Below are 57671 nucleotides of genomic sequence, written 5' to 3'. Positions count from 1 at the left end.
GCGCGAATGAACTCCTCGGTGCGGCGGTAGCGCTCGTCGTGCTCGAGCCAGGGCTCGCCCAGGGCGGTGAACTCGCCCTTGAACCAGCCGCTGACGACGTTGACCGCGAACCGGCCCTTGGAGAGGTGGTCCGCCGTGGCACCGAGCTTGGCGAGGACGCCGGGATGCCACAGTCCGGGATGCACGGCGGCGATGACCTTCAAACGCTCGGTGGCCAGCAGCAGGGCGAGGCTGAAACTGGTGGACTCGTGCTGGTACTCGGCTCCGTAGCTGGCCATGTAGCGGACCTGGCTGAGGGCGTAGTCGAAGCCGTTGTTCTCGGCGAGGACGGCGAGTTCCCGGTTGTATTCGTAGCCCCAGTCGGTGCGTTGTTCGATTTTGCTGGTGACCAGGCCGCCGCTGACATTGGGGACCCAATAGGCGAATTTCAGGGGCGCGGGCATGCAGAACTCCTGTCGCGGAATGCTGGGAATTTCGGGCACGCCGAATTCGGCAGGCTTGTGGGGAAGCCGGATTCAGGCAGTGCGAGGACAGCACGGCACGCCGGTCGGTGTGACGGGTGCGGGTGCTGGGGGAGGGAGAGAGAGGGGGCGGCGGATCAGCGATTCAGGCCGCGAGCCGGCGGTTCAGGCCGTGAGCCAGCAGCCATTCAGGCGGCGGGTTGGCGATTCAGGCCGCAAGCCGGCGATCAAGGCCGCAAGCACGACAGGAGGCACTGGAGACGCGCGCGAGGTCGACGTGGAGTCGCCGCGTGAGGTCCAGTTGCCTGTTCATGGATTCGATGCTGGCAGGGCGTCCTGAGAACCGTCAAGGGAAACCCGACCGGTTTCGCATCGTGGACCATTGAATTTCACGAGCCTGTGACAGGGGAACCCTTGCACGGCCCGGATTGGCATCCGCATTCTGCTGGGATGCGGACCGAACAACTGGAATACATTGCCGCGGTGACCCGGCTCGGCTCTCTGCGCCGGGCGGCGGAGGAACTGCGCGTGTCGCAGCCCGCGTTGAGCGAGACCGTCAGGAACCTGGAGCGGGAGCTGGGAGTCGACCTCCTGGAGCGCAAGCGCTCCGGATCGACGATGAGCGCACAGGGCCGGGAGCTGCTGCCGCACATCGCGCGCGTGCTGGAGGCGCTTGACCGGCTCCGGGCCGCAGCCGGCGAGCAACACCGGATCAGCCGCATGGTGCGGGTCGGCACGGTGAACGCGGCGACGGTTCCCCTTCTCGTACCCGTGGTCCGGGAGTTCCGCGCGACGCATCCGGTCACCCAGGTCGAGGTGGTCGGGACGCAGCAGACGGAGATTCAACGGGGCCTGACCGAAGGCGGCTTCGACCTGGGCCTCGTCAACCATCTCGCCGGCGACGACGTGCCCGCGGGCCTGGAGTCGTCCCAGCTCCTGCGCGGCAGACCGGTGGTGTGCGTGCACCCCGACAGCCCGCTCGCCGCCCGACGGGCGATCACGGTAGAGGAACTGATCAGCGAACCTCTGGTGGCGATGCGCTCGGGTTATGTCATGCACCGGTTCGTGCACCGGCTCCTGGCAGGCCGGGACCCGGTGTTCTCGTACTCCACCGACGGTGCCGAGATGGGCAAGCTGATGGTGGCCGAGGGGCTCGGTGCGACGGTCCTGCCGGACTTCAGTGTGATCGGCGATCCGCTGGAACGGCTCGGCAGGATCACCTACCGGCCGATTGCGGACGACTCGACATGCGTCCTTCTCATGCTGCAGCGCCGGAGAGGCGACGCGGTGGCGCAGGCGGCACAGGACCTGCACCAGGGGTTCGTGCGCAGGGCCAGAAAACTGAACGCGATCTCGCGCGCAGTTTCCCCGACGGCATGACGGGCGAGGGGACGCCGCCCCTGGGGGGACTCGCGGACCCACTGTCAGTGCCGGCTGGCACGATCAGGGTATGACCAGCCGCACCAGCAGCACTTCCGTTCCGCTCCCGGCCAACCACCGCGTCTCCGAGACCTACGCCGACTGGGCGCGCACCCGGGATCCGGGCGCCGAGGCCACCGCGCGGGCCGTGCTCGGCGAGGCCGGGCGGAAGCGGGCGCGGGCCCGGGAGAAGCCCGGGCGGTTCGTGGACGACATGGAGCGGCTGGCCCGGGGGCTGCCGGCGGCTCATCTGCCCTGGTTCTGGGACACCGTCGGCCACTGGTTGTTGGAGACGCACCGCCGCTCGGCGGCCCGCGCCTACGGCCAGGCGCGCGTCGCCGAACGCGAGCACCAGCTGCACGTCGACCCCGACTGGCGGCGGGTGAACGTGCTGCTGTTCGCCCGGTTCGGCGCCCTGCCCGCCACCGAACTCAGCGGCCACCGCGGCTGGCTGGCCGGAATCCTCGAACCGGGCGACGCACACCGCGAGTTCGTCCGCCTGCTGACTGTCTGGTCGGCGTCGCCCGGTGACCTTCCCGCCGACCTGGCCCGCCGGGTCCGCGACTCGGCCCGCGCCGCCGACCTCGGCATCGACGAGGAAGCCAGGGTGCTGGGCGGGCTGCTGGCCGCGGCTCGGGGTAAGGCCGTACCCGACCGGCTGCTCGACGCCGCCGCCGGACCGCTCGCCGCGCACCCGCCGACGGACGAGCAGGCCACCGGGCTGCTCGACCTGTTCCCCGAGTCGAAGAACGACGCGGCTGCCTGGCTGCGGCTGCTCGTCCGCTGCGGCGTCGCCGACGCCGCAGCGGCCGGCCGGATCGCGCCCGAGGGCGGCCTCGGCGACTGGCTGCGCCGCTACTCCGCCCGCTACTCGCACCGCCCTGTCGCCGGTGGCGGGGTGACCCGCCAGCCCATGCCACCCGAACTCCTGGACCTGGTAAGCCGGTTCGCGCCGTTGCTGCGGGCGGTCGGCGCCCCGGTCCGGCTGCACGAGGACCGCTACCGGTGGCAGCACCTGGACGCGGACCTGCTCGACCAATGTCTCGCCGAGGGCCTGACCGTGGAGGACCCCGGCGCCGCCATCCCCTTGGAATTCTGGGGCGAACGTTCGCGACGGGACCTCAAGGCGCTCGCCGCCGACCCGGTGTTCGGGCCCCGCCTGGAGGGCACCGTGCACGCCGGGCCCCGTACCAGCTCCGGTGGCTCCACCGGGCCCCGCACAGGCACCGCCATCAGCCGACTCCCGCACAACCCGGGCGTCGCCGCCGAGGTGCACACCCGGATCGAGAAGCTGCTCGACGCCCTGCGCGGCGGCGGCCTCGCCGCAGCCGACGAAGCCGTCGACGAACTGCGCGACCTTCTCGACCGGCCCACCGCCACCGCCCTGGACGGCATCGAGGAAGCCCTCGACGCCCTCGACCTCACCGGCCCGCTGGCTCGCAGCCTGCGCGCCGGACTGCCCGAGGAGCTGGGCTGGCCCGCACTGGAGCAGGCCCTTGCCGAGTTCCGGCCGGACGAAACCCTGCACGTCACCTGCACCTGGCCGGTGCTCACCGTGTACGGGGGAGCGCGCGCCATCGCGGTCGATCACGCAGGCCGGCGCGGCGATCACACCTTGGAGCTGCCCGACGCGTCCCGCTCCCACACCGTGCACTGGGTAGGCGGCCAGTTCCTCGTGGCGTGGGCCGAAGCCGAGGACGACCGGCGGCCCCGTAACGCCTACTGGTCCGACCGGCCCGGCGAGATCTTCGAACCGGAGGAGACGTTCGGACTCGCCCCCTACGGCGGCAGCATCCAGGGCGGCCTCGGCTATCACTTCGAAACCCCCGACGCCGGCGGGCGCTTCGACGGCGAACGCGTCCTGCGCGCCGGTGGCCACGAGGGCATCGGCCACCGCGACTACCAGATGTACGACGGCCAGGCCCTCTGGAGCTCCGAGGTCTTCGGCGAACGCAGGAACGGCTGGGGCCGCTTCGACCCGGACACGGGCGCCCCCACCGACGACCGCACCCTGCCCGCGTTCCACCGCCCCGTCGGCACACCGCCCGGAACCGAACCCTTCGTCGATCACCGGATCCTCGCCGCGCTGCCGCCGGGCGCCCCGCCCTCCCCGCTGGGCCAGGACGGGCGGCTCACCGGCTGCCGGGTCAACTACCGCACGCCGTACGACGGGCCCTCGCCCCGCGAATTCGTACTGGAAAGCATCGACGGCCGCACCGCCTCCTACCGCAGCCGCAACTGGGGCCGGCGCCCCTGGGGCATCCTCGCCCTGCCGCTCGGCGGGGAGGACGCCGTCGTGGCCGGCGAGATCACCGTCCGCGGCCATGCCGCCGAGGACAACTCCCTGCTCTGGCAGGTCCGGGGCTTCCCCGGCAGCCGTCACCGCTCCCCGGTACGCGCCACCCTCGGCGAGCAGGCCGGGCCGATGCCGCCGCCCGCCTACTGGCACTTCCTCACCCCTCGCGACGAGGCATCCTCCAAAGCCCTTCGGGGCGTTACCGACGCCGACCTGAGCCTGCTTCTGCAGCATGGCAACGACGGCACATGGAGCGGCAACGACGCGCCCGGCGCCCTCCCCGGTGTGACCGACCCGCGCATCCGGGCCGGCGTCGAGCGCGCCGCCCGGCTCGCCGCCGACGTACTGCGCCGCCGCCGGGAACTGTCCCACCGGGTCGGCGTCATGCGATCCGGGCCGGTCGTCGACCTGCCCGACCCGGCACCCGACACCCGCCTGGCCCCCGCCCTGCGCGACCTGCTGCCCCAACTGCGGGCCTACGAGGCACATGCGCCGCAGCCGCAGCCCGCGCTCCTCACCGCGGTCGCCGCCGACGGCCGGTATCTGCGCGGCGAGATCGAGGACGAGGTCCGGGTGCTCGCCCTGCCCGCCACCCCGCCCGAGTGGGCGGTGCTGACCGGCCGGATAGACGCGGTGGCCTGGCGCGCTGCCACCGCTGCCACCCCCGATCAGGAGCGACAGGCACTCACCGCCCTGCTCGACGTATGGAGCCGACAGCCGTTCGCGGAGGCCGGCGGTGCCTGGCGGACCGGCCGCGCCCCCGAGCAGCGGATCGCCGAACTCCGCGCGGGCGGCGCCCTGATCGCCTCCGCCCGGGTCCGCAGCGGCCTCGCCCCCTTCCTCCACCGCGCCTGCGAACCGGCGCCCGCCGACGCCGAGGAGTGCGAGACCCACACCATCACCGGCGACGACACCACCCGGCTGCCCCGCCTGCTGGCCTTGCTCGCCGAGCACGGACCAGTGCCGGTGCCCGAAGAGGCGGTGGACCTGTTCCGCTGGCGCACCGGAGTGCCGCGCCCGATCGCCGCCCTGGTCCTGGACGGATTCCCCGGCAGAGACGACTACGACGAGCACCGCAAGATGCTCCGCACCAAGCCGTACAAGGCGGACCAGAACACCGTCCGGGCCTACGGAGAGTTCGAGAGGAGGCTTGGCCCGGCCGGTCGGCGTACCGTGCTGGCGGCAGCCCTCCCCCCGGACCCGGCCGAACTGTGGGCACCCGGCGGTATGACCGCCGCCGCGGACCGGATGGCCGCCGCCTGGGCCGGACTCCTCGGCACCGGCCCGTATACCGACGACGGCAGCCACGCCGCCGCCCTCGCCGCAGAGCGCGGCCTCCCCGCCACCTGGGCCACAGCCCTGCTGACCGGACGCGTCCCGGAGCCCCTGGCCGACGCCGGCGGGGTGCGGGCCGCCGCGATCGCCGTCACCTGGGCGCTCACGGAACGCCCGGTCGGCGATCCGGCCACGGCAGGCGCCCGCGCCCTCATAGACCGGCTCCCGGACGCCCCGGCCGATCTCCTCGCCGCCCTGCGCCGGCTGGCGGACCGGTCCGCCGTCACCCCGGTCCCGCCGGGCCAGTACGAGACCAACCCCCTCTTCAGCGTCCCGGCCCTGGTGGAAGAGGGCGCGGCGGCCCTCGGCGTAGGCCGCGACGCGGCGGCCCTCCACCTCCAACTGCACGCACTCGACCGCCCGGCCGACCGCACCATTCGCCGCTGGAACGCCTGGACCCTGGAACACCACCGCGCCGTCCGCAAGGAGCTCAACTCCGCGAAGGCCCCCCGCCCTGCGCCGCCCGCCCCGGCGGACGACGCCGCAGCGGTCGTCATCCCGATCCCCGTTCACGAACGTTTCGCCCGGGCCCGGGCGAAACAGGAACAAGCACAGCCGAAGCCGCGTCGCGGCTGACTGGTTCCTGCGTGTACGCGCAGAAGCCGGAAGGGCGACCCACTCCTGACGATGCCGCCCCGCCACACCCCGCCCCATGCTGCCCCGGACCGCCCGCAGGTCAGGGCGTCGTCGGGGCCCGGTGGTGGTCCGCTGCCCGGGAGGCCAGGATGCGCAGGCCGTCGTAGGACGGGCTGCCGGGCTCCGCGGTCCAGATCACCAGCTGCTGGTCGGAGTCGGTGCTGGCGGTCAACGTGTCCCAGTCCAGGGTCAGTTCACCCACCAGCGGGTGTTGCAGCACCTTCGTGCCGACGCCGAGGGTGGCCACTTCGTGGCTCGCCCACCAGGTACGGAAATCCTCGTCGCGCACGGAGAGTTCTCCGACGAGCGAGGTGAGGCGCGGATCCTCGGGGTATTTCGCTGCCTCCCTGCGCAACTGCGCCACCGCGGTGCGGGCGACTTTCTCCCAATCCGGATACAGCTTTCGCAGAGCGGGGTCGGTGAACAGAAGGCGTACGTAATTGCGCTCCTTCTCCGGGACCGTTCCGAAATCGGTCACCAGGGCCGCGCCGAGTGCGTTCCAGGCCAGGATGTCCATGCGGCGCCCGAGCACGATCGCGGGGGTCGCGGTGAGGTCGAGAAGGCGCCGCAACTGCGGCTGGACCTTCTGGCGGACCTTGCCCCGGGAGCGGGTCGGCATCCGGCCGGCCAGCTCGAAGAGGTACTCGCGCTGGTCGTCGGCCAGGTGCAGCACCCGCACCAGCGTCTGCAGCACCGGCGCGGACGGCTGCATCCGGCCCTGTTCGAGACGGGTGTAGTAGTCCGTGCTGATGGACGCCAGCTGGGCGACCTCCTCCCGGCGCAGCCCGGCCACGCGGCGGGGCGCGCCGCTGTCGGGCAGCCCCACCGTGCGGGGGCTGAGTTCGGCCCGCCGGGCCTTGAGGAACTCGCCGAGTTCTTTGAGATGCGCGCTGCTGGTCATGCGCCCCAGTTTCGCACCGGCCGGGCCGGTCCCGGGTGGGAGGAATTCCTCCCGGGGTGAATCCGTCCCGGGACGGAATTCTCCTCTTTGCGGAACTTCGGGCACGTGTGAACGTGAATAAGTGCCATGCGGAAGGCCGCCCCGCCTCCGCACATGAATTTTGGAGTACCCATGGAAAAGCTGAAGCCGCAGTCGACCGTCAAGGCCCCGGCCGACTGGTTCACCGGTGACGTCTGGTTCGACGTGATCTACGCGGGCCAGGAACCCTCCCGTATGCGCATGAACATGGTGCGCTTCGCGCCCGGTGCCCGCACCGACTGGCACCACCACGCGGTCGGCCAGACGCTGCACGTCGTCGCGGGCGTCGCCCTCATCGGCACCCGCGACGGCACGATCCTGGAGGCGCGCCCCGGCGAGACGGTGGCCTGCCCGCCCGGCGAGGAGCACTGGCACGGAGCCACCCCCGACCGCTTCATGCAGCACCTCGCGCTGTGGGAGGGCACCGGCGACGGCTCGCCGGAGACGACCTGGCTGGAGAAGGTCGACGACGCCACGTACGACGGTCCGCGCACCCGCGGCTGACACCCGGCGGCCCCACCGCCGCCACGGCCCGTCCGTCCGGGCCACGGGCGCGCACCCACGCAGGCAAGGAGAGACAGACACATGGCCGCGACGATGACCGCCCTGTTCGGTGGCACAGGACCCGCCTGGGAAGCCCGTGAGATCCCCGTTCCCGCGCCGGGCCCGGGCCAGGTGCTGATCCGTAACCGGGCAGTGGCGCTGAACAACGCCGACGCCGCCATGCTGTCCGCCGCCGACCCGGCGGCGGGCGGCACCGGTGCGCAGTACTCGGCCGGTTATGAGTTCGCCGGTGAGATCGCGAGTGCCGGCGAGGGCGTGACAACGGTCGCCGCCGGTGCGCCGGTCATGGGCACGAGTCCGGCGAGTTTCGCCGCGTACGTGCTCGCCGACCACCGGCATGTCCTGCCCGTGCCCGACGGGCTCGGATGGGAAGAGGCGTGCGCGCTGCCCACCGGTCTGCTGACCGAGCACGGGGCGCTGACGGCAGCCGGCTTCACGCCCGGCCGGTCGGTTCTGATCACCGGTGCGACGTCCGGCATCGGCCTGATCGGCGTGCGGATCGCCCGGGAGCTGAAGGCCGGCCAGGTCATCGCCACCACTCGGAGCGCCGCCAAGGCGGAGCCGCTGCGGAGGGCCGGAGCCGACACGGTCGTGGTCACCGGCGAGCAGGACCTCACACAAGCCGTCCTCGACGCGACCGACGGGCAGGGCGCGGAGATCGTCCTTGATCACGTCGGCGGGGCGATGTTCGCCGCCTGCCTGCCCGCCACCCGCGCCGACGGAGCCGTGGTCAGCGTCGGCCGCCTGGACACAGCAGCCGCCACCATCGACCTGGATGCCCTGGCCTATCGGCGGCTGCGGCTCCGCGGGGTGTCCTTCGGGTTCACCCGAGCGGCCGAACTCGGCGCGGTCATCGCCGCCGCAGGCGAGCAACTGCTGCCCGGGGTCGCCCGCGGCCGCATCCGGCCCCGCGTCGACAGCACCTACTCCTTCGCGAACGCGGCCGAGGCTGCCGGGCGGCTCCGCTCCCACCAGGCCCACGGAAAGATCGTCCTGACGCTGCCCTGAGCAGTACAGGCACCCCCCGATTGTCTTCACCGAAAGCGAGATGTCCCCATGCGGGCAGCCTTCATGTACGAAGCCGGCGACGTGCGCGTCCAGGACGCGCCGGACCCGGTCATCGAGCAGCCCACCGACGCGGTCGTCCGCGTCGTACGCTCCTGCGTCTGCGGCAGCGACCTGCACCCCTATCACAGCCTGACGGCCGCGGATGGCCCCGTGCCGATGGGGCACGAATTCCTCGGCGTGGTCGAGGAGACCGGCTCCGAGGTGTCCGGCCTCAGCCGCGGCGACCTGGTCGTCTCCCCGTTCGCGTACGCCTGCAACACCTGCGAGTACTGCCGGGCCGGCCTGCACACCTCCTGCCCGAAGGGCGGCTTCTACGCCGCCGGGATCGGCGGCGCCCAGGCCGGGGCGGTCCGTGTTCCGCAGGCCGGGGGCACCCTGGTCAAGCTGCCCGGCGACGTCGACGAGGCGCTGCTGCCCTCGCTGCTCACCCTGGCCGACGTGTACGGCACCGGCTACCACGCCGCCAAGCAGGCGCAGGTGCGCCCCGGCGACTCCGTCACCGTCATCGGCGACGGCGCGGTCGGCCTGCTCGCCGTCCTGTCAGCGCGGCAACTGGGCGCCGAGCGCATCATCCTGATGGGCCGTCACAAATCCCGTACCGACCTCGGTGTCGAGTTCGGCGCGACCGACGTGATCCCCGAGCGCGGCGAGGAAGGCATCGCGAAGGTCCGCGAGCTGACCGGCGGCCACGGCACCCGGGCCGTCCTCGAAGCCGTCGGCCACATGCCCGCCTACGACATGGCCGTGGGCGCCGTCCGCCCCGGCGGTGTCATCAGCCGGGTCGGCGTTCCCCAGTACGAGAGCGCCCCGGTCGGCTTCATGAGCCTGTTCGGCCCGAACGTCACCCTGACCGGCGGCCCGGCGCCGGTGCGCGCCTACATCGACGAGCTGCTGCCCGCCGTGCTCGACGGCACCGTGGACCCGGGCCGCGTCTTCGACCGCACGGTCTCCCTGGAGGAAACGCCCGAGGGCTACCGGGCGATGGACCAGCGGGAGGCCCTCAAGGTCCTGATCACTCCCTGACCTCGCGCGCCCGGGCCACGCTCGCCACGGTGCCAAGGGTCGACCACGATGCCGGTCCGCTCTGCGGACCCGGCTCGCAGCGGACCCGGCTCCACGGCGGAGCCGGGTCCGTGTCACGCCGTCAGCGCTGGAGAGTCAGCAGACCCGGACGGTAGGGCAGGAGCCCGTAGTCACCGCTGGAGTCGGGGCTGCGCCCCTGGTAGAGGAATTGCAGGTTGCAGGGGTCGACGGTCATGGTCTGATCGGGGCTGGTGCGGATCAGCTCGCCGTGGCTGATGTCATTGGTCCAGGTGGCGCCGCTGTTGGCCTTACCGGCGAAGGGGTTGTTCTCGGTCGCGGCCTGAGGGGTCCACGAGCCGTTGAGGTTGGTGGCCGTGAACGAACGGAAGTAGCGGCCCTGCGAGCCGATCGCCTCGACGATCATGAGGTAGCGGTTCTGGCCCTGGAGCTTGTAGACCTGCGGGGCTTCGAACAGGTTGTTCGTCGTATCGCTCATGACCACGGTCGAGCTGCTGCCGAAGCTGCCAGGGAAGTTCCCGATCGGCATACTGGCACGGTAGATCTTGCCGTTGTCACCGGCGAAGAACAGGTACATGTTCGACCCGTCGGCGATGAGCGTCTGGTCGATGGGGCCCGTCCCGGAGCCGGCGATGCTGCCGGAGAAGAGTTCCTGCTCCGACGACCAGCCATTGGGGTTGGTGGGGTCGCTCGACGTCCGGTAGGAGAAGGAGGTCCGGCCCCACTGGTAGGCGAGCACCCAGATCTTCTTCGGCGCGAAGTAGAAGAGCGTGGGCGCGACGGTGGAGGACGACATCGTGTTCTGGCCGGCCGAGGCCATCTCCGACCAATTGGTGAACAGGCCGAAGTTCATCGAACCCCAACTCGTTCCCTTGTCGTGCGTCGTGGCGTAGACGAGCTGTTTGCCGTCGTAGGGGACGACGGTGAAGTCCTTGAGCGAGGCCCAACCCGCCTTGGGCTGTGCCAGCGCGCCCGTCGATGACCAGCGGTACGCCGTCGGTAGATCGCACGGGCCGGGGTTGTCGCCGCCGACCTTGACGAGCTTCCACTGCTGGTTGGCGCCGCCCCAGTCGTCGTACTGGACGATGTTCGCGTTGTCGGCGGTGGAGGCACCCTGTACTTCGAGGGCCTTGCCGCTGTGGCGCGAAATGAACCTCACATAGCCGTCCGAGCTGTCGGCCAGCCGCCACTGCTGATTGGTGGCGTTCAGGTCGGCCCACTGGACGATCGAACCGCCGTTGCCGGTGGACCAGTTGTGGACGTCGAGGACCTTGCCCGAATGGCGGGACTTGATGCGGTAGTGGCCGCCGCCGGCATCGACGAACTGCCACTGCTGCTGGTTCTGGTCGTTCCTCGTCCACTGGGTGATGCGGGCGCCGTCATTGGTCGCCAGGTTGTGGACGTCGAGGGCCTTGCCGCTGTTGCGGTTGACCAGCACATACGACGCGTCGGGGTCTACGGTCGCCGCGCCGGCGGGCTGGGCGCCGAGGAAGGTGGCCACGAGCAACAAGGGCGCGAGGGCGGCGAGTAAGCGTCTGAGGCGGACCGGGGGTGAGTGGTGAAACCACATCATGGGGCCCTTCGTCGGGGGCGGGGGGAGAAGTGACCCCGATGAACCGCGGAGCGGCCGTACCGGGGCAGGGGTAATCCCGAAAACTTTTCGGAGATTCCCGGTTTCTTTGACGCCACAAGCTAGGAAGGTGGGCTCCTCCGGTCAAGGCCTGTCACCGACTTGTACGTAAACAGCGCCTGTCCCAGCCATTGTCCGGTTCACCGGGGTTCCGAAAAGTTTCGGATGAGGAACGGAAACTTCTGCTGCGGGGAGTATTGACGATCCACCGTCAACGCACCAATCTCCTGTCTGGGAACCCGGCCACAGTTCGATATTTCGAACCCATCGGTCCCTGGTGAGGTGTGCGGCTGTGCGGCGAATCCACGCACGGCTGTACGCACGATGCGGGCGCCGAGGCGCTTCGGTCCTTCCGTGATTTCTACTCTGGAGGCACAGTCATGGGCTCGTACGCCCTTCCCAGATCCGTCATCCGCCAAAGGCTCCGCGGTCTGCTGTTAGCGCTGGTCGTCGGCGTACTCGGCTCGGCCGCCGCCCTCGTCTCGCCGCCGACCGCACACGCCGCCGGGAGTGCGGCCGAGAGCACGCTCGGTGCCGCCGCGGCGCAGAGCGGCCGCTACTTCGGCACCGCCATCGCCTCGGGCAGGCTGGGCGACTCGACGTACACGTCGATCGCGAACCGTGAGTTCAACTCGGTGACGGCCGAGAACGAGATGAAGATCGACGCCACCGAACCGCAGCGGGGCCAGTTCAACTTCGCCGCCGCAGACCGCGTCTACAACTGGGCGGTGCAGAACGGCAAGCAGGTACGCGGCCACACCCTTGCCTGGCACTCCCAGCAGCCCGGCTGGATGCAGAACCTCAGCGGCAGCACCCTGCGCCAGGCGATGAACGACCACATCAAGGGCGTGATGGCCCACTACAAGGGCAAGATCGCCCAGTGGGACGTCGTGAACGAGGCCTTCGCCGACGGCAGTTCGGGCGCCCGCCGCGACTCCAACCTCCAGCGCACCGGCAACGACTGGATCGAGGACGCGTTCCGCACCGCGCGCGCCGCCGACCCGGCAGCCAAGCTCTGCTACAACGACTACAACGTCGAGAACTGGACCTGGGCCAAGACCCAGGCCATGTACAACATGGTCAAGGACTTCAAGCAGCGCGGTGTGCCGATCGACTGTGTCGGCTTCCAGTCGCACTTCAACAGCGGCAGCCCCTACAACAGCAACTTCCGCACCACCCTGCAGAACTTCGCCGCGCTCGGCGTCGACGTGGCCGTCACCGAACTCGACATCCAGGGTGCCTCGTCCACTACCTACGCCAACGTGACCAACGACTGCCTGGCCGTCCCGCGCTGCCTCGGCATCACCGTCTGGGGCGTGCGCGACACCGACTCCTGGCGACCGGAACACACACCGCTGCTGTTCAACGGCGACGGCAGCAAGAAGCCCGCGTACACCGCCGTCCTCAACGCACTCAACGGCGGTTCCACCACGCCGCCCACGGACGGCGCACAGATCAAGGGTGTCGGCTCGGGCCGCTGCCTGGACGTGCCGAACGCCGGCACCACCGACGGCACCCAAGTCCAATTGTGGGACTGCTCCGGGAGCACCAACCAGCAGTGGACGGCCACCGCCTCCGGTGAGCTCAAGGTCTACGGCAACAAATGTCTGGACGCCGCCGGCACCGGCAATGGAGCCAAAGTCCAGATCTACGGATGCTCGGGCGCCGACAACCAGAAATGGCGCCTCAACTCCGACGGTTCCATCGTCGGAGTCCAGTCCGGCCGCTGTCTCGACGCCGTCGGGACCGGCACCGCCAACGGAACCCTGATCCAGCTCTACTCCTGCTCGAACGGCAGCAACCAGCGCTGGACCCGCACCTGAGGAGGACGCCCGTCCCCGCTCAGTGAGCGGGGTTCGCGCGAAGGTGGGCGGCGCCCGAACGCACCGCCCACCCGAAGACCGCGAAGGCGACGACGCCCACCACGAGCGAGTCGTACGGCGCCGGCAGATGTCCCGAGCCGCCGAACGTACCCAGCCACGACAACAGGGTCAGCGCCGCCAGGATGAACACGAGCCAGGCGCCCACACGCAGTTCCGCAACGGGAGAGCCGCCTGGCGTCTTGCGTCGTTGCAGCAGGAACAGCGGGAGACCGACAAGGACGAGCGGCAGGGCGAGTCGCAGATCGTCCCAGCCCGACCAGTAGACGAACTCGATCGCCACGGCGAAACTGACCGGCGCGATCCAGCGCACCCCCGGCATGTGTCCGTCCGCCAGGGGCACACCACGTTCCCGGTCGTGTGCCCGGAAGGACGCCACCGCCACCGCCGAGGCGGCGTAGATGATCAGATACATGTCTCCCATCACGCTCACGATGTCCTGCCAGCCGCCGAACGGCAGCATGAAGAGGACGATGACCGCGAGGTTGAGGACCAGGGCGCGGCGTGCGATGCCGGACCGGGGATCGATGCGCATGAAGAAGCGGGGGAGCAGGCCGTTCTTCGCGAGGGCGTAGGTGTGGCGGGCGTCGATCGCGACACCCACGTAGGCGGAGCCGCCCGGCGAGACCACCGCGTCGGCGTAGAGCAGTGTGGCGAGCCAGTGCAGGTTGAGGACGAGGGCGAGCTGACCGAACGGCGACTCGAAGTTGACCCCTTGCCAGCCGTGCGCGAGCAGGGAGTCGGGCACCGTGTAGAGGAAGGCGAGTTGCAGACCGAGGTAGACGAGCACCGCGAGGCCGATCCCGGTGAGGACCGCGGCGGGTACGTTGCGGCGCGGATTGCGGGCCTCGCCCGAGAAGTCCAGCGGGGCCTGGAAGCCGTTCACCGAGTACACGATGCCGCCGCCCGCGAGGGCGGTGAGGCAGGCCGCGTAACCGTACGGGGCGAACCCGCCGTGGTCCGTGAGGCGGCCCGAGTGTGTGCCGGACAGGAACAGGGCGGCCACCGTGAGCACCGGGACGACGACCTTGAACACCGACACCAGGTTGTTCATACGGGCGAACATCCGCACCGCGAACCAGTTCAGCGTGGTGAGCAGCACGCTCAGTGCGATGGCGACGCCCAGGCCCGACGCGGTGATGCCGCCACCGTGATAGAGCCCCGGCACGTAGTGGTCGGCGTACTGCATGATCGCGCTGATCTCGGCCGCGGTGCCGCCCACGGAGAGCATGACGGACCAGCCGACGACCGTGCCGACGAGCCGGCCGTTCGCGTAGAGCGGCCAGCGGACCGTGCCGCCGCCCTCCGGCCTGGTGGCGCCGAGTTCGACCATGACCAGGGCCACCAGCGCGCAGAGCAGGCCGGCCGCGACCCAGGAGAGCAGCGCGGCGGGCCCCGCGGTCTGGGCGGCGTACATGGCGGCGAAGAGCCAGCCCGAGCCCAGGATGTTGGAGAAGCCGATCGCGGTCAGAGCCCAGAACCCGAGGTCCTTGCGCAGCCGGTTCTCCTCCGCGCGGACATCCGGGGCGCCGGCAGTCTGTGCCGGCTGTTGCTGCGCCACGTGGCAAACCTCCTCGACGATCACGGACCCACGAGGTCAGCGTGCCACGCGACACGGAGGCAGACGGCTCCCGAACCGCGGGCGCGGCTCACGCGCGGCGAGGGCGCGCGGCGCGTCTCCCGCGACGGGCGTCCTCTCACCGAAGATCACCGTTCCGTCACTAATAACAAGCCCAAGGGCCCGCCCGGCCAGCGATGCGCCAACCCCGTCGATCGGGAGGCGAAGATAGCGGGCCAGAAGCCCGGCCCGCAGACGAAAAAAGGGGGCCCGCTCCAGGCGGGCCCCCTTTTGGGTGACGCTCGGTCAGTGGTGCTCGGTGGTGCTCAGTCGTCGAAGCCGCCTTCGCCGTGACCGGAGACCTGGGTGATCCCGGCCGGGCCGCCGAGGTTCTCGTAGGACAGACGGCTCGACCAGCCCCGGTCGTCGTCGTCCGAGCGGTAAGCGGAGCCCTCGGTGATCCCGGCGGGCCCGCCGAGGTTCTCGTAGGCGAAGCCGCCGTGGTAGCCCCTGTCATCGTCGTCGTTGGCGAGGGCGGTACCGCTGGCGCCCATCAGGGCAGCGGCGGCGAGGGCGGTGACGGCCAAGGCGGTACGGATACGCATGGGGTCCCTTTCAGGTACGCGATCATGGGGGGTGTGTCCAGGTCCTCCCCTTTTCGCCCACCGCACAGACGTGCCCTGCCGCATTTCACCCGGACAGCGGCGGCCTGGACCGGCACGGCCGGCTCGCCGGAAAATGGCTCGCTCCAAGCCCCGGGACGGACCTGCCTGCGGGCAGGATGGCCTCATGACAAAGCTGCCCGTACGGTCGGTCCCCGGTACTTCCTCCGGTTCGGTGCTGTCGTTGTGGTCGAAGGACTCGATCCTGTCGATCGGGTCAGTGGGTTCGGTGCTGTCCGTCGGCTCCGTCGGTTCGACCTTGTCGGTCGGCTCGATCGGAAGCGCCCTGTCGGCCGGTTCGATCGGGTCTTCCCTGTCGCTGATCTCCACCGGGTCGTGGCTGAGCATGGGGTCGTTGCTCTCCGCGCAGTCGCGGTGGTCGGTGCTGTCCTGCCGTTCCTCCGGCGGCTTCCGGGCAGTGGGAGCGGTGGGAGCGATGGGAGCGGCGACCGGGGGCGCGCTGCTGCTGGCCCGGCTGCTGCACAGGGCCTGAACCGGCACCGACGGCCGGGCCTCACCGGGCCGGTTGCGTCCGTTGCCTGTCCGGGCCCCGCGGAGTGTTCCCGGGGCCGTGCGTCAGGATGCGCCGCGCGGAGCGAGGACGCAGAACTCGTGCCCCTCCGGGTCGCTCAGACACTTCCACGGGACGTCGCCCTGGCCGAGGTCGAGGTGCTCGGCGCCGAGGTCGCGCAGCCGCGCCACCTCCGCCACGTGGTCGTCACCGATGTACGGCAACAGGTCGATGTGCACGCGGTCCGGCACGGTCTTGGCGTCGGGCGTGCGCAGGAACTCGATGTACGGGCCGACGCCCTCGGCGGAGCGCAGCCGCGCGTGCTGCTCGGTCACCTCGTGCAGGGTCCAGTCCGTCGCCTCGTCCCAGAATCGGGCCATGGCGCGCGGGTCCACGCAGTCGATCACCACCGCGGCGATCGGCCCGGTGTCCCGGTAGATCTCCCGGGGCTCGAGGACACAGAACTCGTTGCCTTCCGGGTCGGCGAGGACCGTCCAGGGCACGTCGCCCTGGCCGATGTCGACGGGCGTCGCGCCGTGTTCCCTCAGGCGTGCGATCAGCTCGGCCTGGTGCTCGGCGGAGGTGGTGGCGAGATCGATGTGCGCACGGTTCTTCGCCGGTGTCTTGCTGTCGGGGGTGGCGACGACGTCGACGCAGAGGGCGGCCGCGTCCGGCCAGACGAAGTCGCCGCCCGGTTCGACGTTGGTCACGCCGGGCCCCTCGCTGGAGACACCCCAGCCGAGCGCGTGCGCCCAGAACTGACCGACCAACGAGTCGTCGAGAGCCTTCATGTTCACGTTCACCGGTCGCAGCGCCATGCCCGCGACCCTATGCACCCTGATACGGCATCCGCAGCTCCCGTCACCAAACAGAGATCAACTCCCTCACCGGCAGCCCACGAGGTCCGCGGCCGGGGCGTACATGCCAGGATCGACAACGGCCCCTCGCGCGGGGCGGAACCGGATCAGCTGTGTGGGTACGGACGAGGTGAAGACCATTGACTGCGCATGACATTTCCGCGTCGGCCGGCGCGGAGGCGACCGGCGCAGGGGCGACCGGCGCAGGGGCGGTGTCGGCGTGCTGCGCGGCGAGCCGGAGCGCGGACGGCTCCCGGCCGGCCTCACCGCCTCCAGCCTCCGCCTCCGTTCCTGTTCCCGCGGCCCGTCGTGCCTCCGGCCGGGGCATGGTGACGCTGCCCGGCGGGACCTTCCGGATGGGCAACGAGGACGAGTGTGCCAACCCCAGCGACGGGGAGGGGCCCGTGCGCGAGGTGACCCTCTCCGCGTTCCGCATCGACGAACACGCGGTCACCAACGCCCAGTTCGCCGCCTTCGTGAAGGAGACGGGATTCGTGACCGCCGCCGAGCGGTTCGGATGGTCGTACGTCTTCGCGGGCTTTCTGCGGCCCGAGCAGGTACGCACGGCACCCGCGCCCGGCGGGACACCCTGGTGGCGCGGGGTGCAGGGGGCCACCTGGCGGGCGCCCGAGGGGCCGGGTTCCGGGATCGGGGACCGGGCGCGGCACCCCGTGACACATGTGAGCTGGGACGACGCCGGCGCCTACGCCGCCTGGGCGGGCAAGCGGCTGCCCACCGAGGCGGAGTGGGAGTTCGCCGCACGCGGCGGCCTCGACCAGGCGCGCTACCCCTGGGGTGACGAACTGACGCCGCGCGGCCGGTGGCGGTGCAACATCTGGCAGGGCAGGTTCCCGGCCGTGAACACCGCGGAGGACGGTCACCCGGGCACGGCGCCGGTGGATGCCTACCGCCCCAACGCCTACGGGCTTTTCAACATGGTGGGCAATGTGTGGGAGTGGGTCGGCGACCGTTTCACGGCTGTGCACGACGCGGCTCCCGCGACGGACCCGCGCGGGCCCGGCGAGGGCGGGGCGCGGGTGATGCGGGGCGGCTCGTACATGTGCCACGACTCGTACTGCAACCGCTACCGGGTGGCGGCGCGGACCTCCAACACTCCGGATTCGAGCAGCGGCAACTGCGGGTTCCGGTGCGCGGCGGATGCCTAGCCGCGCCGGCGAACGGCCCGCGCGAGCACGGGGCGCGATGTCTCGGCGACGACGGCGCGGCGCAGTTGTTCCGGCTTCGGCGGGAGCAGGGCGCTGAGGTCGTACTGGGCGCGGCCGCGGCGGTAACTGGTGATCAGGCCGTTCTCTTCGAGGGGGAGTCCGGCCGGGCGGAGCGTGGCCCCGCCTTCCTCGTCCAGCACTCCGGAGTGGTTGGGGCGCAGGCTCACCCACAATTTGCTGGTGCCGTGGGCCTGTTCGACCAGTTCCCGGCGCACGGGCAGCCACCGCTCAAGGGCGGCCCGGCCCAGCGGTGAGAGCGCGAACCAGTCGCCCCGCGTCGGTTCGCTGCTGCCGTGTTGCGGGTGGCGTTCGATGTATACGGCGCGGTTGTCGGCGGTGAGGTGGGCCAGGCGCAGGGCGACCAGTTCGCCGGAGCGCGGGGCGGCGTCGAGGATGAGGGCGAGTACCGCGGTGAGGCGGGTCCGGCCCGGCGACAGATAGCCCGAGCCGAGGTCCCGGTCGAGTTGGTTGCGCAGTGCTGCCAGGTCGCCGAACTCCGGTGTGGGCTGCAGCGCCGGCGCCCCGCCTGCCAGACGCAGCGGCGGCAGGCCGATCGCCTCGCGCAACACGTCGACGCACTGCCTGCGGATCTCGTTGGTCGGCTCGGAGGTGGGTGGCCGCGCGCCCTTGACCAGCCGGGCGCGCAGGGCTCCGGACTCCGCGATACGGAGGTAGGGGCTGATGGCGTCGCGTTCGAGGAGGCGGTGCAGGGAGCGCCGGGCGCCGACGGGCAGCGCGTCGCGTGACAGGGCCCGCAGCAGTTCGCCGCGGACCATGCCGAGCTGTCGGCGGCGGGCCGCGCCGACAGCCAGTTCGGCGAGGAGCTTGTCCAGTGCGGTGATCGAGCTGTACTCCGGCACTCCCTGATTCTCGCCCATGCTCCGGCCTGCCGCCCGTACGGGGGAGGAGACCTGCGCCGGCGGCCGTCGCGCGGTCCGGTGTCAGGTCGACCAGATGACCCGGCCGTTGTGCACGATGACCACCTTGGCGTCGGCCCGCAGGATCAGCTGGGCGCCCTCGTGGCCATGGCTCTTGGACGCCCAGATGGGGCGGTCGGCGCCGTTGTGGATGACGAGGTTGCCGTCCGGCTGGAAGATCGCCCGGTGGTTTTCGCCGAAGGTCATGGACGCCCAGAGGGGCTTGCCCTTCTCGTTGTAGACGACGAGATTGCCGTCGGTCTGCATGACCATGCGGATGCGGTTGGTGGTCCAGGCCTGTTTGACCTCCAGGACGCTGGGCGCCGACACGGTCTCGGTGCCCCAGTTCGGCTTCGGGGCGGCCTTGGGCTTGGGCTTGGCCTCGGGCTTCTTCTCGGACGTTTTGCGCGGGCTCGGTTGCGGGTCGGGCGCGGCGGCCTTGGGCAGAGCCTTGGGGGTCTCGGTCTTCTTCGGCTTCTTCGGCTTCTTCTCGGACGGGGACGAACTGGGCTTCTTGGCCTTGTAGTCGTCGAGGGCCGCGGGGCCCGAATTCGGGTTCAGGACGGTGTCTCCCGCGGACAGCTCCTTGTCGTTGTCCGGGGGCCCGTCGTCCCTGGCGCTGCCGACCAGCAGCAGGGGTATCGCGATCAGGGCGGCGCCGGCGATGGCGGCGCCGGCCAGGACGGGCTTGCGGGGGCGTCCCCGGTCGACGCCGGTGGCGGACTTGACGCCGGGGGGCGTGGTGCCGACGGCCGCCGCCACGGCGACTCTTGCGCCGGGCGTCTCGGTGTTTGCGTCGGGCGTGGCCCGGGCCGCCGTGGTCTTGCCGGCGGGGGCGGTGGTTTTGGTCTCCGGCCCGGAGGTTGCGGCTTTCGCTTCCGGGGCGACGGGGGCAGCGGTCGCCTCCGGCGTGGAGGGCTTGGTCTGTTCGTCCGGGGCGTTCGGGGCGGTCGGGGCTTCAGGTGCTTCCGGGGCGTTCGGAGAGCCCGGGGCTTCAGCGGCTTCCGGCGCGTTCGGAGAGTCCGGGGCGGAGGACTCGGCCGGCTTGCCGGATTCCTCCGTGCCGGATTCCTCTGCGGGGGTGGCGGCCGTCTCCGCGTTCGCGCCGGGGGTGCGGTGCTGGGGGGACATGCGGTACTCCTCGGGGGGCGGAGCTGTCGGGGTGAGCACGGGTCCGCTCGGCGGCCGGCCGGTCGAGCGCCGGTCACCGCGCGGGTGTTGGGCGGAAGACGCGTCGAAGCGAGCCGGTTCGGCCCGGTGCGTGATGCCGGTCGCCGCGTGGTGGGTCGCGGGTGGCGGCCGCAGGCCGGTCCGACGCATTCCGGGCTGCGAGGTCTTCCCGTACGGCCCCGGCCTGACCTGGGCGTCACGCCGGAACGCACTGCACGTCGGCGGGGCCGACAGCGTGCCCCAACTTAGCCCGTCACAAGGCCCACGGCCGCCTCTCCCACCACAACAGTCCCATCGCTTTGTCCCCCCACGCCTCACTGCTCCCGAAAAGTTCCCGACTCGGGCGTAAAACGGGCACGTCTGAGCCCGAAACGGATCTTGCCCGGCACCCAACGGAAGTGGCGCGTGTGGCATCCTGTTGACTCCCGGACGTGATCAGTGTCGGCGTGCGCGCCTGTTGTCCGGCGCCCCAACGATGCGTACGGACCGAAGAGTTCAGGTGAAGATGCGGCCCGGAGAACGGCAAGAGGGCAGGCGTGACGCCGTCCGGCCCGTGACGTCCGACGGCCCCGGCCCGACCGCCCCCGCTCCCGCGTCACCCGGCGACCGGGCTCCCGGAACACCCGAAGCCGCCGCCACACCGGAGCCACCGGAGATACCCGAGCCGCCGCAGATACCCGAGATACCCGAGGCCGTGCGCGCCGCTGCCCGCCGGGCGCCGGGACACTGGATCGGCGTGGTCGACCCGGCGTGGACCGACGAAGGCACGCCGCCGGAGTGGGCGCTGCTCGGCGAGTGGCAGTCCGACGACAGCGGCGGCGTGGGCGACTACCGCGCCAACCCCGCGTACCGTCCCTCGGCCGCAGTGCTCGGCTGGCCTGAGCCCACCGACCCGGTGGACGCGGCGGCGCAGCGGGCCGCGACGGGCTACGGCTCGGTGGAGGAGGCGCTCGCGGCGCTGGCCGCGGCCGAGATCACGGTGGTACGCGGACCGGACGGCGGGCCGCTCACGGCGGCCGGACGGGACGGGGCCCCGGTGGTCCTGTCGTTCACCTCACCGGCACATGAGTTCATGTCCGCGGCACTTGTGCATGACATGCTCCCGGCGCGGGAGCTGGCCCGTTCCCTGAGCGGTTCGGGCACTTGGCTGTCGGTCAATGCCGGGGCCGCCGCCCCCTTGCTCGTACCCGCGGACAGTCTCCTCGGCCCCGTCAGCGGGCCGGGGGCCGGGGAGACGCCCGCAGCGGACACCGCGGACTCCTCCGCAACCCCACCCCACACCACAGGGAGGACCTCGTGACGAGTTCGGCCCAGCAGCGCCCCGAGCCCCGTCCCTCCGAGCCCCAGCGCCCCGAGGCGCGGGCCCCCGAGCCCGAGCCGGCGGTCGCCACCGCCGCCGAGCCGGAGCCGAAAACCGGGCCCGCGCAGCCGGAGTCGGGGCCGGAGCCGGAGACGAAGGCGGACCCGGAGGCCGAGCCCGAAGCCGCAGCCGAGGCCGCGAAGTCCGAGGAGCCCGCAGCCGAGACGGCCAAGTCCGAGGAACCCGCCCCCGAGACCGCCAAGTCCGCCGAGAGCGGCGCCGCGTCCGGTACGGGGCCCGAGGCCGACCCCGGCGCCGCGACCGCGGCCAAGAGCCGTCTGCCCGCGCTCGTACGCACCGTGTCCGCGACCGCGATCGGCAAGCCGCAGCAGCGCACAGGCCCGGTGGGGCGGCCCGGCAGGGCGGTGCTCGCCGGGGCCGCGGTCGCCGGGGCGCTGCTCGTGTCGGTGCCGTTGCTGACGCTCGGCGGGGACGACGACAAGGACCGCAAGACGTCGGCGTCGGCGGGCACCGTCCTCGGCGGCGACGGGCAGGAAGCACCGGGCGAGTTCGCGCAGACCGTGCCAGACGCCGGCTCCAAGGACGACGAGAAGCACGCAAACAAGTCGGACAAGTCCGAGAAGCCGAAGAAGCCGGCGAAGGAGCCCGCCGCGCCCGCCCCGACGAAGGACGAGGGCGAGAAGGACGACGGAAAGAAGGACGACGGCGAGAAGAGCGAGCAGCGGAAGCAGACCGGCGGGAAGAAGTCCGACGGCAAGAAGGACCAGCCCGCGAAGGCCGGCCCCGCCGTGACGCTCAGTGCCCCCGTCTCCTTCCGCAGTCACCTCTCGGGCCGCTGCATCGACGTACCGGGAAGCGACTTCAGCGACGGCAAGCAGCTGCACATGTGGGACTGCAACGGCGCCCCGGCGCAGAAGTTCCGGTTCGCCTCCGACGGCACCATCCGCATCCAGGGCAAGTGCCTGGACGTCGCCAACGCGAACTTCAACGACCGCACGGCCATCCAGATCGCCTGGTGCAACGGCGCCGACGCCCAGAAGTTCGCGCTGAACGCCAGCCACGACCTGGTCAATACCGTGGTCGGCAAGTGTGTCGACATCAACGGCAGCAACCGCAACAACCGCGCTCCTCTGGAGTTGTGGGGCTGCACGGGCAGGGACAACCAGAAGTGGAGCGTCTGACCGGACGCCCCGGAGCGGGAGCACATCGCTCCCGGCGCCCGCCCGTCGTCGAGGGCGGGGCATGATGACACCGTCGGCTCGCCGACAGGCGCCCCCGACGAGGGGGCGCCCCGCTGCAGAGGCCGCTTGGGCAAGGAGGTTGGTGCGTGTCGCGCCAGGTACTGACGGTCGGTCCGGGGAGCCAGGACCGCTACCGGACGATCGGTGAGGCACTCGCTGCCGCCCGGATCGGCGCTCTCATCAGCGTCCGGCCCGGTACGTACGCGGAGAACCTCGTGATTCACACCCGGGTCACCCTCACCGCCGCCGAAGGGCGGGGCACCGTGGAGATCCGGCCGCGCTCGGGCAGTGTGCTCGCGCTGCGCGCCGACGCCGTGATGCTCTCCGAGCTGACGCTGCGCGGCGGGGACGCCGAGCTGCCGGCCGTGGACGTACGGCGCGGGCAGGCCGCGCTCGACGGCTGCGAGATCGTCGGCGCGGCCTGGACGGCGATGCTGGCCGGGGGCACCGGCTCCCTGGCGCTGCGGGAGTGCCGGGTGAGCAACCCGCAGGGTGCGGGCATCGTGGTCACCTCGACGACGCCCACCACCGTGGAGTCCTGCAACTTCGAACACCTGGGCACCAGTGGCCTGGTCGTCGCGGAGGAGGGCGACGCGCGGGTGCGCGGCTGCACGGTGCGCGGCGCCCGCGGCAACGGCCTGCTCGCCAACGGCGAGGCCCGCGGCACCGTCGAGGACTGCGATTTCTCCTCCACCGACAAGCCCTCCATCGCCCTGGAGGAGAACTCCGCGCTGACGGTGGTGCGCACCGTGGTGCACGACACCAGTACCGGTGTGCACGTGAGCAGCGCGGGCCGTACGACCCTGGAGGACGTCCGTGTCACCGGTGCGTCCGGCAACGGCATCGCGCTTGCCGGGGGCAGCGACCCGATTCTTCGCCGCTGCCGGGTCTCGCGCACGCGCGGCCACGGGGTGCTCGTCACCGACCGGGCGCGCGGCACCTTCGAGGACTGCTGGGTGGACGGCGCGCAGGGCGCGGCGCTGCGGGTCGCCGGGGGCGCGTCACCGGCGCTGACCGGTCTGACGGTCCGCGACTGCGAGGGTACGGCGCTGCTCCTTGAGGAGGACTCGGCCGCCGAGTTGGACCGTATCGAGGTGATCGGCGGTTCGCCCGCGGTCGCGGTGCGCGGCGGCGCCAACCCGCTGCTGCGCCGGGCTCGCCTGGTGGAGCCCGCCGGTGACGGTATCGCGGCCACCAAGGACGCCCGTGGGCGCGCCGAGGACTGCGAGATCGTACGGCCCAAGGCCGCGGGCCTGCGGGTGGCGTCCGGCAGCACGCTCTACCTGGCCGGTGGCGGTGTATCGGACGCGGCCGGCGGCGGACTTGTCGTGGAGGACGGCGGCAACGTCACCGTCCGGGATTTCCGTGTGGAGATATCCGGCGAGGAGGGTGTGGTGGTGGCCGCGGGCGGTGAGCTGACCGCCAACCGCACCACGGTGCACGCATCGAAGGGCCACGGGTTCTTGCTCCGTGAGGGTGCGCTTGCCTCGCTCAGCGGCTGTGAGGTCTCCGGCGGTGAGCAGGACGGCTTCCGGGTGGAGTCCACCGCGCCGGTGTCCCTGGTGAACTGCCTGGCCCGGGAGAACGCGGGCGGCGGTCTGGTGCAGACCGCGCCCGGTGAACGGCTCGCCGTGGAGGGCCTGAGCAGCGTCGGCAACGGCAAGCGGGACGCGTGGGGGAGCGGCAGCGCGGAGAACACCGATCCGGCGGGGTCGGGCTCCGGGGACGCGCCGCCGCCGGACCGCGAGGACGGTCCGCTGGGCGCCCTGAACGCGCTGATCGGCCTGGAGAACGTCAAGCAGCAGGTGGGCACCCTGGTCAACCTGACCCAGCTCGCCCAGCGCCGCGAGCAACTGGGCATGTCGGCGCCGCCGATGAGCCGGCACCTGATCTTCGCGGGGCCGCCCGGCACCGGCAAGACCACCGTCGCCCGCCTGTACGGGGCGATCCTGGCCGAGCTGGGTTCGCTGCGCAGCGGGCACCTGGTGGAGGTCTCGCGGGCCGATCTGGTCGCGCAGGTCGTCGGCGGCACCGCCATCAAGACCACCGAGACCTTCCAGCGTGCCCTCGGCGGTGTGCTGTTCGTCGACGAGGCGTACACGCTGACCGCGGACAGCGGCAACGGCGGCGCCGACTTCGGCCGCGAGGCCGTGGACACGCTGCTGAAGCTGATGGAGGACCACCGCGACGACGTGGTCGTGGTCGCGGCGGGCTACTCCCGCGAGATGGATTCCTTCCTGGGCTCCAACCCGGGCCTGGCCTCGCGCTTCTCGCGGACCGTCGAGTTCGAGAACTACTCGGTGCCCGAACTGGTCGCGATCATGGAAAACATGTGTGCCCAGCACCAGTACGAGCTGGGCGAGGGCACCGCGGACGCGCTGGCCGCACACTTCGAGGCGATGCCGCGCGACGCAGGGTTCGGCAACGGGCGTGCCGCGCGCGGGGTGTTCGAGGAGATGGTGGACAGACAGGCGGTACGGCTCGCTACCCTCGCGCAGGTCAGCGAGAGCGACCTGCGCCAGCTGCTGCCCGAGGACGTGTCCGTCGCCGCGGCGGCCAAGGGCGAGCAGAGCGCGGCCCCGGCCGACGACCCGCTGACCCGCCTGGGCGACATGGTGGGCCTGGCCGAGGTGAAGCGCGAGGTCGCGAACCTGGTCAACCTCATCACCACCGCCCGCCACCGGGCCGCCGCCGGACTTCCGGTGCCCTCGCTCAGCAACCACCTGGTCTTCACGGGCCCGCCGGGCACCGGCAAGACCACCGTCGCCCGCCTCTACGGGGAGATCCTGACCCAGCTGGGCATCCTGGACCGGGGCCAGCTGATCGAGGCGGCCCGCGCCGATCTGGTCGGCCGCTACATCGGCCACACCGCCCAGCTCACCCGCGAGGTCTTCGAACGGGCCCGCGGCGGTGTGCTGTTCATCGACGAGGCCTACACCCTCACCCCGGCCGGCGGCGGCGCCGACTTCGGCCAGGAGGCGGTGGACACGCTGCTGAAGCTGATGGAGGACCACCGCGACGAGGTGGTGGTCATCGTCGCCGGCTACACCGACGAGATGGAGCGCTTCCTCGCCTCCAACCCCGGTCTCTCCTCGCGCTTCCCGCGCCGGATCGGTTTCACCGATTACTCCTCCGAGGAGCTGGTCACCATCGTGCGCGCGCAGGCATCGGCCATGGGCTACGAGTGCGGTCCCGGCACCGGCCCGTTGCTGCGGGAGTACTTCGAATCGCTGCCGCGCGACCGTTCCTTCGGCAACGCACGCCTGGCCCGCCAGGTGGTCGAGTCGATGGTCACCCGCCAGGCGGGACGGCTCAGTTCACTGGCCGCGCCGACCCTGGACGACCTGCGCATCCTGCTCCCCGAGGATGTCACGTCCGCGGCACCGAAGGCGGCCCCCCGATGAAGCCGCCCGCCCGCCACGGCGCCCGCCTGCTGACCGGCGCCGGACTCGCCGCCGTACTGCTCCTGACTGTGTCTGCCCCGGCCGCCACGGCGGCGCCCTTCGCGCCCCCGCCGGCCGACGGCGGGAAGAAGGGCCAGGAGCTGCCCGGCATGCCCGTCGCGCTCGACCCGGACGCCGGGGACGCCCCCTGCACCCCCGCCTCGCGCGAGAAGGCCGGGAAGCAGGACTGGTCGCGCCAGCGCCTGGATCTGGACCGGCTGCACACGTACGGCACCGGCAAGGGCGTGACCGTCGCCCTGATCGGCACCGGTGTCGCGCCGGACGCCGCCGGGCTCAAGGGCCGGGTCACCGCCGCGGGCGCGGCCGGTGACGACTGCGTGGGGCACGGCACGTTCCTGGCCGGGCTCGTCGCCGGGGACGGCGGGGGCAGCCCGCGCCTGGCCGGGGTCGCGCCCGGCGCGAAGATCCTGGCCCTGCGCGGCACCGGCCCGCGCGGGCAGGCCGACGCCGATCTGGTCGTACAGGCGGTGCGCGAGGCGACCGAGGCGCGCGCCGGAGTCATCGCCGTCGCGGTGGCCCTGCCGCGCCGTGACAAGGAGCTGACCCGCGCCGTCGCCGACGCCCGGCGTGCGGGCGCCGTGGTGATCGCCGCGGCCACCCCGGACGCGGCCGGGCGCGGCACCGAGGAGGTGCCATCGCGCACCTACTGGCCGGCCGGTGAACCCGGCGTCCTCTCGGTGGCCGACATGCTCCCCGCCGGCGTCCGCCCGGACGGCGCCCTGCCCACCGACGGCATCGACCTGGCCGCGCCCGGCGCCGGAGTGGTCTCCGGCGGTCCGCGCGGCGACGGGCACTATCTGGGCGCCGGAGCCTCGGTGGCCGCCGCCCAGGCCGCCGGAGCCGCCGCGGTGGTACGCGCCGCCCACCCCGGCGAGAAGCCCGACGCCGTCGCGCGCCGCCTGACCGCCACCGCCTACCCCGGGGACATCCCGCAACTGGATGCGTATGCCGCCGTCACCACGGTCCTCGGCGACTCCGGTGCCCCCGGCGGCGCCGAGCGCGCCACGGACGCCGTGGCCGTGCGCGACACCTCCGCGGCGGACCGCGCGTCCGACCGTGCCACCCTCTTCGTACTGCTGGGCACCGCCGCCGTACTCGCCGTCCTCTGGGGCGCGTTCGCGCTGCCGCGGGCACGCGGAAGGGGCTGGCGCCCGGCGGGAGCGGACGGACCGGCCAGGGACTGAGCGCAGGACCGAGCGACGGTCTGAGCGACGGACTGGGGGAGACGGAAAGCGGGGGCCACCCAAGAGGTGGCCCCCGCTTTCCGTCGCACTCAGCTGCTCTGGCCCGAAGCCCCCTCCACCAGCGCCGTCTGCATCAGGCGCTCCTTGCGGCGGGCGATGTGCAGGGCACGGCCCGGCGGAAGGTTGCGGGGTTTCGCGTTGCCGAACAGGCGGCCCTCGGTGGGCGGGCAGGACAGCAGGACGGCGGGGTTGTTGGCCTCGTCGAGGCGGCGCAGGAGAGCGTCGCTCAGGCCGCGTCCCGCGCCCATGGCGCTGCGGGCGACGATGAGGTGCAGGCCCGTCTCGAAGCCCATGGCCAGATGCTCGAAGAGGGGCTCGAAGGGACTCTGGAAGCCGTTGCCGGAGACCATGTCGTAGTCGTCGACCAGGATGAACAGGCGCGGCCCCGTCCACCAGTCGCACTGGCGCATGCGGGCCGGTGCGATGTCGGCGCCGGGGACCCGGGTCTTGATCGCGCGGGCCGCCCCGTCGACGGTCTCGGTGAGGTTGTCCAGGGAGATCACGTGCCCGATGCGGTACTCCTCGGGGATGGTGTCCACCAGGGTGCGCCGGTAGTCCACCGCGATGATCTTGGCTTCGTTGGGTGCGTAGCGGGCGGTGATGCCCGCGGTGACGCGGCGCAGCAGATTGGTCTTGCCGCTCTCGCTGTCGCCGACCACGATCAGGTGCGGGGTGCGGCTGAAGTCGTGCCAGACCGGCTCCAGGGCGTCCTGGTCGATGCCGAGCGGCAGGCGCATGCCGCCGCCCTCCGTGGCCTCGGGCGCCGGGAGTTCGGCCAGCGGCAGGCGGTGCGGCAGCATCCGTACCTGCGGGGCGGACGGGCCCGACCAGTGCCGCGAGACCTCGGCGACCAGGTGGGCGACGCCGTCGCCCAGGTCCTCGAGGGAGCCGCTGCCGTCGATGCGGGGCAACCCGGCCAGGAAGTGCATCTTGCTGTCGGCGGTGATGCCGCGGCCGCCGCTGCGCGGCACCGAGCGGGCCTTGCGGGTGTCGATCTCGGAGTCCATCGGATCACCCATCCGCAGTTCGAGGCGGGTGGCGGCCTGATCGCGGACCTGGGCGGAGAGCTCCACCCAGCGGGTGGTGGTGATGAGCAGGTGGATGCCGTAGTTGAGGCCGCGGGCGGCGAGTTCGTTGAACTTGGGGATCAGGTCGTCGTAGTCCTGACGGACCGTGGACCAGCCGTCGACCACCATGAACACATCGCCGAAGGGCTCGTCGGGGAACTCCCCGGCGGCCCGGCGCCGCCGGTAGGACTGCATGGAGTCCAGGGTGTGGTCGACGAAGAACTGCTCGCGGCGGGCGAGCAGCGTCATCACCTCGGCGACGGCCCGGTAGACCCGCTCCGGGTTGAGCCGGGCCGCGACCCCGCCGACGTGCGGGAGCCCGGCGAGCTGCGAGAGGCCGCCGCCGCCGAAGTCCAGGCAGTAGAACTGGACCTCGGCGGGGGTGTGGGTCAGGGCCAGGGCGCCGATCAGGGTGCGGGTCAGGGTGGATTTGCCGCTCTGCGAGCCGCCCGCGACGGCGATATGGCCGCCGGCCCCGGACAGGTCCACGACCAGCGGGTCGCGGCGCTGCTCGAAGGGCTTGTCCACCAGGCCGACCGGGACGCGCAGCTTGCCCGTGCCGGGCCAGCAGTCCGCGCTCAGGCCGCGGTCGGCGTCGGGGGCGACGCCGGACAGCAGGGTGTCGAGCGCTGCGGGCTCGGTGAGCGGGGGCAGCCACACCTGGTGGGCGGCCGGGCCGGCGTCGCGCAGCCGGTCCAGGGCCACGTCCAGCAGGGTTTCCTCGGGGCCGTTCTCCTCGGTCTCCGGCTCCGGGTCGGGCGCCGCCTCCAAGGTGCGCGGCACCACCCAGCCGCTGGTCCAGGGCACCACCTGGCTGGCGACGCGGGCCTGTACGACCGCGCCGGTGCGGCGCGCGTAGGTGCCCGAGGAGTAGGCGGCGCGGAAGCGGGTCAGGGCTTCCACGCCGGACTTCAGGAAGCCGCTGCCGGGCTGGGCCGGCAGTTGGTAGGCGTCCGGCACACCGAGCACGCCGCGGCTCTCCATGGCCGAGAAGGTGCGCAGACCGATGCGGTAGGAGAGGTGGCTCTCCAGTTGGTGCATGCGGCCCTCGTCCAGGCGCTGCGAGGCCAGCAGCAGGTGCACGCCCAGGGAGCGGCCGAGGCGGCCGATCATCACGAACAGGTCCATGAACTCCCGGTGCGCGGAGAGCAGTTCGCTGAACTCGTCGACCACCACGAACAGGCTGGGCAGCGGGGCGAGGTCGGCGCCGCCGGCGCGGGCGCGCTCGTACTCCAGGGCGGAGGTGTAGTTGCCCGCCGAGCGCAGCAGTTCCTGGCGGCGCATGAGTTCGCCGTGCAGGGCGTCCTGCATGCGTTCCACCAGGGCGACCTCGTCGGCGAGGTTGGTGATGACGGCGGAGGTGTGGGGCAGTTCCTCAAGGCCCAGGAAGGTGGCGCCGCCCTTGAAGTCGACCAGGACGAAGTTGAGGGTCTCGGAGGAGTTGGTCAGGGCCAGGCCCAGGACGAGGGTGCGCAGCAGTTCGCTCTTGCCGGAGCCGGTGGCGCCGATGAGCATGCCGTGCGGGCCCATGCCGCCCTGTGCGGACTCCTTGATGTCGAGTTCCACCGGGCGGCCGTCCACGCCGACGGCGATGGGCACCCGCAGGCGGGCGGCGCCGGTGTTGCGGGCGAAGAGGGCCTGTGGGTCGTGCCGGTGCAGGTCGGGGATGCCGAGCAGGGTGGTCAGTTCGACGTCGGAGTCCAGTGGCTGCGCGATGTCGCTGCCCAGGCTGATGCGGCGGCTGGTGAGCAGCCGGGCCAGCGACTCGGCGCCGTGCGGGCCGAGCCGGTCGGGGCGGCCCAGGGGTACGGAGCGCTCCTTGCGGCTGCGGTCGGTGCGCACCAGGCTCACCTGGTCGGGCCCCGCGGTCAGCCGCAGCGTGTTGCGGCCCGGGCGCCAGCGCAGCGCTCCGGAGACGTCCAGGATCAGGGCGTTGCGGTATCCGTGCCCCTCCCAGCGGTGGCCTTCGGGGACGGTGACGCCGTCCAGGACGACGACGGTGTAGGGCTCGTCGCGGCCGGGGCGGGCGTCGGGGTCGAAGCCGGGGCGTTCGGCGAACTCGGCGCCCAGGAGGTCGTCGAGCTCGGTGAGGTCGGCGGTGATGCGGCGGACCTGGCCCGCGCCGTCCTCCTCGTAGGGGTGCAGGGTGTGCGGCAGCCACTTGGCCCACTCCCAGTCGGGGCGGCGCTCGTCGCTGACGCAGAAGGCGATCCACAGCTCCTCGGGTGCGTGGAACACCGCGAGTTGGCCGAGCATGGCGCGGACCAGGGCGCGTACGGCTTCGGTGCCCGCGCTCTGTTCGGCGGTCTTCCCGGCGTCGTCGTCCTCGGCGCGGAGCAGGACCCGGGCCGAGGAGCGCAGGTAGAGGCCAAGCGGCTGGCCGGGGATGGTGGAGTAGGCGCGGATGAAGCGGCGCAGGGCGTGCGCGCAAAGCGGTTCGAGGTCCTCCACCGGGCGGGTGGAGACCGGGTTGAGGGCGAGCGCGAGCTGCTGTTCGCCGACCGCGAGGCGGATCTCGCCGAAGTCCTCGTCGGCCGGGCGGCGTTCCCACAGCCGCGAGGTGCGGGCCAGGGAGCGCAGCGAGGCGGGCTCCGGATGGCGCCAGGCCAGAGCCCGCTGCTGTTCGGCGATGGTGGCCCGGACGCGTTTGCGGGTCTGGGCCAGATAGCGGAGATAGTCGCGGCGTTCGCCCTTCAGGCGCTGCTTGCGCTCGCTGGAGCGGCGCATGAGCTGACCCAGGAGCATGGCACCGGCGGAGAGCGCCATGACGCCCATCGCCAGATACATGAAGACGCCGTTGCCGCCGCCGGGGCGCAGGAACATCAGCATCATCGACACCGACATGAGCGCCATCGGCAAATAGGTCCATATGGCCGAGGTGTCCGGAACTGTCTCGGAGAGGACCGGCGGTTCCTGAAGGGTCAATTGTCCCTCGGGCATCTCCGGTCCGCGTCTGCGGGCCGGACGGCGAAACAGCACCACACTCAAGGAACAGAACCTCCGCTTTTACTGGCTTTCAGGCCCGCAGCGAATACCGGGGCGCTCGGTGTCGGAAAGACCGCACCATGCTGATTCTCCGTGAGCCGCCTGACGCGGTGAACGCCGGGTGAATGGTTCGGGAGGATAACGGGGGAGAGGCAACTCCCGTAGTGGGCAACCCTCTCCCGTCTCTTCCGGACAATGCGTCCGGACCGCAGCACGACCCGGTGGGCGTAGGCAGTAGTCTGCATTCACGGAACGTGCCCTGTCCACGCGGGGAGCTGTTCGCCGTTCGCGCGGACACAATTCTCCTGCCCGGCAAGCACGTTCCCGGCCGCGCGCATCTTCCGTACTATTCGCGCGTCCCCCGCCCCCGGGGAAGTCCTCCCGGCAAAGCCTCCACGGAAGACGAGAGTTCAGCTGATGACCGACAGTGCGGTGGCCGAACTGTGCCGCCTGACCGTACGTGCGCCGAGCGTGTCCGTCGATCTGGCCGTGCCCGCCGATGTGCCGGTCGCCGACCTCCTGCCCACACTGCTGCGCTACGTCGGCGAGGAGGCCGAGGAGGCCGGCCTCGATCACGCGGGCTGGGTGCTGCAACGGCTCGGTGACGCCCCGCTCGACGAGGAGGCCACCCTGGCCCGCGCCGGGCTCGCCGACGGAGACGTGCTCTACCTGCGCCCGCACACCGAGGCGCTGCCCGAGGCGCGGCTCGACGACCTGGTGGACGGGATAGCCGACACCGCGGGCCGGAAGCTGCACACCTGGCACGCCGGGGCGGCCCGCGGACTCCTTGTGGGCACCGCGGTGGCGACCGTGGCGGCCGCCCTCGTGCTGGTGCTCTGGCCCGGCGTGAGCGATTCGGGCTCCCGCAAGGCCGCCTGCGCGGCCCTGGCCGGGCTGCTGCTCCTCGCCGGCGCGGGATCGGCAAGCCGCGCCGTCGGCGACCGGCTCTCCGCGACCGCGCTCGGCCTCCTTGTCGCGCCCTGCCTGGCCCTGGCCGGCTGGCTGCTGCCCGGCGGCGAGCTGAGCGGCCCGGACGCGGTGCAGGTCGCGGGAGCACGGCTGCTGGCCGCGGGCGCGGCGGGCGCGGGCGGCGCCGTCCTCGCCCTCGCCGCCACCGCGGTCGGCGCCCCGGCCCTGCTCGCCACCGCCCTGGTCTCGGTGGCGACCGCGATCGCCGGCGCCCTGATGGGCTACAGCGGCCTGGGCGCCCCGGCCGCGGTGGCGCTGGTGGCGGCGTTCGTCACGCTCGCCGCCGGGGCGGTGGCCCCCTTCGCCTTCAAACTGGCAGGACTGCGGCTGCCCGCCCTGCCCTCCACCGCGGGCCAGTTGCAGGAGGGCATCGACCCGTACGCGGGCGACGAGGTCGCCCAGCGCACCGAGCTGGCCGGACGCTGGGTCACCGCGCTGTTCGCCGCCACCGGCACCATCGCCGCGGCCGCCCTGGTGGTCCTCGCCCACCGCCCCGGCCTGCCCGCGGTGCTCACCTCCCTCACGCTGAGCCTGCTGCTTCTCCTGCACTGCCGCGGCCTCGTCCACATCGGGCAGCGGCTGACCCTGGCCGTCCCCGGCGTCTGGGGACTGCTGCTCCTCGCGCGCGCCTGGGCGATCGACAGCGACGGCAACGGCCGCCTGGTCGTCTTCGCGGTGCTGTTCGCCGCCGCCGCCGCACTCGTCGTCGCCGCCTGGACGGTGCCGGGGCGCCGGATGCTGCCGTACTGGGGCCGGGCGGGGGAACTGGCGCACACCCTCTTCGCCGTGGCACTGCTGCCGCTCAGCTGCTGGGTGGCCGGGCTCTTCGGCTGGCTGCGCGGCCTGTTCGGCTGAGCACAACCGCCCCGCGGGCAACACGTCCCCCTAGCAGGGGCGCAGCCCGCCCACCAGGTACGCAGCCCGCCCGGCGGGACACGGACAAGGAGTCGTAGGAGAGGCCGTGCAGTCCAAACGAGACCAGGTACACGCCCACAGTTTCATGATGGGCAGGCTCAGTTCGGGCCTGCTGACGGCCGACCCCGACGCACCGGAGAGCCCCCTCGGACGCACCACCCGCGGCGTGGTCTTCGGGGTGCTCGTGACCGTCCTGATCGGCGCGGGCGCCGTCGTCTACGGCCTGCTGCGCCCCGGCGGCAACGACGCCTGGCGCGACGGCAAACACCTGGTGGTCAACAGCGACACCGGCGCCCGCTATCTGTGGACCGACACCGACGGCGTGCTGCACCCGGTGCGCAACTACGCCTCGGCGCGACTGGTCGGGGGCGCCGACCTGGCGGCCGTGGACGTGCGCACCGCATCCCTGCAAGACGTCCCGGTGGGCTCCCCGGTCGGCATCCCCGGCCTGCCCGACACCGTGCCAGGGCCCGGCCAACTGGACTCCGGAGCCTGGCACATGTGCGTCACCGGGGCCGGCGGCGCCCTGCCCGACACCTCCGGCGCCGTGACGCAGACCGGCGTGAACAAACCGGGGGCCACCAGCATCGTGGCCGGGGCGCCCCTTGACTCCCGGGACGTCGGCAGCGACCGCGGGGTCCTCGTACGCGGCCCCGAGGGCACCGAATACCTGGTGTGGCGGGGCAGCCGGCTGGCCCTCGACCGCGCCTCCGACGCCCGCAACGCGCTCGGTTACGGCTCCAGGGAGCCCATGCCGGTCTCGGCGGCCTTCCTCGACGCGCTGGCCCCCGGCCCCGCGCTGAGCCCGCCCAAGGTGCCGGGCCGCGGCGAGAAGGGCCCCGAACTCGGGGGCGAGGCAAGCCGGATCGGCCAGGTCTTCAAGGTCAGCGTGCCCGGCGGCGGCAGCACCTATCACCTGCTGCGCAAGGACGGCACGGTGCCGCTGACCCGGCTCGGCGCCGCCCTGGTGCTGGGCGATCCCGCCACCCAGAAGGAGGCCTACCAGGGCAAGTCGCCCGAGGTGCGCACGGTCGGCGCGGCCGTGCTGCGCGAGCACCGGGCCAAGAACCCCGGCCCGGCCGCCTCCGCGGAACTGCCGGACGCGCCGCCGACCCCGCAGTCCGCGGCACGCGGCACCGCACTGTGCGCGCAGGTCGACGGCGGCGACGGCGGCGCCCGGATCCGCTCGGTCCTCGTCCCGCTGACCCGGCTCGCCCCGGTCGCCGCGTCGCAGGGCACCGACCGGCCGCTGGTCCCGGCCTGCGTCCCGACCGATGCCACCGTCGTACGGCCGGGGCGCGGCGCCCTGGTCAGGGCCCTGCACGCGAGCGGCGCCGCGCACGGCGGCACCACCTACCTCGTCGCGGAGAACGGCGTGAAGTACCGGGTCCCGGACAAGAACGCACTGGCGGCGCTCGGCTACGGGGCGGGGGACATCGACTCGGTGCCGGCACCGCTGCTCGCGGCCGTCCCCACCGGCGCGGACCTCGACCCGGCCGCCGCGTCCGGCGCCGCGAAGCCCAAGGTCACGGCACCGGACTGCGGAGCGGACAAGGCGCGATCGCGGGGATAAGCAGGGCGGAATGCGGCTCAGGTGGGGTGAATTCGGTGAAGGCGGCAGTATCTTAACGGCCGTGGATACGCGCGCGAGGCCCGGAAGAGACTTCGCGAAGCCGGGATACGCGCGCGAAGTCCAGGAGAAGCTCCGCGCGAAGCTCAGAAGAAGCTCAGATGCCGAGAGCGGTGCCGCCGACGGCAATTTCGCGGACAGGGCCGGAAACGGGGTATTCCCTTGCCCGTTCGGCCACTTCGCGTGCCCGTCTTTTGCCCGTTTCACCGGCCGCCCGACCGAAGACCGCATCGCTACGCTCCGTACGGTCCGACGCGTGTGTTCATCCCGTTGCAATCTTTGGACAACTCCCATGCCACACGGCTGAATTCAACTGGCCGGCCGATGCTCAGATCTTCCCCACTCGCGTTGCGCGGAACACTGGGTTCTCTCTAGCCTCAGCACTAACGGTGCGATGAACGCGCCTGAACGAAAGGAGCGCGTCATGCCGGACAGCGCCGCAAGGAAAGCGGATTATGCCAAGGGCCTGGGAGGCGTCTCCTCCCTGGAGTCGGCCCGGGACCAGGTCGAGAAGGTGCAGAACAACGTCGCCGAGATCGCCGCGCGTTCGGGCGTCGGCGGCGACGAGGGCCAGGCCCTCCTGAAGCTCTTCCGGAGCTGGAACACCGAGGCGCAGAAGGTCGTCGTCCAGATCAGCACGATGATCGACGCCCTCCAGGAGAACGTGACCTCCGCCAACCGTCTGGCGAAGGAGAACCAGGACCTGACCGAGGTTCTCAACAGCAAGACCAGCCAGGGTGTCTTCGAAGCACTGAGCTGACCCCCACCGCGGTACCGGCCCCGTTGGTGCGGCCGGACTTCGTGAGCTTCCCGGGCCCCGCGCCCGGACTTCGAGAGGAGACGTCATGGCCGACGGCATCATTGACCTGCAGTACCCCAAGGTCCAGCAAGCCATCGAGGAACTGATGGAGCAGACCCAGCTGATCATCACGACCCTCAACAACCTGGAGGACGAGCTGAAGCCGCTCGTCAGCTCCTGGGAGGGTGCGGACCAGGAGAAGTACCGCGAGGTCCAGGCGCAGTGGGATCAGGCCACCAAGAACATGGCCCGGCTCCTCGGCGACAACGGCGAGCTGATCCGCTCCATCCACGACAACCACTCCCGTGACGAGCGCAAGAGCGCCGACAACTGGGGCAGCGTGCGGGCCCGCTAGGCCCCCCGCCCACCGGTCCGGCGGGCGTCCGTGCACAGGGCGCCCGCCGGACCGGCCCGTGCCCCCGCCCGGCGCCGAGCAACAGGAGTACGTCCATGGCCGGTGAGAAAGCCGACGTCAAGCACTTCGATCTCAAGCAGATGGAGAACTTCCGCGACAACGAAGTACAGGCGGTCTACAACCGCGCGAAGACGCACCGCGAGGACGGCTCGAAGGCCGGCGTGCGCACGCTCGGCGACCTCATCGACGGGCACGTCACCTCTGACAACCTCGAGCAGGACCAGCAGCTCCTGCGTATCGGCAAGATGGTCAAGGGCACCCTGGTCTCGGGATCGAAGCTGGTCGAGGGCGTCACCACCGCGGCCACGGCCCTCGACAAACTCCTCGGTGACCAGATCGAGCTCTTCAAGGAGCTGAAGGAAGCGCTCACCGACACGATCGACGAGGCCGGCAAGACCAAGGACAAGAACTTGGAAGCGATCGACGCGAAGACACTGCTCCAGAGCTTCGAGGACGTCGACACGCTCACCGCCGGGGGCAGTGGCGGCAGCGACGGCTCGGACGAGGACTCCTGAGTCCGTGGCGCGCGTAGCAGCCGGGCCACGGCCGCCCGGCGCGCCCGCGTGAGAAACATCCGGCTGGGCACCCCCGCGAGGACGACGCGGTGCGGCGGCACGGACGACACCAGATCAGAAAGGGCGCCCGGTGGCGGAAGACAAAGGCATCGACGACAAGCACGACGAGCACCTCGAATATGTCGCCGACGCCAAAGCGATGCCGGCCGACACGTGGGCAGTCCTGGTCACCCACATCACCGGCTTCCCGGTGCCGGAGCGCGCCAAGCTCTTCGACACGCTCCGCTCCGACAAGGGCGGCAAACTCTTCCGGATGGACTTCCGGGAGAGGAGCATCAAGCACGCCGTCGAGGACTCCACCGGCTTCGCGATGAACCCGGACGACGACTACGACATCTGGTTCTTCGACAAGGGCGACAGGACGGTCGTCAAGCAGGCCCGGATCGTCTTCGAGGGCCGCGTGAAGTCCGGCGACGCGGTCGACTTCGCCAACGCGGGCGCCGACAACGTGAAGGACGCGGAGGTCCGGTCGGGCAACGAGTTCACCGACTACAACAAGGATAAGATGGACAGCCGGCCGCTCGCCCGTTACATGAACGGGCCGCGGGCGGCGCTGATGGCTCTGCTGGAAGGCGGCACGGAGGGCACCAAGTTCAGCGAGCTGGACGTGCCGGGCAATGACGCCGTGGTCCTGAAGTCCTTCGACGACACCGGCAGGTCCTTCGACTACGCCGCCAAGTTCTTCAAGGACCAAGCGCCGCTCCTGAAGGAGTGGGAGGACCGCTTCGGCGCGGACGACGCGAGCTGGAAGGGCGAGGCGGCGGACGTCTTCCGCAGCGTGCTCGGCAAGATCCGCGAGAACTACGAAAATTACGTCGAGACCTTCAACTCCGCGGTCGGCGACGGCGAGACCAGCACCGAAGGCACGGTGTACTCCCGCGCGCTCGCTCAGGGCCGCAAGCAACTGGAGGACGCCGCGACGGATCTGCTCGCCGCGTGGCTGAAGTGGGCCAACTCCCCGCATTACGACCCGCACCAGGTACTGCGCTACGTCCTGGACGACGTCGCCACGTGGGTGAACGAGCACAACGTCAGCAGGACGGACATCGAGGCGACGGGCCCCTACTACTCCACCTACACGCACTCCCCGCACGGCGACTTCACTCAGGTGCACGAGCACGGCGACCTCACCGACTCCGCCACCTGGACGAAGATCGGCGACAAGGCGGTCGAGATCTGGTCCCAGGGCGTCGACAAGTACCTGGGCGAGGAAGCGGCCAAGGTGCAGGCCCGCCTGAACAACGCCTTCATCGACCTCAGCAAGGACTTCACGGACAACGTCCCCAAGCCGAAGACCACCAGCACGGCTTCGGAGGACTACGCCGAGAAGAAGGCGGAGGACGCACAGGCCGCGGCCGACAAGGCGGCGGCGGAAGCCGCCGCGGCCGCGAAGAAGGCGGCCGACGACGCGGCCAAGCAGCGCGAGGAGGACAAGGCGTACGCGGACGAGCTGCGCGACGAGGCGAACAAGCAGCGCGAGGAGGACAAGGCGTACGCGGAAAAGCTGCGCGCGGAGGCGGAAGCGCAGCGAGCCGAGGACGAGGCGAAGGCGGACAAGGCGCGCGAGGAGGCCGAGGCCGCGGCCAAGGCCAACAGCAAGGCCTTCCAGGACAGCCTCGGCAACCTCAACGGTCCCGGCGCGGGCAACGGCGACAAGCTCAACCTCGATGACCTGCTGAACCCGGACAAAACTGGCAACCCGGATAGCCCGAACAAGCCGCCGACCGTGAGCCTGGGCGACCTGGGTGACCTGAACAACCCCGGCGGCACCGGAGACCTGAACGGCCCCGGCGGGAACGAGGGACAGCGTTTCCCCGCCGAGCTCTCCATTCCCCGGAACCTGGGCAGTCTCGGCGACCTGAACGGCCCCGGTGGCGGCACCGGCGGCGGAAACGGCCTCGGCGACAACGGAGTCCTGAACAGCCTCGGCGACGGCGGGGGCCAGCAGCCCCCGGTAGCACCCCCCGTCCCCCACAACCTGGGCACTCTCGGCGGGATCAACGGCGGCGCGAACACCTCTCTCAAGACTCCGACCGGCGGCAGCACCCGGTTGGGCGACGACAAGGTCACCACCGGCTTCCCGGACGGCAGCAAGACCAGCTTCGACCCCGACACCGGGACGCTCACCACCACCAACCCGGACGGCTCGACCACCACGCAGAAGCTGGGCGACGGCACCAAGGTGACGAACCCGGACGGCTCGGTGACCTCGCTCGGCGACGACGGCAAGCTGAAGACCACCTTCCCCGACGGCACCGTCCAGAGCATCGACCCCTCGACCGGCCAGGGCCTCACCACCAACCCCGACGGCTCCACCACCACGACCAACCTGGGCAGCCTCGGCGACATCAACGGCGGGCTCGGCGGAGACCTCAACGGCGGGCTCGGTGACCTCAACGGCGGTCTCGGCGGCGGTGACAGCGTGCTCAACTCGCCCACCGGTGCCGATACCCGGCTGACCGGCGGCGGCGACCTGGCCACCGACTTCCCGGACGGCAGCAAGACCAGCTTCGACCCGGATACCGGGACGCTCACCACCACCAACCCGGACGGCTCGACCACCACCGCCGACCTGGGCAACGGAGCCGACGTCACCAACCCCGACGGCTCGGTGACCTCGCTCGGCGACGACGGCAAGCTGAACACCACCTTCCCCGACGGCACCCGCCAGAGCGTCGACCCCTCGACCGGCCAGGCGGTCACCACCGACCCGGACGGCCGCACCACCACCCAGAACCTCGGCACCCTGGGCAACATCAACGGCGGCAACGGCGGAGACGGCGTCGGGGATCTGGGCAACCTGAAAGACCTGGGAGACCTGGGAGACCTCAACTCCCGTCCGGACACCCAATCCATCAGTGACTTGGGCAACCTCGGAGACATCAACGGCGGCCAGTCCGGTCTGGAGTCCTCGACGGGCGCTCACACTTCGCTCGACCACGGCGACTTCGCCACCACGTTCGCGGACGGCAGCAAGGCCAACTTCGACCCGGACACCGGGATGCTCGCCTCCACGAACCCGGACGGCAGCACCACGCTGACCGATCTGACGCACGGGGCGAAGGTGACCAACCCGGACGGCTCCGTCACCTCCCTCGACAACGGCATGCTCACCTCCACGAACCCGGACGGCAGCAAGCAGGTCATCGACCCCGACACGGGCATCGCCACCGTCACCGACCCGCAGGGCAACACCAAGACGATCGACCTGCACGACCTCAACTCCCCGGGAAAAAAGAACAGCCTCGACATCCCGGACGGCCTGAACATCCCCGACGGCCTGAACAGCCCTGGTGGCGGCGGCTCCGACACCCGGAACATCACGCTCCCCGACCTGAACGGCGGAGGCGGCGGCGCGGGCTCCGGCGGTGGCAGTGCAGCCTCCGTCGGCGGGGGCGCCGGCCTCTTCGGAGGCTCCGCCCCGCTGGACGGTCTCGGCGCGGGCGGAGCCGCCCCGCTGACCGACGGGGCCTCCCCGAACAGCCCGGCCGCGTCCGGTGGCGGCGCCGGCACACCCGGCGCCCCCGGCACGCCCGGCTCGCCCGGCATGCCGATGGGCGGCGGCATGGGCGGCATGGGCGCGGGAGGCGAGAAGGGCAACGGCGAGCGGGTGCGCGCCGTACTGGTCGACGCCGTGGAGGAGAGCGAGCGGCGCAAGCGCCGCGGGCGCAGTCCCTGGAATCGCCAGGAGGACAGCGACACCTTCCTGGCACCGGCATCGCGCGTGTCCACCACCGGCGGCGACACCTCCGAGGAAGAAGCGGACTCGGGCCGCAGGTCCACCACCTCCGCCGACTACCTGGAAGAGGACGCCGATGTGTGGGGCACCGAGGAGGGCGGCACCCCGGCGGTCATCGGGCGATGACCGCACTGCGGACGGCCGCGACTTTCGTAAAGGGCCCTCACCAGGCAAGATCAGATACGCAGTTGATGTACGGCGGACCAGGACGTACGGGAAGAGCGGGGCGAAGGGAGGCGCGGGCCTGATGGAACCGTTGGAGAAGCGTCTGGAGAAGGCGATGGCCGAACTCCGGACGGCCCAGGAAGCGATCGCGCGCACCGAACGCGAGCTGCGGCAGGCGTCGTTCGCCGTGCTCTCCTCCGACCGCGCGGTCCGCGCCACCGCGGGCCCGCAGGGCGAGCTGACCGGGATCGAGTTCCTGGAGAACAAGTACCGTGACATGTCGCCCCAGGAACTGGCCGCCAGCGTCCTGGAGGCGGCAAGTGCCGCGCGCCTGAAGATGAACCGCCACGTGATGAAGGCGATGGCCCCCTTCACCGAACCCAGCAGTGAGGTGCCCGAGCTGAAGGGCTTCGAGCTGGACTGGGAGAAGATGTTCGGCCCCGAGGTGCTCCGCGAGGATGCCGAGGACACGACACGCGGCAGTCAGCCGTCCCCTGCCTGGCGGGACGCGATAGGCGAGGACGGGGAGAACTGACCATGGGACAGCGGTACTACGTCGACCCGCAGCGTATCGAGGCCCTGGCAGAACAGCTGGAGGAGATCGGCACCCTGGCCAGGAGCATGACCGAGGAGTTCCTCGACGAGCTGGCTCCCACCGTCAGTTGGCCCGGTACCAGTGGTGAGTTCGCCGAGAAGGCCAAGCCGCAGGAGCAGAAGGAGCGGCAGACCACCAAGGACACCATGCTGTCCATCCGCGACGCGCTGACGAGCATCACCGATGCCACGCTCAGCCAGGTCCGGATGATGCAGGACACCCGTGACCGCAACATCGAGGACATCGAGCAGGGCAACAACCGCCTCGAAGCGGGCGGTCTCGACGGCGGCTCGGGGGGACATGGACGCCGCTGACCACCAGCGCAGGGCCGACCGCCACCGCAGGGCTGACCGCCACCGCAGGGCTGACCACCACCGCAGGGCTGACCGCCACCGCAGGGCTGGCCACCACCGCACCGTCGGCCGCTCCCGCATCACGCCGGGAGCGGTCGGCGTGTGGTGTCCGCGCGGCCTTCCGGGCGGGGCACGGGGCGGTCTCCCGGGCGGGGCACGGGGCGGCTCGCGATGAGCATCCAGGTCTCGCCCGAGGTCAACGCGATGATCTTCATCCTCACCGGGGAGAAGCTCATCGACGCCGACGAGGACCTCGCCTTCGACAGCCGGATGCCCTACTCCGGCCTGGGCCGGAAGCTCAACAAGATCTCCTCGCTGATCGACAAGTCGGTCCACGACATCGCCGAGTCCATGCCGGACGACCTGTCGAAGTCGTACGCCAAGGCGATGGGCACGCTCACCGGCGACGGCGGGAAGAACTACCTGCTCGAATTCGCCGATCAGCTGGAGAAGATCGCCGAAGGCCGGCGCAAGACCTCCATGGACATCATGGAGTCCAAGTGGCAGGTCATCGCCGAGGTCATCCGGCTGCTCATCGAGATCGCCATCTACCTCGCGATGTCCTTCTTCACCGGCGGCGCTTCCGCCAGCCAGATCATGATGGCCAAGCTGCGCAGCCGGTTCATGATCCTCACCACGCTCGCCCACCTGCTCCAGAGGCTGCACATCGCGCCCTCGCTCACCGAGGCGTTCGCCGAGGCGTTCACCACCTTCGCGGTGCGGCTCGCGATGATGAACTTCGCCCCGGACGGCCGGCGCCCCGACGGCTTCGACTGGAGCGACATCCTCAAGTCGGCGGCGTTCGGCGCCGCCGCCGGCGCACTCACCAGCATCTTCAACGACTTCGCGAAGAACATCGTCAACAGCTACGACAATCACTTCTTCAAGAACGGCCCGGGCAACGACTTCAAGAACAACCCCAACAGCTCGCCCACCCCGCCGCCCGGCCTCAAGAACACCGGCCCGGATCCCACGCCGAACCCCAGGCCGAATCCGGACCCCACCCCCACCCCGAGCCCTACTCCGAGTCCCACCCCCGGCCCGGGGTCCACGCCCAACAACACCCCGAACCCCGACCCGTACGGAAGCGGCCCCAACCGCACGGACGATCCGCTCTCCTTCTTCAATAACCCCAACCTGTGGCGGAACAACTATCTGCTGAACAACTTCGCCGACCGGCCCGGCGCGTTGGCGGGGCACTACGGGCTCAAGGGGACGGCCGACTTCATCGCCGCCGGTTCCGGCGAGGCGCTGGCGGAGATCCTGATCAAGGGGGCCTTCGACGGCGACTGGTCCACCAGTTGGTCCACCTTCGTCGGCGCGGGCATCAGCAGCCAGGTCGAGTCCACGCTCACCGACGGGGCACTGAACACGGGCGCCGAACTGCGCAATGCCATCGACAATCTGCGCAACCAGCCACCGCCCACCATGTCGGACGGCAGCACCGACTCCGACGGGGCCACGCGCTCAGGCGAGGGTTCCACGAGCTCAGACGATGGTTCCGGCCGCCCGGACGGTTCCTCGGGCGGTGACGGCGCGGCGCTCAACTCGCCGCCACCGGTCACACAGCAGACCACCGGGCAGGGGGATGTCACCGGCAGCCAGTCACCCCCGCCTTACGTCGCCGAGAACCCGCCGCCGTACTCACCGGGCCCGATGCCCGTGACCGCCGCCGAGAACGAGCTGTGGCAACAGGTCCACCAGGGTTCCGCCGAGGTCCGCGACCAGGCCCTGCGCGACATCGCCGGCCTGCGTGGCTCCCAGCCGCCCGGCAGCACGGAAATCGGCGTACGCGACAGCCTGCACGGCAACCTGTCGCAGCTGCCCGAGGTCAGGGTGGTACCCGGGGGGAACACCACCGGCGGCCAGATAGACGTCGACCAGGTCCGCCGGGCCCTGGACGGCTTCGGTACTCCGGTCACGGTGGACACCCCGCTCGCCAACGTCGGCCCGCTCGCCAACGTCGGCCCTGACGCTTTCGCTCCCGGTGCGACTCCGGAGCAGGGCGAGGGCGGTTCTGTCGCCTCCAATGCCCCCAGCAACTCCGACTCATCTGGCGTGGGCCCGGGCGCCGACGCGGACACGGGAGGCAGGGGCGATACCGGCGTCGGCGCCCAGCCGAGTGGCAGCCCGGTCGCGGTGGACACCCCGGTCACCAACGTCGGTCCGGACGGTGTCGCTCCCGGTGCGAGTCCCGAGAACTCGGGCACGGGCGTTCCTGACAGCACCAGCACCGTCCAGAACGTTCCGGATGAGGTGGCGGGGCCGGGCGGCGACCGTACGGTGGTGGGCCCGACGCAGGTTGACGGCGGTCCTGTCGACCCCGCTGCCCCCAACAACTCCGTTTCTTCCGGACTGGGTACAGACTCAGGAACCGGCACGGGCGTGGGCCCCCAGCCGGGCGCCGCGCCCACCGGTGGAGGTGTTCAGAGCGGCGCGTCCACCGGCGGGGGTACCCAGAGCGGTTCCCCCACCAACGGGAGCACCCAGACTCCGCCTGCCACCCAACCTCCGGGTGCCCGTAACCCGGCCGGTTCGCAGACCACGACCGGCGATTCCGCGCCGTCCTCTCTGCCGCCGGAGACCACCACCGCCACGCCTCCGGTGAGCGGTCCATCTCCGGACGCCGCTGTTTCCCCGGAGGGCATCAACTCGGCGCCGAGCGAAGGGGCTTCGGGACTCGCCGAAATCCCTCCCGCCCCAGGGGGCCCCGCCGCCGACCCCAAGACCGCCCCGCCGAGGGTGAGCACCACCGGTTCCTACGCCGACACGGGCGACATAAAGGTCAGCCCCGCCGACCCCGTCGGCCTCGCCGGGAGCCAGTCGCCCTCTCAGTCGTCACCGTTGACGATCGTCGTCTCCGAGGTTCCGCCGCCGGGGGAGGGGGCGCCGGAGGCTGCGGAGTTGCTGGACGGGGCCGGGGTCGACCGCGCCGTCGTACTCGGCCCCGCGGTCGCGCAGGACGGCGCGGGGCGCCCGGTTCGTGCCGCCGTCGAGCTGACCCGCGAGGGGCCGGGCGCTCCGGTCCGGGTCCGCCCGCTCGCCGGACCGCCGACCGCCGTGACCCCTGACGGCACCCCGGACACCGCATTCCCCGGCGCGGACGTGCTGCTGCCGCTCGCCGACGCCCTCGGTCCCGCGCCCTCCGCGATGTCCGAGCCCGCCACGCAGAGCAACTCGACGACTGACGGTGGCAAAGTCGACGTCACCTCGGGCGCCCGCCCCAAGACTTTCTCGGGTGGCATACCAACGGCCCTGGAAAGTAACGGAGTTGGGCCGGGCACCCGTAACCCCGCAAGCCCTGACGGGCCCATCGCCACCAAGCTCGCCACCCTGTCCAGCCCCTGGTCCGAACCGGCCGCCGACCTGCACCTGGAGTCGGGCCGAAGCAACGGCGACGCAACCGGCGACGCAACCGGCGGCGGACGCGGGCCCGGGAACGGCGGCACCCCACCGCCTCCGCCTCCGCCCCCGTCCACCACCGCACCGGACAACACCACCCCGGCGACGACACCACCCCCCGTAGCGCTCCCGCCCACGGGACGGATCGTCGTACGGCCCGCGGGCAGCAGCGAAACTTCGGACGGCGGGCAGGTTGCCGCACGGCCCGAGGGTGCGCCGGTCGTCACCACTCTGGACGGCCACACCGTGCCCATCGCGCAGCTGCGTCGCTTGGTGCCGGACACGCATGTCAGGCCTCAACCGGGGCGCGCCGTACAGACGTTGACCATTTCGCAAGACGCGGCCGAGGACGGTACGGCACACAGTGCGGGGCGTCGCGCGCTGCTGGGCCAGGACACCTTCCGCGGCGTGCGCACCACGTCCGCCCACCCGGCCCCGGTCCCAGCCCCAGACCCGGCGGCAGCGGATTCCGCGGCAGCGGCCCCGCCCGTCAGTCGTACGGTCTTCACCGGGCCGCCGACCCCGCTGCCGGGCTCAGGCACCCCGCGCGGCGCCGACTACTTCGCGGGGCACGGCACCCCCCGTACCGTCACCCTCGGTACCGAGGACGCACGGCATCCCACCGTGAAAGTCAGCGGCGTACAGCTCGGGGAAGTACTCAAGTCCTGGGCGGCGGACACCGACCAGGACCGGCCGCTGGTGCTGTTCTCCTGCGAGACCGGACGCCAGCCGGAGATCGCGGGTCTGCCGGTGGCGCAGCACGTCGCGAACCGCACCGGGCGGCCGGTGTACGCGCCCACCACCGAGGTCGGCACGGCCCGCGACCAGTACGGTGACGTCCGCGCGGTCCTCACCGAGGGCCCGGACGGTGCGGGGCGCTGGCGGCTCTTCACCCCTGAGCCCAGCGGCGCCGACCTGGACGCACTCGCGCGTGCCGCGGGCCTGCACGCGGGCCCGGAACCGGCCGACGCCTTTGCCCAAGCCCGTACCCTCCAGCAGATCCGCACGCTGCGCGATGCCTTCGGCCCGGACGCCGAACAGCAGCCGGAAAACACCGAGTTGCTCGCCGGACTCGCTTACGTGGACGGCCTGCGCTGGCTCAGCCCCGACACCGCGGCCCGCTACGGCGACGGCCGCATGACTCCGGATCTGCTGCGCCGGATGGTCGTCGACCGGGCCGGCGCCACCAGCGGCGCCAACACCGGCCCGGCGGTCGCTGATCCCACCACCGAGCAGTACGCCGAATTCCTGCGCGCGGCATCCGAGTTGCACCACACCGCAGGCCCCGACACCACACTCGACGCTTTGCTGCCCCCACCGCCGCCGGCGCTCCCGCCGACCACCCTCGTCTCGCCGGAGGACGTACGCGGTCTGGCCTACGCACCCTCCGCGCAGATCACCTGGTCGCTCTCCAACACCCCGCTTCCGCTGTCGGAACTCGGCCTGAGCCCCGAGGACACCGCCGAACTCGCCCGGCGCAGGCCCGACCTGGCACCCGCCCCGAGCCGCCCCGAGAGCCTCGCCCGGGACGTGACCCTCCTCAGCAAGGACCTCGGCAAGGACCTCAGCAAGGACCTCGGCAAGGCCGCACCCGGCACCGCGGACACCGTGGACGCCGACGGTCTCGAACTGCGGCGGCTCGACACCCCCGGCGGCGGGAACTGCCTCTTCCGGTCGCTGCTCGACAGCGCGCGCAGCCAGACCACACCGCCCGCCTGGGCCGCGCGCAATGTCGCCGGCCTGCGCCGCCTCCTCAGTGACCGGATCACCGGGTCCGAATTGGGCGACGCCATGGCTCTGGCCATCCCTGACCCGGTCTTCGCAGTGGTGGACGACCTGCGGATGCGCGCCATCGCCGGGGTGCGGGACCCGGCCGAGCAGAGCCGGATCACCCAGCACTGGAACCGGATCGCGCGGGACGTCATCACCGACGGCGACGCCGGTCAGTGGCAGCGGATCATCCGCGACAGCGACTACCCGCACCTCGCCGACGTGGCGCCCACCCCCGCCGACGCGTCACGGCTGGGCGCCAAGGGGCTCGTCGCCTCCGCAGCCGAGCACTCCGCGCTGTGGAACTCTCCCTTCGCCGACCTGCTTCCCGAGGCGCTTGCGCACACCCTCGACCTCGACCTGCGGCTCGTACAGCCCGACCAGCGGTCACACGGGAACACCCTCGTCAACACCCTCAACCCCGGCGGCCAAGGCCCCGCCCTGCACCTGGCGTACAACGGCACCGACCACTACGACGCGCTGATCCCGGCCGCGATCCCGCTCACCCCTGTACCGGACCCGGACCCGGTCACCACCCCGGACCCGAGCACTGACCATGGCCCGGACCTGGACCCGGACCCGGTCACCACCCCGGCCCCGAACCCGAACGTCACCGCGGACCCCGCCGAGACCCCCGACCGGGGCGACCCCGTTCCGCTGGAGACGCAGCTCGATCGGTACCGTCCGGCGCGGCTGCTGACCGGACAGGACGCCAAACCGCCGGGTCCGGTACCGCGCACCGTCACCTTCGAGGACGGCAGCCGCCTGCCCACAATCCTGATCAGCCCGGATGCCGATCCGGGCGCCGACCCGGGCGACCGCGCTCCGGGCGGCCCGGCCGGACTCATCACCGGCCCCGGTGTGACCACCTTGCGCTCGCCCCAGCAGGTGGCCGACGAGATCCTGGGCAAGCTGCCGGCGAAGCTGCGCGGCCAGTTCGACGAGGCGGAACTGCTGCGCCTGCTGACCGAGCAGCCCGGCGCCTTCACCGCCCCGCGCGGGGCTCGCTTCGTGGGTCGGGAGAAATCCGGGGTCGGTCACGAGATGACGGTCGAGGCCATCCCGTACCACCGTTGGGAACGCTTCTCCGACGTGGATGGCGGCACCGTCCGCCTCGACACCATGCGGCGCGGCCAGGCCGGTACGGGAGGCGGGCGCAGTGTCGGCTTCGGGCGCCGGATCGCCGGTGGGTTGAGTATGGGCCCGCCGCTCAACTGGCTTCTGAAGCTGGGTGTTTCGGTGGGCTGGACCCGCAGGACCGACTACGCGCAGGGGACCGCGGCGTACAACCAGACCGAGTGGCGCGCCCACGAGGGCTCACACCTGCACCTGGACGACGTCCACTACCGGGTGCGGGTGGACCGCGTCTCCGAGGCGCCACCGGCAACCACCGGGTCCGATGGGACGGGCAACTCGGCGCGGTCAACGCCCAGTTGGCAACGCAGCCAAGTGCACACCGCCGAGTTCGCGATGCGCGACGGACTGAGCTGGCGGCTGCCCGACGACCTCACCGTGCCCTTCGGCGGCCCCCGGCGGGCACCCGAGACGCTCACCTTCCCGGACGGCATCGAGCCGCGGATGACCGAGACGACCGGACTGCACCTGACGGACCCGCCGGAGGACTTGGCGCTCGCCATGTCCGGTGCGCGGCCCGGCAGTTCGGCGCACCGTACGCTTGTCTCGTACGTCCGGCCGGGACGACTGCTCGCCCTGTTCGGCCGGTTCTCGGGTCCGGTCACCGGGCCCGAGTTGACCCGGGGCAGCGGTCAGCACCCCCTCGGACATCTGGTCGTGGAGCGTTCGGTGCCGCACCGGGCCACGCTGGTCACCGAGTCGGTCAAGGCGGAGCTGCGCGAGCTCACCCAGACCACGTACCAGAACGAGCGCGGCCACGTCCGTGACACCCGCCTGGGCTTCCAGGTCACCTCGGGGCCGAACTACACCTTTGTCGGCCCGGAGACCGACGTACGCGTTCAGGGCGGTCCGCTGGTCCGCGCGGACCTCACCGCCGGGCGCGGCCACTACGTCGGGGCCGACGCGGCCCGGAAGACCACCGGACGCCTGCGCAACACCCCGGTCGCGCTCTACCGGGTGGAGCGCACCCTGATGGTGCGCAAACCCGGCGAGCTGCCGTCGGCGGCCCGCCCGGTCCGGGTGGTCAGCCTGGACTGGATTTCTACCCGGGACGCGCGGCGCCTCGCGGGCTGGGACAGTCGTACGCCGGGCCAGGCTGGGCCCGACCCGGACGCCGAGCCGCCGGTGCCGTGGTACCTCTCCCGCGAGGACCCGGTCCACTTGAGCGGCCAGGTCCGCGCCGAGGGGTTCCGCCCCATCCAGCCGCAGACCCTGCCCCAGACCCAACCTCAGCCCGAGACCCAACCTCAGCCGCAGGCCCAGTCCCAGCAGACCGCGCCCGCGCCGGCACCCGCACCCCCACCCCAAGACCCCATGCGGGTCTTCGCGGACTCCGTCCTGGACACGTTGCACCGCGCCCACCCCTCGCTGTTCGTCCCGCCGATGATGCTGCGGCATCCGCGCCTCGCCAAGTTCTGGTACGGCGACGGGCGGATGCGGACCGCGCTGCACAACGACCGCCAGGTGCGCGAGGCGCTGAACCGGCCCACCCTGGCGCAGAGCCTGGACGATCTGACGACCACCGGTGTCCCGGTCAGCCTCACCGAGGACGGCAAGGTGCGCCGCGGTCACCACACGCTCATCCTCAAGGCGCGCCTGACCGACCGGCGGTTCGAGACCACGATGAGCGAACGGGCGCTGCGCAACGCGGTGATCGGCACCGAGGTATCCGGGCAGGGGCAGCAGGCGTCCACCACCCTCTCCGGCGGCGTCGAGCTGAGCGTTTCGCCGCGCGACCACGACAAGGTGCCCGAGGCCGGGCTGCCGCGCCAGACCGGCAATGTGTCGGTCGGCGTCCGGCACGCAAGGACCGACCAGAGGACCACCAGGAACACGGTCGCGGTCACCCACGACCACCTGATGTTCCAGACGGGCGCCGACCTCTACAGCTATCGGGTGGAGTTGGACGCGTCCTTCGAGGGCCACCGCCGCCCGCGCGGCTGGGCGAGGCTCGCCTCGGTCGGCCTGCTCGGCGCGGGTGTCTTCGTCAGCAAGGTCGAGGAACGGCCGCTGTTCGGCCGGGGCAACGAGACCGTCGGCCGCGTGGAGCTCGCCGTGCCGTCCGCGCACGGCTCCGATCGTCACGCGCCCGCCGATCCGCCGCCCGGAGTCACGACACCGGCGCCCGCGGCCCCCGTACCGCAGCACCTGTCTTCCGTTGAAGCGAACCAACTGCTGGACGGCGTACGTCCGTTGGCGAGGGCGGACGCGGCCGACCGGCGGCTCACCGAGCGGCTGCTCAGCATCCCGCATGTAGTGATCAGCGCCGAAGGCGGACCGCAGCGCCAGCAGCTCATGCAGGACACCGCCGACCGCGCCTCCGGCACCTCCTGGCACGTCAGCGCCCCCGCCGCCCCGGTGCGCACCGCGCTGCGCCGTGCGATGGCGAACCTGAGTGTGGCCGGGCAACTCGGCCAGTATCTGGGGCCGTTCGGATCCCGGGTCAGCGGACTCAACGGCGCGGGGCCGTTCCGGACCCACTACCTCAAGGCCGCTGTCCGCGGCGAACTGCACAACTTCCGGGTCAAGAGCGACCCGAAGCCCTCCAGCCTCGAGGCCACCGTCGGCAACGAGCACCGCGTCCTCGGCAGCGGGAGCACCGTCACCCACACCACCCTCGGCATCCAGGGCGCCGACATGCCGCTCCAGCAGGCGCCGGGCCAGCAGGCGGTGGTCGGCTCCTACTCGACCGCCCTGCAGTACGCGTGGGGCAAGGGCCGCAGCATTTCGCAGGCCCTCACCCGCGGCCGTAACACCACCCTCGCCTTCACGGGACGGATGTACCTGGTGGTCGCCGACGCCACCGAGACCGTCGCGGTACGGGACCGCTGGACGGCCGCGATGGGCGCGGTGGGTACCCGCGCCGGGGCCCGTATCAGCTCCGCGGCCGGGCGGCTCTCCGGGCGCCTCGGCGAAAGCCTCGCCCCGCGCGGGGCCGCCGCCGCGCTCCAGCGCATCCGCGACGCGGTGATGTTCCACCTGCCGATGCAGGACGTCATCGAGGCCGGTCTCGCCCCCGACGGCCTCGGCACCACCACCCCGCACAACCTGGGCGGCGGCTACCGGTTGCCCCCCTACCTGCAAGGGCGCCGCTTCCCCACCCACCCGACCGGCCAGCTCGACGCCGGCAGCGCGGCGCAGCAACTGACGCCGCAGCTGGAGAAGATCGGAGTGCCCTCGCACGACCGGGAGCAGGTCCTGCAGCGGCTCTCCCCGGACTTCCTGCTCTCGCATCTGCACGAGCTGACGACCGGCGGGATGACCCTGCCGGTGCGCTACCGCAGCTGGTCGAGCCCGTTCCACCTGCCGGTCGGCGGCAGTCCCGGGCAGCTGCGGTTCGAGCTGACTCCGGTCACCACCACCGTGGACAGGCTGCGCACCGGGTTCGAGCTTGAGGACTACCGCACCACCGCACGCGACGACGCGGACGGCGTCTCGCAGGACCGCGGCGCCGACGTGACACTGAGCGGGGGCGAGCGGGCCGCGGACAGCGGTGTCCTCATCGCCAATCCGTCGCTCCAGGGCACCGCGGCCAAGCAGCGGGCGAGCACCCGTACGCAGACCGCCGGTACCACCGCCATGCCGAACATCGCCACCACCCAGGCGCACGCCGAGATCGTCACCAGCTACACCCTGACCGTCACCATGACGGACGCGACCGGCGATCCGCTCGCCCCTCGCGTCGACGCCGCCCCCGTCGGCAGCCTCAACGAGATCCTCCCCGCGAGTCTGCTCACCCCGGAAGGTGACGGCGCCGACCGGGCCATCACCGAGCAGGACGTGCCGGAGCCGGAGCGCGCGGTACGGTTGCTGACCGCGGCGCAGGCACGCCCCGAGGGCATCGCGGCCTGGCGCACCTCCTCCCCGGGCGGCGACACCGCCGGCCCCGACGTACCGTCAACCGACGTCCCACCCACTGACGTACCGCCGTCCGACGTCTTGCCCTTCGACGATGCGATCGGCTCCGGCATCCTCGCCGTGGACATCCGCGGCGCCGCCAATGTGCAGGACGCCCTGACCCTCGCCACCGCGCGCGCCGACGGACTCGGCGACGGCGACCTCGGCGACCGGCTCACCGGCACGACCCTCGACGGCCGCGTACGCACCGCCCGCCTCACCTCGCTGACCGGCCTCGGCACGGCGCCCGCACAGGCCCAGCAGGAGGCCACCGCGCAAGTCGGCCTGACCGCAGGCTTCCGTGAGGCGCTCGGCGCGACCGGCACACCGCTGCCCACGCAGGCCTCATCGCACCTCCTCGGCCAGTCCCACACCGCCGATTCCCGCCTCTACGCGAAAATGCACCGCAACGGCGCCCGGCTGCTCGCCGTCGAGAACAAGCCCCGCATGGAGGCCATGCAGCGGACGAAGACCTCCGACGCGTCGGAGGCCGGCATCACCGACAACGTCGAGGGCGCCGTGGGCACCGCACCCCTCGCGGGCAACAGCAACGCCGGCGTGACCAACCCCGGTGCCTCGGTCCCGATCGGCGGCACGAACGACGGCACCGTACTCAAGGGCGCCGCCGACACCACACTCGGCACCCACGTCAAGGTCGTCACCGACCGCAGCATGCTCTTCGCGCTGCCGGTGAGCTGGCTCTCGGTGGCCGAGGTGGACCACCGCATCACCGACAGCCGCCCGCTGCACACGCTCGGCAAGGCAAAGCGCGGCCCGCGCGCCGCCGAGGCCGAGACCACCGCGCTCGTCTGGCTGCGCGAGGACATCGCCCGCGACTACGGCCTCCTGGACGACACCACGTTCACCCCCGAGGTCCGCACGGCCTGGGACGACCAGGCCAAGGCCGCGGCCGACCTCGCCGCGGCCGAGAAGAACTACTACGACGCCCGCGCCCGGGCCCGTGAGACATGGCTCGACCTGAGCGCGGAGGAGCAGGCCGCGCTCGGCGACGACAACTCCGGCCCGCCGACCGACCTTCCGCAGGACATCGTCTGGTCCCCGGCCGTCGTCGCCTGGCAGGCCGCCCGGCACGAGGTCCACCGCTGGCAGCAGCACACCGACGCCGCCGCCGGGGACCACCACCGGCTGCACCTCGCCGCCTCCCGCCTCACCGCCCACCACCAGGGCCCGGCCTCCGGGCCGGTGCCGGACCTGCCGGCGGACCTGCCGGCGGACCTGCCGGCGGGCCTGCCGGAGAAGTACGCCAAGCCCGCCTGGCAATCCGAGGCACCCGCCCCGTACGTCATCACCGACGGGGTCGGCACCGAGGGGGTCAGCACCGAGGGGGTCAGCACCGTGGGGACCGCCCCCGCCCCGCGCACCCTCACTTCGCCGGACGGCACCACCGTGCGCGAGGTGCACGACATGCCGCACGACGGCGCCTCCTTCTTCCACGCACTGCTGGCCGTCGCGGAGAACCGGGGCCGCCTGCCCCACCTGCTCCGCACCGACCTCGCCTACCGGTTCGCGAACACCCCCGGCGACCCGGCGGTCACCGCCGAAGCCATCGATGCGGCCCGCGACCGCCTCGCATGGGCGCTGGGCGACGACGGGAACGAGGACCTGCTCGACGCCCTCGCCCCGGATGCCGCGGACACCTTCACACAGGAGGAAATCGAGGCTGCGGGTATCGAGTTCCCCCCCGCCCAGCAGGCCGAGTTCGACGCCTTCGGCAGGCTTCCGCAGACCTACTGGCCGACCCCGGGGCAGCGGGCTGCGCTCGCCGTGGCGGCCCTGTCCCGCCCCTTTGCCGCCGAACCGCGCCAGGACGGCACCGCGCTCCCGGCCGGCGGACCCCCCGAGCGCCGCGCGGGCGACCACGGGGGCGCAGACCTGCTGCCCGCCCTCGCCGCCCGCGTCCTCGGCACTCCGCTCACCGTGGTGACCGGCGAGGGCCGTGACCAGCTCTTCCTGCCGCACGGCCACGACCCGGCCCGCGTCGACCCGGCCAGCGACCCGGTCCTCTTCGCCACCGACGGCTTCTTCTCCGCCGCGCTCCCGCCCGGTTCCCCGGTCCCGGCCGCCACCGCGCTGCCCGGGCCGACGACGGCCACGCCTCCGGTGTCGAAGCCGCAGACCGCGACGGCGCCCGCACACCGCAGCCACACCACCCCGCCCTGGCTGCCGCCCGCAGACAGCAGCGGCCCGCGCTACCGCCTCGCGCGCGACGGCGTCCTCACCGCGCCCGACGGTGCCACCTACACGCAGGGCACCCCCACCGGCCGAGGCAACGGCTTCTTCGGCGCGCTGTCCACGGCCTTGCGCCAGGCCGCCGAGCAGCCAGGTCTCGACCGCCACGAGGCGGTGCGGCTGCGCACCCGCGCCGGGGCTACGCCCGCCCAGCTGATGCGCCTGAACGGCCTGCCCGGCAGCAGGGCAGAGCACGACTCGCTCTTCACACCCCCGCCCCTGCGGGTCCACCCCGGCATGCCGGCGCCGAGCCAGGACGCCCGTGACGGCCACCTGCGCCGCCACCTCGCGGAGGCTCCGTGGGGCCCCGGTGCGGACCGCGCGGTGGCGGAGTGGGCCGCCACCGCGACCGGCACCACCGTGACCCTGATCGAGGAGAACGGAACCGCTCACACCTACAAGGACCCGTCGGGCGGCACGGGCTCGCACATCCGAATCCGCCGCCGGGGCGGCGACTTCGTACCCCTGACCCTCCGAACCCCCGCGGACCCGGCGGCCATCCCGCTGCCCCCGTCACCGACGGGCAGCGACCTCCCCGGCCTCCCCGGCCTCGCGGAAGAGGAGGCGTATGAGCTGAGCACGCTCTCCGGCAACGACACGGACGCGGAAGCCCGCGCCTTCAAGATGGGGAATTATGAGTTCACCAACTTGAATCAGACGGACAGGTACGTCGAGAAGGCGATGCGGATCGTCGAGCTGCTGGACGAGCACGGCACGATCAAGGACTTTGTCGGCGGCCGTCCGGTGCGGATCACGCTGCGGTTGCGTACGACGGAGGCGCCGGCCGATGTGCATGACCGGGGTGATGCCGGGGTCGAGATCAACCTGGCGAGCTATTACTTCGAGAAGTACGACATCGGTTATGTGATGGGCATGCTGGCCCATGAGATCGGTCTGCACCCGCTGGCCTCGCGGAATACGAGGATTCCCGAGGAGGAAGACCTGTATGCGGGGATGCCACTGCGGGTGCCGGGCCTGGAGACGCTGAAGACGCCCCGTTTCATGAACACGTTGGATGCGGGTCAGGCGGATCACGTGATGGCGGCGTTCCCGGCGACGATCCGGCATGGCATCTATCGCGACATCGTGGTGGAGATGGCTCAGGTGCTGGCGCAACATGCGCGGGTGGGCGTGGCCGGTGCCAAGCCCAAGGACGTCACCGACCTCATCGACACCTACCTGATGGACCTCGCCTCGATCGCGGTGACCAATGACCATCGGGCGAGGGCGGTCACGGACCCCAGTTACACGGCCAGGTCTTACAACGCATACAAGGCTTTGCTGGCCGAGCACCTCGCAGAGGACAGCCCCCTCCATGCCCTGCTGCCCGCGGACAAGGGCAGGTTCGGCGTGCTGGGCGATTTCGCGTCCCTGGCCACCAGCGTCGGAACCAACAACCGCGGCGACAGCATCCAGCAACCCGCTGTCCCGGACCAGATCCGGGACACCTCCGGTGGCAACCCCGGCGAGGCACGCCCCAGGCTGCCCCAGCCCGACACCGACACCGACACCGGCGCCGCCCCACACATCACGACGCCGCCGAGCGGCACGCGCGACAGCCGCCCCCGTTTCGTGGTGCGTTCCGGTTTCGACGCACGGCGGTTCTCGTACCAGGGCGAGCCGGTCACCGACCTCACCGTCCGCGTCGCGCTGCGCGGCACCGACGATCAAGCCTCGCACGTGTTCGACCAGCTCAGTGCGGGCGTGGCGGAGTTCCTCAACGGTCCGGACTACCGCCTGTTGAACGGTGACCGGCTGCACGTGACCGTAGAACGCGTCGACCCCACCGGCGCCCCGCACCTGACCGTGAACCTCGCGGGCCGGGACCAGGGGATGGATCAGACCACCTGGTGGGCCGACGCCACCCCGGTGCAGCTGGTTCACGAACTCACCCACCAACTCGGCCTGCGCGACGAATACCGGGACACCGACTCCCCGCAGCGCCCGCACATCCTGGGCAGCCTCCTCGGCGACCTCAACAAGGCTCCCGAAGATGCCTCCCTCGCTCCCGTCGGCCTGCGCGATCGACACCTGGCTCTGCTCGGAGCGCTCATCGGCGACGTAAGCCCGGCGCCTCAGCGGAACAGCGACCAACTCGATCAGAGCTGGGCCGCGGCCCGGAACGCCGCCGTCGGGGAATCCCGCGAGGCCATCTGGGTGGACCCGGTCTCTTTGCCCCGGACCGCCGACGGGACGGCAGCCACCGAGGTCCCGGCACACGCTCCCCAGGACGCGGACGCGGACGCGGCGCCTGCCGCACCGGAGGAACCGGGCCTTCGTTCCTTCAAGATGGGGAATTATGAGTTCACCAACTTGAATCAGACGGACAGGTACGTCGAGAAGGCGATGCGGATCGTCGAGCTACTGGACGAGCACAGCACCATCAAGAGCTACGTCGGCAACCGTCCCGTCCGGATCACGCTGCGCCTGCGCACGACCGAAGCACCCGCTGACGTACGTGACTTGGGCGATGACGGTGTCGAGATCAATCTCGCCAGCTACTACTTCGAGAAGTACGACATCGGTTATGTGATGGGCATGCTGGCCCATGAGATCGGCCTGCACCCGCTGGCCTCGCGGAATACGAGAATTCCCGAGGAGGAGGATCTGTATGCGGGGATGCCGTTGCGGGTGCCGGGCCTGGAGTCGCTGAGGACGCCGCGTTTCATGAACACGGTGGGCGCGGGCCAGGCGGACCATGTCATGGCTGCCTTCCCGGCGACGATCCGCCACGGCATTTACCGTGACATTGTCGTGGAGATGGCCCAGGTGTTGGCCCAGCACGCGCGGGTGGGCGTGGCGGGCGCCAAGCCCAAGGACGTCACCGACCTCATCGACACCTATCTGATGGATCTGGCGTCGATCGCGGTGACCAATGACCACCGGGCGAAGGCGGTCAAGGACCCCAGTTACACGGCCAGGGCCTACAACGCCTACAAGGCCCAGCTCGCCGAGCACCTCGCAGCGGACAGCCCCGTCCGTCCGCTGCTGCCCGCCGACAAGGGCGCGGTGGGTGTGCTGGGCGACTTCACCGGCCTGGCCGCCAGCGTCGCGGCCAACAACCGAGGCGACAGCATCCAACAACCCACTGCCCCGGCCCAGACCGGCGACAACCCTGGCGACAACCCCGGCGGAAACACCGGCGCCAACCCCGGTGAAGCCCGCCCCAGGCTGCCCCAGGCCAACACCGAGGACACGGAGAACATCGCCGCTCCGGGCACCTTCAAGTTGGGGAATTACGAGTTCACCAACTTGAATCAGACGGACAAGTACGTCGAGAAGGCGGTCCGGATCGTCGAGCTGCTGGACGAGCACAGCACCATCAAGGACTTTGTCGGCGGCCGTCCGGTGCGGATCACGCTGCGCCTGCGTACGACGGAGACGCCGGCCGATGTGCATGACCGGGGTGACGCGGGTGTCGAGATCAATCTGGCCAGCTACTACTTCGAGAAGTACGACATCGGTTACGTGATGGGCATGCTGGCCCATGAGATCGGCCTGCACCCGCTGGCCTCCGCGAACACCAAGATT

Annotated in this window: 31 protein-coding genes (1 of these 31 running past the window's edge); 21 read left to right on the top strand and 10 right to left on the bottom strand. The window is 71.6% G+C overall.

From position 1 onward, the window contains the following. A protein-coding gene (sfnG, locus tag IE226_RS30180; RefSeq protein ID WP_190084583.1) for a dimethylsulfone monooxygenase SfnG crosses the window boundary here: on the bottom strand, nucleotides 1-443 show its beginning. It extends 655 nt beyond the left edge of the window; the window shows 443 of its 1098 coding nt (coding positions 1-443); the start codon lies at nucleotides 441-443; its stop codon lies beyond the left edge, outside the window. 226 nt (nucleotides 444-669) lie between these two features. Then, nucleotides 670-774, bottom strand: a complete 105-nt coding sequence (locus IE226_RS45280; RefSeq protein WP_373307061.1) for a putative leader peptide — start codon at nucleotides 772-774, stop codon at nucleotides 670-672. Between the two features lie 137 nt (nucleotides 775-911). Between IE226_RS45280 and IE226_RS30175 the strand changes: the two genes are divergently transcribed. Together IE226_RS30175 and IE226_RS30170 are read left to right on the top strand one after the other, a co-directional pair. Continuing rightward, nucleotides 912-1841, top strand: coding sequence for a LysR family transcriptional regulator (locus IE226_RS30175; RefSeq protein ID WP_190084582.1), 930 nt, complete (start codon nucleotides 912-914; stop codon nucleotides 1839-1841). 70 nt (nucleotides 1842-1911) lie between these two features. Then, a complete protein-coding gene (locus IE226_RS30170; RefSeq protein WP_190084581.1) occupies nucleotides 1912-6087 on the top strand; it encodes a hypothetical protein in 4176 nt (1391 codons plus the stop codon). Between the two features lie 100 nt (nucleotides 6088-6187). On the opposite strand, the gene IE226_RS30165 is transcribed toward IE226_RS30170, so the two are convergent. Then, a complete protein-coding gene (locus IE226_RS30165; RefSeq protein WP_190084580.1) occupies nucleotides 6188-7048 on the bottom strand; it encodes a helix-turn-helix domain-containing protein in 861 nt (286 codons plus the stop codon). 171 nt (nucleotides 7049-7219) lie between these two features. Between IE226_RS30165 and IE226_RS30160 the strand changes: the two genes are divergently transcribed. From IE226_RS30160 to IE226_RS30150, 3 genes are all read left to right on the top strand, one after another. Beyond that, nucleotides 7220-7630: a (R)-mandelonitrile lyase gene (locus IE226_RS30160; RefSeq protein WP_190084579.1), complete on the top strand. Its 411-nt coding sequence runs from the start codon at nucleotides 7220-7222 to the stop codon at nucleotides 7628-7630. Between the two features lie 81 nt (nucleotides 7631-7711). Beyond that, the gene (locus IE226_RS30155) at nucleotides 7712-8698 is read left to right on the top strand and encodes a quinone oxidoreductase family protein (RefSeq protein WP_190084578.1); all 987 of its coding nucleotides are present in this window, start codon (nucleotides 7712-7714) and stop codon (nucleotides 8696-8698) included. 48 nt (nucleotides 8699-8746) lie between these two features. Then, nucleotides 8747-9781, top strand: a complete 1035-nt coding sequence (locus IE226_RS30150) for an alcohol dehydrogenase catalytic domain-containing protein (RefSeq protein ID WP_190084577.1) — start codon at nucleotides 8747-8749, stop codon at nucleotides 9779-9781. A 121-nt stretch (nucleotides 9782-9902) separates the two neighbouring features. Here IE226_RS30150 and IE226_RS30145 read toward each other — a convergent pair whose 3' ends face one another. Further along, entirely contained in the window at nucleotides 9903-11369 is a 1467-nt protein-coding gene (locus IE226_RS30145) for a non-reducing end alpha-L-arabinofuranosidase family hydrolase (RefSeq protein ID WP_190084686.1), read from the bottom strand. A gap of 440 nt (nucleotides 11370-11809) precedes the next feature. Here IE226_RS30145 and IE226_RS30140 point away from each other — a divergent pair, with 440 nt between their 5' ends. Continuing rightward, a complete protein-coding gene (locus IE226_RS30140; protein ID WP_190084576.1) occupies nucleotides 11810-13252 on the top strand; it encodes an endo-1,4-beta-xylanase in 1443 nt (480 codons plus the stop codon). A 19-nt stretch (nucleotides 13253-13271) separates the two neighbouring features. On the opposite strand, the gene IE226_RS30135 is transcribed toward IE226_RS30140, so the two are convergent. Together IE226_RS30135 and IE226_RS30130 are read right to left on the bottom strand one after the other, a co-directional pair. Then, the gene (locus IE226_RS30135; RefSeq protein ID WP_190084685.1) at nucleotides 13272-14807 is read right to left on the bottom strand and encodes an APC family permease; all 1536 of its coding nucleotides are present in this window, start codon (nucleotides 14805-14807) and stop codon (nucleotides 13272-13274) included. 386 nt (nucleotides 14808-15193) lie between these two features. Beyond that, nucleotides 15194-15472 (bottom strand): hypothetical protein, encoded by a 279-nt coding sequence (locus tag IE226_RS30130; RefSeq protein ID WP_190084575.1) that lies wholly within the window; start codon nucleotides 15470-15472, stop codon nucleotides 15194-15196. A gap of 184 nt (nucleotides 15473-15656) precedes the next feature. Between IE226_RS30130 and IE226_RS30125 the strand changes: the two genes are divergently transcribed. Continuing rightward, nucleotides 15657-16022, top strand: a complete 366-nt coding sequence (locus IE226_RS30125) for a hypothetical protein (RefSeq protein WP_190084574.1) — start codon at nucleotides 15657-15659, stop codon at nucleotides 16020-16022. Nucleotides 16023-16105: 83 nt separating this feature from the next. Here IE226_RS30125 and IE226_RS30120 read toward each other — a convergent pair whose 3' ends face one another. Next, complete coding sequence (locus IE226_RS30120; RefSeq protein WP_190084573.1) at nucleotides 16106-16858, bottom strand: VOC family protein; 753 nt, start codon at nucleotides 16856-16858, stop codon at nucleotides 16106-16108. Nucleotides 16859-17223: 365 nt separating this feature from the next. On the opposite strand from IE226_RS30120, the gene IE226_RS30115 reads away from it, so the two are divergent. Further along, nucleotides 17224-18063 carry a formylglycine-generating enzyme family protein gene (locus IE226_RS30115; RefSeq protein ID WP_190084572.1) on the top strand — a complete coding sequence of 280 codons (840 nt, stop codon included), beginning with the start codon at nucleotides 17224-17226 and terminating at the stop codon, nucleotides 18061-18063. On the opposite strand, the gene IE226_RS30110 is transcribed toward IE226_RS30115, so the two are convergent. Both IE226_RS30110 and IE226_RS30105 read right to left on the bottom strand, forming a co-directional pair. Next, the gene (locus tag IE226_RS30110) at nucleotides 18060-19001 is read right to left on the bottom strand and encodes a site-specific integrase (protein ID WP_190084571.1); all 942 of its coding nucleotides are present in this window, start codon (nucleotides 18999-19001) and stop codon (nucleotides 18060-18062) included. The genes IE226_RS30115 and IE226_RS30110 overlap by 4 nt on opposite strands. Nucleotides 19002-19064: 63 nt before the next feature. Beyond that, nucleotides 19065-20171: a mannose-binding protein gene (locus IE226_RS30105; RefSeq protein ID WP_190084570.1), complete on the bottom strand. Its 1107-nt coding sequence runs from the start codon at nucleotides 20169-20171 to the stop codon at nucleotides 19065-19067. 544 nt (nucleotides 20172-20715) lie between these two features. Between IE226_RS30105 and IE226_RS30100 the strand changes: the two genes are divergently transcribed. The 4 genes from IE226_RS30100 (at nucleotide 20716) to IE226_RS30085 (ending at nucleotide 27420) form a co-directional block, all read left to right on the top strand. Continuing rightward, nucleotides 20716-21510, top strand: a complete 795-nt coding sequence (locus tag IE226_RS30100; RefSeq protein ID WP_190084684.1) for a type VII secretion system-associated protein — start codon at nucleotides 20716-20718, stop codon at nucleotides 21508-21510. Continuing rightward, the gene (locus tag IE226_RS30095) at nucleotides 21507-22712 is read left to right on the top strand and encodes a ricin-type beta-trefoil lectin domain protein (protein ID WP_190084569.1); all 1206 of its coding nucleotides are present in this window, start codon (nucleotides 21507-21509) and stop codon (nucleotides 22710-22712) included. The genes IE226_RS30100 and IE226_RS30095 overlap by 4 nt, the downstream gene beginning before the upstream one ends. Before the next feature lie 146 nt (nucleotides 22713-22858). Then, complete coding sequence (locus tag IE226_RS30090) at nucleotides 22859-26176, top strand: right-handed parallel beta-helix repeat-containing protein (protein WP_190084568.1); 3318 nt, start codon at nucleotides 22859-22861, stop codon at nucleotides 26174-26176. Continuing rightward, nucleotides 26173-27420, top strand: a complete 1248-nt coding sequence (locus IE226_RS30085; RefSeq protein WP_190084567.1) for a S8 family serine peptidase — start codon at nucleotides 26173-26175, stop codon at nucleotides 27418-27420. Before IE226_RS30090 ends, IE226_RS30085 begins: the two co-directional genes overlap by 4 nt. Nucleotides 27421-27509: 89 nt before the next feature. Here the strand turns inward: IE226_RS30085 and eccCa are convergent, their stop codons facing one another. Continuing rightward, nucleotides 27510-31487, bottom strand: a complete 3978-nt coding sequence (gene eccCa / locus IE226_RS30080; RefSeq protein ID WP_190084566.1) for a type VII secretion protein EccCa — start codon at nucleotides 31485-31487, stop codon at nucleotides 27510-27512. 462 nt (nucleotides 31488-31949) lie between these two features. On the opposite strand from eccCa, the gene eccD reads away from it, so the two are divergent. The 9 genes from eccD to IE226_RS30035 form a co-directional block, all read left to right on the top strand. Continuing rightward, the gene (eccD, locus tag IE226_RS30075) at nucleotides 31950-33356 is read left to right on the top strand and encodes a type VII secretion integral membrane protein EccD (protein WP_190084565.1); all 1407 of its coding nucleotides are present in this window, start codon (nucleotides 31950-31952) and stop codon (nucleotides 33354-33356) included. Between the two features lie 106 nt (nucleotides 33357-33462). Then, nucleotides 33463-34989, top strand: a complete 1527-nt coding sequence (gene eccB / locus IE226_RS30070; protein WP_190084564.1) for a type VII secretion protein EccB — start codon at nucleotides 33463-33465, stop codon at nucleotides 34987-34989. 481 nt (nucleotides 34990-35470) lie between these two features. Beyond that, nucleotides 35471-35806 (top strand): hypothetical protein, encoded by a 336-nt coding sequence (locus IE226_RS30065; RefSeq protein ID WP_190084563.1) that lies wholly within the window; start codon nucleotides 35471-35473, stop codon nucleotides 35804-35806. Between the two features lie 85 nt (nucleotides 35807-35891). Next, nucleotides 35892-36200 (top strand): WXG100 family type VII secretion target, encoded by a 309-nt coding sequence (locus tag IE226_RS30060; protein ID WP_190084562.1) that lies wholly within the window; start codon nucleotides 35892-35894, stop codon nucleotides 36198-36200. Nucleotides 36201-36295: 95 nt separating this feature from the next. After that, nucleotides 36296-36775: a type VII secretion system-associated protein gene (locus tag IE226_RS30055; protein ID WP_190084561.1), complete on the top strand. Its 480-nt coding sequence runs from the start codon at nucleotides 36296-36298 to the stop codon at nucleotides 36773-36775. A 199-nt stretch (nucleotides 36776-36974) separates the two neighbouring features. Beyond that, nucleotides 36975-40700 carry an AAWKG family protein gene (locus tag IE226_RS30050; protein ID WP_190084683.1) on the top strand — a complete coding sequence of 1242 codons (3726 nt, stop codon included), beginning with the start codon at nucleotides 36975-36977 and terminating at the stop codon, nucleotides 40698-40700. Nucleotides 40701-40818: 118 nt separating this feature from the next. Then, nucleotides 40819-41274: a YbaB/EbfC family nucleoid-associated protein gene (locus IE226_RS30045; RefSeq protein WP_190084682.1), complete on the top strand. Its 456-nt coding sequence runs from the start codon at nucleotides 40819-40821 to the stop codon at nucleotides 41272-41274. Between the two features lie 2 nt (nucleotides 41275-41276). Next, nucleotides 41277-41648 carry a hypothetical protein gene (locus IE226_RS30040; protein ID WP_190084560.1) on the top strand — a complete coding sequence of 124 codons (372 nt, stop codon included), beginning with the start codon at nucleotides 41277-41279 and terminating at the stop codon, nucleotides 41646-41648. Nucleotides 41649-41858: 210 nt separating this feature from the next. Beyond that, nucleotides 41859-57671 (top strand): DUF8616 domain-containing protein (locus IE226_RS30035; protein ID WP_229871621.1); only part of this gene is annotated, 15813 nt, incomplete at its 3' end.

The organism is Streptomyces longisporoflavus (genome assembly GCF_014649775.1).
In the GTDB taxonomy this organism is placed as follows: Bacteria; Actinomycetota; Actinomycetes; order Streptomycetales; family Streptomycetaceae; genus Streptomyces; species Streptomyces longisporoflavus.
Note: the sequence above shows the minus strand (reverse complement) of the source record. Positions and strands in the feature narration are given on the sequence as shown.

What these genes read in the sequence shown, in the direction of transcription:
- IE226_RS45280 (WP_373307061.1), bottom strand. Translation starts at nt 774, where the DNA reads ATGAACAGGCAACTGGACCTCACGCGGCGACTCCACGTCGACCTCGCG.
- IE226_RS30175 (WP_190084582.1), top strand. Translation starts at nt 912, where the DNA reads ATGCGGACCGAACAACTGGAATACATTGCCGCGGTGACCCGGCTCGGC.
- IE226_RS30170 (WP_190084581.1), top strand. Translation starts at nt 1,912, where the DNA reads ATGACCAGCCGCACCAGCAGCACTTCCGTTCCGCTCCCGGCCAACCAC.
- IE226_RS30165 (WP_190084580.1), bottom strand. Translation starts at nt 7,048, where the DNA reads ATGACCAGCAGCGCGCATCTCAAAGAACTCGGCGAGTTCCTCAAGGCC.
- IE226_RS30160 (WP_190084579.1), top strand. Translation starts at nt 7,220, where the DNA reads ATGGAAAAGCTGAAGCCGCAGTCGACCGTCAAGGCCCCGGCCGACTGG.
- IE226_RS30155 (WP_190084578.1), top strand. Translation starts at nt 7,712, where the DNA reads ATGGCCGCGACGATGACCGCCCTGTTCGGTGGCACAGGACCCGCCTGG.
- IE226_RS30150 (WP_190084577.1), top strand. Translation starts at nt 8,747, where the DNA reads ATGCGGGCAGCCTTCATGTACGAAGCCGGCGACGTGCGCGTCCAGGAC.
- IE226_RS30145 (WP_190084686.1), bottom strand. Translation starts at nt 11,369, where the DNA reads ATGTGGTTTCACCACTCACCCCCGGTCCGCCTCAGACGCTTACTCGCC.
- IE226_RS30140 (WP_190084576.1), top strand. Translation starts at nt 11,810, where the DNA reads ATGGGCTCGTACGCCCTTCCCAGATCCGTCATCCGCCAAAGGCTCCGC.
- IE226_RS30130 (WP_190084575.1), bottom strand. Translation starts at nt 15,472, where the DNA reads ATGCGTATCCGTACCGCCTTGGCCGTCACCGCCCTCGCCGCCGCTGCC.
- IE226_RS30125 (WP_190084574.1), top strand. Translation starts at nt 15,657, where the DNA reads ATGACAAAGCTGCCCGTACGGTCGGTCCCCGGTACTTCCTCCGGTTCG.
- IE226_RS30120 (WP_190084573.1), bottom strand. Translation starts at nt 16,858, where the DNA reads ATGGCGCTGCGACCGGTGAACGTGAACATGAAGGCTCTCGACGACTCG.
- IE226_RS30115 (WP_190084572.1), top strand. Translation starts at nt 17,224, where the DNA reads ATGGTGACGCTGCCCGGCGGGACCTTCCGGATGGGCAACGAGGACGAG.
- IE226_RS30110 (WP_190084571.1), bottom strand. Translation starts at nt 19,001, where the DNA reads ATGGGCGAGAATCAGGGAGTGCCGGAGTACAGCTCGATCACCGCACTG.
- IE226_RS30105 (WP_190084570.1), bottom strand. Translation starts at nt 20,171, where the DNA reads ATGTCCCCCCAGCACCGCACCCCCGGCGCGAACGCGGAGACGGCCGCC.
- IE226_RS30100 (WP_190084684.1), top strand. Translation starts at nt 20,716, where the DNA reads ATGCGGCCCGGAGAACGGCAAGAGGGCAGGCGTGACGCCGTCCGGCCC.
- IE226_RS30085 (WP_190084567.1), top strand. Translation starts at nt 26,173, where the DNA reads ATGAAGCCGCCCGCCCGCCACGGCGCCCGCCTGCTGACCGGCGCCGGA.
- eccCa (WP_190084566.1), bottom strand. Translation starts at nt 31,487, where the DNA reads ATGCCCGAGGGACAATTGACCCTTCAGGAACCGCCGGTCCTCTCCGAG.
- eccD (WP_190084565.1), top strand. Translation starts at nt 31,950, where the DNA reads ATGACCGACAGTGCGGTGGCCGAACTGTGCCGCCTGACCGTACGTGCG.
- IE226_RS30065 (WP_190084563.1), top strand. Translation starts at nt 35,471, where the DNA reads ATGCCGGACAGCGCCGCAAGGAAAGCGGATTATGCCAAGGGCCTGGGA.
- IE226_RS30060 (WP_190084562.1), top strand. Translation starts at nt 35,892, where the DNA reads ATGGCCGACGGCATCATTGACCTGCAGTACCCCAAGGTCCAGCAAGCC.
- IE226_RS30055 (WP_190084561.1), top strand. Translation starts at nt 36,296, where the DNA reads ATGGCCGGTGAGAAAGCCGACGTCAAGCACTTCGATCTCAAGCAGATG.
- IE226_RS30050 (WP_190084683.1), top strand. Translation starts at nt 36,975, where the DNA reads ATGCCGGCCGACACGTGGGCAGTCCTGGTCACCCACATCACCGGCTTC.
- IE226_RS30040 (WP_190084560.1), top strand. Translation starts at nt 41,277, where the DNA reads ATGGGACAGCGGTACTACGTCGACCCGCAGCGTATCGAGGCCCTGGCA.